At 57.4% G+C, this 55718-nt stretch carries 57 protein-coding genes, 1 tRNA gene, 4 pseudogenes and 1 riboswitch (2 of these 63 cut by a window edge); of the genes and pseudogenes, 38 read left to right on the forward strand and 24 right to left on the reverse strand.

What is annotated here, in order from left to right:
• Together secB and EMQ_RS01025 are read left to right on the forward strand one after the other, a co-directional pair.
• Positions 1-490, forward strand: the 3' portion of a protein-coding gene (secB, locus tag EMQ_RS01020) for a protein-export chaperone SecB (protein ID WP_010668727.1). It extends 11 nt beyond the left edge of the window; 490 of the gene's 501 nt are visible here — the last part of the coding sequence; its start codon lies off the left edge, out of view; its stop codon occupies positions 488-490.
• Between the two features lie 137 nt (positions 491-627).
• Positions 628-969: a hypothetical protein gene (locus EMQ_RS01025; RefSeq protein WP_026199899.1), complete on the forward strand. Its 342-nt coding sequence runs from the start codon at positions 628-630 to the stop codon at positions 967-969.
• 309 nt (positions 970-1278) lie between these two features.
• Here the strand turns inward: EMQ_RS01025 and EMQ_RS01030 are convergent, their stop codons facing one another.
• The 5 genes from EMQ_RS01030 to EMQ_RS01050 form a co-directional block, all read right to left on the reverse strand.
• Positions 1279-2442, reverse strand: a complete 1164-nt coding sequence (locus EMQ_RS01030; protein WP_026199898.1) for an energy transducer TonB — start codon at positions 2440-2442, stop codon at positions 1279-1281.
• 418 nt (positions 2443-2860) lie between these two features.
• Entirely contained in the window at positions 2861-4357 is a 1497-nt protein-coding gene (locus EMQ_RS01035; protein WP_010668840.1) for a YifB family Mg chelatase-like AAA ATPase, read from the reverse strand.
• Between the two features lie 36 nt (positions 4358-4393).
• Positions 4394-5647, reverse strand: a complete 1254-nt coding sequence (serA, locus tag EMQ_RS01040) for a phosphoglycerate dehydrogenase (RefSeq protein WP_010668839.1) — start codon at positions 5645-5647, stop codon at positions 4394-4396.
• 220 nt (positions 5648-5867) lie between these two features.
• Positions 5868-6668 carry a histidinol-phosphatase gene (gene hisN, locus EMQ_RS01045; protein WP_010668838.1) on the reverse strand — a complete coding sequence of 267 codons (801 nt, stop codon included), beginning with the start codon at positions 6666-6668 and terminating at the stop codon, positions 5868-5870.
• Between the two features lie 36 nt (positions 6669-6704).
• Positions 6705-7175, reverse strand: a complete 471-nt coding sequence (locus EMQ_RS01050; RefSeq protein WP_010668837.1) for a c-type cytochrome — start codon at positions 7173-7175, stop codon at positions 6705-6707.
• A 177-nt stretch (positions 7176-7352) separates the two neighbouring features.
• Here EMQ_RS01050 and EMQ_RS01055 point away from each other — a divergent pair, with 177 nt between their 5' ends.
• The 4 genes from EMQ_RS01055 to smpB all read left to right on the forward strand — a co-directional run bounded on the left by EMQ_RS01055 (position 7353) and on the right by smpB (position 10424).
• A complete protein-coding gene (locus EMQ_RS01055) occupies positions 7353-8096 on the forward strand; it encodes a 3-deoxy-manno-octulosonate cytidylyltransferase (protein WP_018307621.1) in 744 nt (247 codons plus the stop codon).
• Entirely contained in the window at positions 8093-8959 is an 867-nt protein-coding gene (locus tag EMQ_RS01060; protein WP_018307620.1) for a prephenate dehydratase, read from the forward strand. The genes EMQ_RS01055 and EMQ_RS01060 overlap by 4 nt, the downstream gene beginning before the upstream one ends.
• A 74-nt stretch (positions 8960-9033) precedes the next feature.
• Positions 9034-9927 carry a 4-hydroxy-tetrahydrodipicolinate synthase gene (dapA, locus tag EMQ_RS01065; RefSeq protein ID WP_018307619.1) on the forward strand — a complete coding sequence of 298 codons (894 nt, stop codon included), beginning with the start codon at positions 9034-9036 and terminating at the stop codon, positions 9925-9927.
• A gap of 2 nt (positions 9928-9929) precedes the next feature.
• Positions 9930-10424: an SsrA-binding protein SmpB gene (gene smpB / locus EMQ_RS01070; RefSeq protein ID WP_010668314.1), complete on the forward strand. Its 495-nt coding sequence runs from the start codon at positions 9930-9932 to the stop codon at positions 10422-10424.
• Positions 10425-10543: 119 nt separating this feature from the next.
• On the opposite strand, the gene EMQ_RS17295 is transcribed toward smpB, so the two are convergent.
• The gene (locus EMQ_RS17295) at positions 10544-11260 is read right to left on the reverse strand and encodes a cold-shock protein (protein ID WP_026199897.1); all 717 of its coding nucleotides are present in this window, start codon (positions 11258-11260) and stop codon (positions 10544-10546) included.
• Positions 11261-11690: 430 nt separating this feature from the next.
• On the opposite strand from EMQ_RS17295, the gene EMQ_RS01080 reads away from it, so the two are divergent.
• Both EMQ_RS01080 and EMQ_RS01085 read left to right on the forward strand, forming a co-directional pair.
• Positions 11691-12731, forward strand: a complete 1041-nt coding sequence (locus EMQ_RS01080; protein ID WP_010666480.1) for a lipid A deacylase LpxR family protein — start codon at positions 11691-11693, stop codon at positions 12729-12731.
• A 194-nt stretch (positions 12732-12925) separates the two neighbouring features.
• Positions 12926-13015 (forward strand) — tRNA-Ser (locus EMQ_RS01085).
• Between the two features lie 72 nt (positions 13016-13087).
• Here the strand turns inward: EMQ_RS01085 and EMQ_RS01090 are convergent.
• Positions 13088-13780 carry a tyrosine-type recombinase/integrase gene (locus EMQ_RS01090; RefSeq protein WP_010666479.1) on the reverse strand — a complete coding sequence of 231 codons (693 nt, stop codon included), beginning with the start codon at positions 13778-13780 and terminating at the stop codon, positions 13088-13090.
• A 74-nt stretch (positions 13781-13854) separates the two neighbouring features.
• Between EMQ_RS01090 and EMQ_RS01095 the strand changes: the two genes are divergently transcribed.
• The 10 genes from EMQ_RS01095 to EMQ_RS01140 all read left to right on the forward strand — a co-directional run bounded on the left by EMQ_RS01095 (position 13855) and on the right by EMQ_RS01140 (position 24225).
• Positions 13855-15258: an aminotransferase-like domain-containing protein gene (locus tag EMQ_RS01095; RefSeq protein ID WP_010666478.1), complete on the forward strand. Its 1404-nt coding sequence runs from the start codon at positions 13855-13857 to the stop codon at positions 15256-15258.
• Positions 15259-15597: 339 nt separating this feature from the next.
• Positions 15598-16080, forward strand: coding sequence for an MSMEG_0572/Sll0783 family nitrogen starvation response protein (locus tag EMQ_RS01100; RefSeq protein WP_010666477.1), 483 nt, complete (start codon positions 15598-15600; stop codon positions 16078-16080).
• A 24-nt stretch (positions 16081-16104) separates the two neighbouring features.
• Entirely contained in the window at positions 16105-17088 is a 984-nt protein-coding gene (locus EMQ_RS01105; protein ID WP_010666476.1) for a Nit6803 family nitrilase, read from the forward strand.
• Entirely contained in the window at positions 17085-18194 is a 1110-nt protein-coding gene (locus EMQ_RS01110; protein WP_010666475.1) for an MSMEG_0568 family radical SAM protein, read from the forward strand. Before EMQ_RS01105 ends, EMQ_RS01110 begins: the two co-directional genes overlap by 4 nt.
• On the forward strand, positions 18191-18754 hold the full coding sequence (locus EMQ_RS01115; RefSeq protein WP_010666474.1) for an MSMEG_0567/Sll0786 family nitrogen starvation N-acetyltransferase: 564 nt from the start codon (positions 18191-18193) through the stop codon (positions 18752-18754). Before EMQ_RS01110 ends, EMQ_RS01115 begins: the two co-directional genes overlap by 4 nt.
• Positions 18751-19725 (forward strand): sll0787 family AIR synthase-like protein, encoded by a 975-nt coding sequence (locus EMQ_RS01120; protein WP_026199896.1) that lies wholly within the window; start codon positions 18751-18753, stop codon positions 19723-19725. The genes EMQ_RS01115 and EMQ_RS01120 overlap by 4 nt, the downstream gene beginning before the upstream one ends.
• Positions 19722-20900 carry an MSMEG_0565 family glycosyltransferase gene (locus EMQ_RS01125; RefSeq protein ID WP_010666472.1) on the forward strand — a complete coding sequence of 393 codons (1179 nt, stop codon included), beginning with the start codon at positions 19722-19724 and terminating at the stop codon, positions 20898-20900. The genes EMQ_RS01120 and EMQ_RS01125 overlap by 4 nt, the downstream gene beginning before the upstream one ends.
• Positions 20888-21175: an MSMEG_0570 family nitrogen starvation response protein gene (locus EMQ_RS01130; RefSeq protein WP_010666471.1), complete on the forward strand. Its 288-nt coding sequence runs from the start codon at positions 20888-20890 to the stop codon at positions 21173-21175. Before EMQ_RS01125 ends, EMQ_RS01130 begins: the two co-directional genes overlap by 13 nt.
• A gap of 14 nt (positions 21176-21189) precedes the next feature.
• Complete coding sequence (locus EMQ_RS01135; protein WP_018307615.1) at positions 21190-22437, forward strand: MSMEG_0569 family flavin-dependent oxidoreductase; 1248 nt, start codon at positions 21190-21192, stop codon at positions 22435-22437.
• 15 nt (positions 22438-22452) lie between these two features.
• On the forward strand, positions 22453-24225 hold the full coding sequence (locus tag EMQ_RS01140) for an AMP-binding protein (protein ID WP_010667690.1): 1773 nt from the start codon (positions 22453-22455) through the stop codon (positions 24223-24225).
• 40 nt (positions 24226-24265) lie between these two features.
• Here EMQ_RS01140 and EMQ_RS01145 read toward each other — a convergent pair whose 3' ends face one another.
• Together EMQ_RS01145 and EMQ_RS01150 are read right to left on the reverse strand one after the other, a co-directional pair.
• A complete protein-coding gene (locus EMQ_RS01145) occupies positions 24266-24877 on the reverse strand; it encodes an SDR family NAD(P)-dependent oxidoreductase (RefSeq protein WP_010667691.1) in 612 nt (203 codons plus the stop codon).
• A complete protein-coding gene (locus tag EMQ_RS01150; protein ID WP_010667692.1) occupies positions 24874-25806 on the reverse strand; it encodes a LysR family transcriptional regulator in 933 nt (310 codons plus the stop codon). The genes EMQ_RS01145 and EMQ_RS01150 overlap by 4 nt, the downstream gene beginning before the upstream one ends.
• 200 nt (positions 25807-26006) lie before the next feature.
• On the opposite strand from EMQ_RS01150, the gene EMQ_RS01155 reads away from it, so the two are divergent.
• The 8 genes and pseudogenes from EMQ_RS01155 (at position 26007) to EMQ_RS01190 (ending at position 33895) form a co-directional block, all read left to right on the forward strand.
• Positions 26007-26618 (forward strand): NAD(P)H-dependent oxidoreductase, encoded by a 612-nt coding sequence (locus EMQ_RS01155; RefSeq protein WP_010667693.1) that lies wholly within the window; start codon positions 26007-26009, stop codon positions 26616-26618.
• 1283 nt (positions 26619-27901) lie between these two features.
• On the forward strand, positions 27902-28837 hold the full coding sequence (locus tag EMQ_RS01160; RefSeq protein WP_190653915.1) for a hypothetical protein: 936 nt from the start codon (positions 27902-27904) through the stop codon (positions 28835-28837).
• A gap of 193 nt (positions 28838-29030) precedes the next feature.
• A pseudogene (locus EMQ_RS01165) lies at positions 29031-29654 on the forward strand (IS5 family transposase); the annotation flags it as partial.
• 75 nt (positions 29655-29729) lie between these two features.
• Positions 29730-30560: an IS5 family transposase gene (locus EMQ_RS01170; RefSeq protein WP_010669084.1), complete on the forward strand. Its 831-nt coding sequence runs from the start codon at positions 29730-29732 to the stop codon at positions 30558-30560.
• A 10-nt stretch (positions 30561-30570) separates the two neighbouring features.
• Positions 30571-30762 (forward strand): annotated as a pseudogene (locus tag EMQ_RS01175) (transposase); the annotation flags it as partial.
• A gap of 1129 nt (positions 30763-31891) precedes the next feature.
• Positions 31892-32659: a hypothetical protein gene (locus EMQ_RS01180; RefSeq protein ID WP_010668778.1), complete on the forward strand. Its 768-nt coding sequence runs from the start codon at positions 31892-31894 to the stop codon at positions 32657-32659.
• Between the two features lie 138 nt (positions 32660-32797).
• Positions 32798-33031: a hypothetical protein gene (locus tag EMQ_RS01185; protein ID WP_010668777.1), complete on the forward strand. Its 234-nt coding sequence runs from the start codon at positions 32798-32800 to the stop codon at positions 33029-33031.
• Between the two features lie 90 nt (positions 33032-33121).
• Positions 33122-33895 (forward strand): hypothetical protein, encoded by a 774-nt coding sequence (locus EMQ_RS01190; protein WP_231367978.1) that lies wholly within the window; start codon positions 33122-33124, stop codon positions 33893-33895.
• A gap of 56 nt (positions 33896-33951) precedes the next feature.
• On the opposite strand, the gene EMQ_RS01195 is transcribed toward EMQ_RS01190, so the two are convergent.
• From EMQ_RS01195 to EMQ_RS01220, 6 genes are all read right to left on the reverse strand, one after another.
• Positions 33952-34500 carry a hypothetical protein gene (locus EMQ_RS01195; RefSeq protein WP_010668775.1) on the reverse strand — a complete coding sequence of 183 codons (549 nt, stop codon included), beginning with the start codon at positions 34498-34500 and terminating at the stop codon, positions 33952-33954.
• Positions 34501-34512: 12 nt separating this feature from the next.
• Positions 34513-35028: a hypothetical protein gene (locus tag EMQ_RS01200; RefSeq protein ID WP_010668774.1), complete on the reverse strand. Its 516-nt coding sequence runs from the start codon at positions 35026-35028 to the stop codon at positions 34513-34515.
• A 63-nt stretch (positions 35029-35091) separates the two neighbouring features.
• Positions 35092-35490, reverse strand: a complete 399-nt coding sequence (locus EMQ_RS01205) for a hypothetical protein (RefSeq protein WP_018307608.1) — start codon at positions 35488-35490, stop codon at positions 35092-35094.
• Between the two features lie 137 nt (positions 35491-35627).
• On the reverse strand, positions 35628-35927 hold the full coding sequence (locus tag EMQ_RS01210) for a hypothetical protein (protein ID WP_010668666.1): 300 nt from the start codon (positions 35925-35927) through the stop codon (positions 35628-35630).
• Positions 35928-35940: 13 nt separating this feature from the next.
• The gene (locus tag EMQ_RS01215; RefSeq protein WP_018307607.1) at positions 35941-36111 is read right to left on the reverse strand and encodes a hypothetical protein; all 171 of its coding nucleotides are present in this window, start codon (positions 36109-36111) and stop codon (positions 35941-35943) included.
• A gap of 237 nt (positions 36112-36348) precedes the next feature.
• Complete coding sequence (locus tag EMQ_RS01220) at positions 36349-36987, reverse strand: LexA family transcriptional regulator (RefSeq protein ID WP_173585204.1); 639 nt, start codon at positions 36985-36987, stop codon at positions 36349-36351.
• A gap of 190 nt (positions 36988-37177) precedes the next feature.
• Here EMQ_RS01220 and EMQ_RS01225 point away from each other — a divergent pair, with 190 nt between their 5' ends.
• Complete coding sequence (locus EMQ_RS01225) at positions 37178-37423, forward strand: hypothetical protein (protein WP_018307606.1); 246 nt, start codon at positions 37178-37180, stop codon at positions 37421-37423.
• A 231-nt stretch (positions 37424-37654) separates the two neighbouring features.
• Here the strand turns inward: EMQ_RS01225 and EMQ_RS01230 are convergent, their stop codons facing one another.
• The 3 genes from EMQ_RS01230 to EMQ_RS01240 form a co-directional block, all read right to left on the reverse strand.
• Positions 37655-38554, reverse strand: a complete 900-nt coding sequence (locus EMQ_RS01230; RefSeq protein ID WP_018307605.1) for a LysR family transcriptional regulator — start codon at positions 38552-38554, stop codon at positions 37655-37657.
• A gap of 318 nt (positions 38555-38872) precedes the next feature.
• Positions 38873-39901 carry a methionine synthase gene (locus EMQ_RS01235; RefSeq protein WP_018307604.1) on the reverse strand — a complete coding sequence of 343 codons (1029 nt, stop codon included), beginning with the start codon at positions 39899-39901 and terminating at the stop codon, positions 38873-38875.
• 27 nt (positions 39902-39928) lie between these two features.
• Entirely contained in the window at positions 39929-40912 is a 984-nt protein-coding gene (locus EMQ_RS01240) for a DUF1852 domain-containing protein (RefSeq protein ID WP_026199895.1), read from the reverse strand.
• Between the two features lie 237 nt (positions 40913-41149).
• Positions 41150-41381, forward strand: a riboswitch (cobalamin riboswitch).
• 328 nt (positions 41382-41709) lie between these two features.
• On the opposite strand from EMQ_RS01240, the pseudogene EMQ_RS01245 reads away from it, so the two are divergent.
• Both EMQ_RS01245 and EMQ_RS01250 read left to right on the forward strand, forming a co-directional pair.
• Positions 41710-42234 (forward strand): annotated as a pseudogene (locus EMQ_RS01245) (Rieske 2Fe-2S domain-containing protein); the annotation flags it as partial.
• 78 nt (positions 42235-42312) lie between these two features.
• A complete protein-coding gene (locus EMQ_RS01250; RefSeq protein WP_018307601.1) occupies positions 42313-43416 on the forward strand; it encodes an IS5 family transposase in 1104 nt (367 codons plus the stop codon).
• A gap of 8 nt (positions 43417-43424) precedes the next feature.
• Here the strand turns inward: EMQ_RS01250 and EMQ_RS01255 are convergent.
• Positions 43425-44512, reverse strand: a protein-coding gene (locus EMQ_RS01255; RefSeq protein ID WP_108912395.1) for an IS3 family transposase whose coding sequence is annotated in 2 segments (ribosomal slippage) — positions 43425-44251 and positions 44251-44512 — 1089 coding nt in all. Because the reading frame shifts where the segments join, the coding sequence is not laid out codon by codon here.
• Between the two features lie 70 nt (positions 44513-44582).
• Between EMQ_RS01255 and EMQ_RS01260 the strand changes: the two genes are divergently transcribed.
• Positions 44583-44762, forward strand: a complete 180-nt coding sequence (locus tag EMQ_RS01260; protein ID WP_003631413.1) for a hypothetical protein — start codon at positions 44583-44585, stop codon at positions 44760-44762.
• 23 nt (positions 44763-44785) lie between these two features.
• Here the strand turns inward: EMQ_RS01260 and EMQ_RS01265 are convergent, their stop codons facing one another.
• Positions 44786-45001, reverse strand: coding sequence for a hypervirulence associated TUDOR domain-containing protein (locus EMQ_RS01265; protein WP_061507197.1), 216 nt, complete (start codon positions 44999-45001; stop codon positions 44786-44788).
• Between EMQ_RS01265 and EMQ_RS01270 the strand changes: the two genes are divergently transcribed.
• Entirely contained in the window at positions 45000-45599 is a 600-nt protein-coding gene (locus tag EMQ_RS01270) for a DUF488 domain-containing protein (RefSeq protein WP_010669094.1), read from the forward strand. The two genes, EMQ_RS01265 and EMQ_RS01270, sit on opposite strands and share 2 nt — an antisense overlap.
• An 80-nt stretch (positions 45600-45679) precedes the next feature.
• Here EMQ_RS01270 and EMQ_RS01275 read toward each other — a convergent pair.
• The 3 genes and pseudogenes from EMQ_RS01275 to EMQ_RS01285 all read right to left on the reverse strand — a co-directional run.
• A pseudogene (locus tag EMQ_RS01275) lies at positions 45680-46033 on the reverse strand (integrase core domain-containing protein); the annotation flags it as partial.
• Entirely contained in the window at positions 45954-46184 is a 231-nt protein-coding gene (locus tag EMQ_RS01280) for a hypothetical protein (protein WP_132012118.1), read from the reverse strand. The pseudogene EMQ_RS01275 and the gene EMQ_RS01280, both read right to left, overlap by 80 nt.
• A 391-nt stretch (positions 46185-46575) precedes the next feature.
• The gene (locus EMQ_RS01285; protein ID WP_190653916.1) at positions 46576-46941 is read right to left on the reverse strand and encodes a hypothetical protein; all 366 of its coding nucleotides are present in this window, start codon (positions 46939-46941) and stop codon (positions 46576-46578) included.
• 210 nt (positions 46942-47151) lie between these two features.
• On the opposite strand from EMQ_RS01285, the gene EMQ_RS01290 reads away from it, so the two are divergent.
• Together EMQ_RS01290 and EMQ_RS01295 are read left to right on the forward strand one after the other, a co-directional pair.
• Positions 47152-47915 (forward strand): IS5 family transposase gene (locus tag EMQ_RS01290; protein ID WP_132012119.1). Its coding sequence is split into 2 segments (ribosomal slippage): positions 47152-47485 and positions 47485-47915, totalling 765 coding nucleotides; the frame shifts between segments, so codons are not numbered across the junction.
• A 157-nt stretch (positions 47916-48072) separates the two neighbouring features.
• Positions 48073-49350: a hypothetical protein gene (locus tag EMQ_RS01295; protein ID WP_018307597.1), complete on the forward strand. Its 1278-nt coding sequence runs from the start codon at positions 48073-48075 to the stop codon at positions 49348-49350.
• A 92-nt stretch (positions 49351-49442) separates the two neighbouring features.
• Here EMQ_RS01295 and EMQ_RS01300 read toward each other — a convergent pair whose 3' ends face one another.
• A complete protein-coding gene (locus tag EMQ_RS01300; RefSeq protein WP_190653917.1) occupies positions 49443-51866 on the reverse strand; it encodes a heavy metal translocating P-type ATPase in 2424 nt (807 codons plus the stop codon).
• 43 nt (positions 51867-51909) lie between these two features.
• Between EMQ_RS01300 and EMQ_RS01305 the strand changes: the two genes are divergently transcribed.
• From EMQ_RS01305 to EMQ_RS01325, 5 genes are all read left to right on the forward strand, one after another.
• A complete protein-coding gene (locus EMQ_RS01305; RefSeq protein WP_007284529.1) occupies positions 51910-52182 on the forward strand; it encodes a metal-sensitive transcriptional regulator in 273 nt (90 codons plus the stop codon).
• A gap of 2 nt (positions 52183-52184) precedes the next feature.
• Positions 52185-52592 carry a hypothetical protein gene (locus EMQ_RS01310; protein WP_231367885.1) on the forward strand — a complete coding sequence of 136 codons (408 nt, stop codon included), beginning with the start codon at positions 52185-52187 and terminating at the stop codon, positions 52590-52592.
• Positions 52593-52689: 97 nt separating this feature from the next.
• Complete coding sequence (locus tag EMQ_RS01315; protein ID WP_190653918.1) at positions 52690-54522, forward strand: copper resistance system multicopper oxidase; 1833 nt, start codon at positions 52690-52692, stop codon at positions 54520-54522.
• Positions 54519-55325: a copper resistance protein B gene (locus EMQ_RS01320; RefSeq protein ID WP_018307593.1), complete on the forward strand. Its 807-nt coding sequence runs from the start codon at positions 54519-54521 to the stop codon at positions 55323-55325. The genes EMQ_RS01315 and EMQ_RS01320 overlap by 4 nt, the downstream gene beginning before the upstream one ends.
• 80 nt (positions 55326-55405) lie before the next feature.
• Positions 55406-55718: the 5' portion of a hypothetical protein gene (locus tag EMQ_RS01325; RefSeq protein ID WP_018307592.1), read on the forward strand. 80 nt of this gene lie beyond the right edge of the window; 313 of the gene's 393 nt are visible here — the first part of the coding sequence; its start codon is at positions 55406-55408; the stop codon falls past the right edge of the window.

Below are 55718 nucleotides of genomic sequence, written 5' to 3' on the forward strand. Positions count from 1 at the left end.
CATGACTCAGGGCGTTCCGCCGGCTCTCCCGCTTGCCGTCAATCTTCAGTACACGAAGGACCTGTCTTTCGAAGTGCCGCATGGTCCCGAGATCTTCACGGCTCTGACGGCTGCTCCCCAGATTTCCGTCAATATCGACGTGCAGGCCAATCGTCTCCAGAACGATCAGCCGCATTTTGAAGTCGCCCTGACAATCAAGGCTGAAGCGGACGAAGCGCCCGCTACCGAAGGTGGTCCGGCTGGCCGCAAGGTGTTCATTGCCGAGCTGACCTATGCAGCTGTTGTCACGCTGAACAACCCGCCGGCTGAACTGGTCGAGCCTCTGCTGCTGGTTGAAGTGCCGCGTCTGATCTTCCCGTTTGCCCGCAACATTCTGGGCGATGTCACGCGTGATGGCGGTTTCCCGCCGGTTGTGCTGCAGCCGATTGACTTTGTAGCCCTGTGGCAGGCTCGCCGCGCCGAAGCATCCCAGACAGTCGGCCACGCCTGATTTGTCCTGTTGCAGGGAACGAAAATTTCCATCAGTCGTTCCCTGCGGCAGATGTTTGATATGACAGACTAGAGGAAGCAGACCGCATGGCCCATCTTTCATCCCGCAACCGGTTTCAGGCTGTTCATGTGGGTCTGATGGCGACGGCGCTGGTGTTCTCTTCCTTTGGCCTTTCTGGATGTGCCAATCATCCTGATGCCACCTCTGCTGCCCATTCCGGCCGTATTCCTCCCCAGACATTCCCGCCGGGCACTGTCACGGAAACGCCGCCGCCAGAGGGGCAGGTGCTAGTGAATGATCCTTCTGCTCCAGTTAACACGCCGCTTTGCGGAACTTCCGCACGCGAAGCGAACGCCATGGGGCAGGCGATTTATCCGCAGCCGCTGACCAATGGCGGGGCCTGCACGCAGAACGCCTGTTTTGATCCTGCGACCCAGACTTATATCGCGTCCGATAACAGCCGGCGTGTTTGCCGCTGAGAGACCGTCGCTTGCCGAGGCGATTAGTTTTCAGGGCGTTGTCCCAAACTCCACAAGGGCACGTGGTCCCTTTGATGCCGGCTTATTAAGTTAAGGCGCAGAGCGTTACTTCATTGTCTGTTTAAGGAATGTGAGATCATCGGTTGCTCATCAGAAACTGACGACTGCTTTGGTAATTACAGTCAGGATAACCGCTTTTTTGCCGCGCAAGAGCCCGCGAGTTCTCCTCTCCTGTGTGGTTAAACCGGAAAAAGCAAAGAACAGAGACACCAGATCCCTGTTCAATGATCCCAGATATAAGCGCCATCGTTAATGACGGATCAGAATGTAGTTCACCGTCACATCCAGATCGAAATGATCGCCCGTAATTCCTGGCGGAATGGGTGGAAGATGGGCGTTACGGAACATGCCGGTCGTGGCTGCGTCAAGCAGGTAGGAGCCTGACTGGTTTGTCAGACGCACAAACCGTACATTTCCTGACCGGTCCAGCACAACATGGACGGAAGACGGGCCTTCCTCGCCGTTCTGGGCGGCTTCTTCCGGATAATACATATGCCGTCTGATCCAGCGATCGACTTCTTCGCTGTAATCATCGCTGACGCCGCGCACGGTGCTGCGGGTGGCGAATGGCGTGTTCAGCTTGCCGTTCTGCACCAGTGGCCCAAGAGACAGGTCGATCGGGCCGCCTGACCCGCCCGTACGACCGTGGTGACGTGGGCGTGGAGGCGCTGATGACTGGTCCAGTGACAGATCGGTCATGGAATCAAAGGGCGACGGGGCACGCTGGTGGGTTGGCGTCTGTCGGGCAGTTTGCTTGCGCGGTGCGGATTGCTTTGTTGTCTGGCGGCTGGCCTTGCCTGCCTTGTTGGAGGCCGGGTTGACCGGAGCGTTTTCATTGGCCGGTTTCGGATAGCTTTCGTCCGATGGAGCCTCCGGTATTGGCGGGGCTGCGGGTGTTTCCGGAGTGGGGCGATCCGTGCCTTCAGCAGCTTCGGACTGTTCGGGCTGTGCTTCGCTGCTTTGCGATGACTTTGTCGCGGACGTTCCGCCTGCCTGCTGGTCCGAGTGCTCGCCTTTCATGCCGCTTTCTGCCGGCGGCGTGACAAACATCATGTCCACTGAGCCGGTTTCACTCGCCTGTGGGTTGCCGCGAGGGGCGTGATACAGCGACATGTAGATGGCGAAGGCCAGCAGAAGCGCATGAAGAAGCGCGGAAAACAGAAAAATGAACAGCAGATCGGGATCCGCGAAAACCTGCCGGGGGGAGAGCGGTGTTTTAGCGGATTTGAGGTTACGATACGCTCCCGTTTTCGCAATGAACGCCGGGCGCAGACCGATACGACCCGCGGCATCGGTTTCCTCTTCCAGAGCTGCATGTCTTGTTTTGGAGGTATCCCGCTGTTTCCCGGTACCGACGAGCAAGGGCTCTTTCTTCGTTCCGGGCGTAGCTGAAGGCCGTGGCGACGCCGTCATGGAGGTGAACATGTCTCCGGAAGAAGAAATCAGAAGTGCTGGTATTCAGGGACTGTTACCGCACATTGCCATCGGGAGGGAAGCATGACTACCCCTCTGTTGCTTATCAAAATGTCACGTATCTTGACGATGCTGTCTGCTTCCTTTGCGAGCGGGAGGGGAGAGGTTTTCTTCCGGTATCCGGATGAAACCACGCAGACAATGTTGTGTTGAGAAAATACATCCCTTTCAAAGGATGAGGGGAAAACGAAAAGCAGCGTCAAGGAAGGCATCGGCAAGGCGACGGACACTCCCGAGCTTGAGGCTGAAGGCAAGGCGCAGCAGCTCAAGGTCAAAGGCGCTCTTAGCGATCTCTGATTGACGGCCCTTTCCCGCCTTCAGTGGATTTCCGCATGAAGGCGGGACTGGAAGCCGCTCTTCAGGACAGGCGGCTGCGGTGCCTGAAGCTAACCGCTTCAGCAACGTGCTGTTTCCCGATGAGAGGAGCGGCTTCAAAATCCGCTATCGTGCGGGACACGCGCAATAGCCGGGTAAAGCCACGTGCTGACAGGCGCAGTTTTCTGGCCGCATCCGTCAGCAACGATCTGGCGTCATTCTCAAGCTCAAATTGATCCGGATTGGCTTCCGCATTGCGAACGGCCTGTCCCCGTGCATGTTGGAAATTTCGCGCAGCCGCTACGCGTTCCCTTATTGTGACGGAGCTTTCTCCGGCAGGCGCTGTCATCATGTCGACCGGTGAGAGCGGCTGCATGCTGACCCACAGATCCATACGATCGAGTAGTGGGCCGGAAAGACGGTTGAGATAATCTTCTCCACAGCGAGGCGCTTTGCGACATTCCCGGCTGGCGTCGCCAAGATAACCACACCGGCAGGGATTCATCGCGGCTACGAGCTGGAAGCGGGCAGGGTAGGTGATGTGAGCGGCGGCGCGGGCAATTGTCGTCTGGCCGGTCTCAAGCGGTTGTCTCAGGGATTCCAGAGCCTGTCGTGAGAATTCCGGAAGCTCGTCCAGAAAAAGAACACCACGGTGAGCCAGACTGATTTCACCCGGTTTTGCCTTGGCTCCGCCACCGATTAGTGCCGGCTGGCTGGCCGAGTGATGCGGGTCACGGAAGGGTGGCCGGCGAACGGGACCGCCGTCTTCGCTTATGATCCCCGCAGCGCTGTAGATACGGGTGACCTCCAGCGCTTCCGATGGCGTGAGGTCTGGCAGCAGGCCGGGCAGACGGGCCGCGAGCATGGATTTTCCAGAACCCGGCGCGCCTGACATCAGGATGGAGTGGCCACCGGCAGCGGCGATTTCCAGCGCCCGCCTTGCGACTTCCATTCCCTTTACGTCGGCCATGTCCGGGAATGAGTGGGCGATTTCTTCGGTGGCGGAAAAAACCGGAGGCGATAGAACCTGCTCGCCGCGAAAATGATTCACCAGTCCGACAAGATCCGGCGCGGCGAGAATATCGGAATTGCCGCCGAAGAGCGCTTCACTACCCTGCACGGCGGGACAGATCAGGCCGAGTTCCATTTCTGCGGCACCAAGTGAGGCGGAGATGACATTCGGGACGCGGTTGATGCGGCCATCGAGAGACAGTTCTCCCAGAGCGGCATAACGTCCGAGCTCCTCGATCGGGATGATTTCCATGGCCGCCAGCACGGCGAGGGCGATGGGCAGATCGAAATGCGAGCCTTCCTTGAGAAGATCGGCAGGCACCAGATTGACGAGGATTCGTTTGGGAGGAAGGGCCAGACCCATGGAGGTCATGGCGGCGCGGACACGTTCGCGCGCTTCACCAACCGCCTTGTCAGGCAGTCCTACAATCAGAAAAGCGGGAAGGCCGTTCGCGATCTGGACTTCCACCCAGACCGGAACGGCCGTGATCCCTGAAAAAGCAAAAGCACGGACGCGCGTGTTGATCATCAGCTTTCCCGGGACAACACGCGCCGCAGCAGGGCGTCAGGTGCCCTGATAGAGCAGGCGTGCGCGCACGGTGCCTTTCAGTTCCCGCAGCAGAGACAGCAGATGCATGTCCTTGTCGTCGTTTCCGCCGGTTTCGGCATCAACCACGACATAACCGATCTCGCCGTCTGTCTGGAGATACTGCGCCGTAACGTTGCAGCCTTCGTTGGAGAAGATGTCGTTGATCTTCGACATCACGCCGGGAAGGTTGTGGTGCACATGCATGAAGCGGGTGCCGCGCGGGCTCTGCGGAAGCTGCACGCTCGGAAAATTTACAGCGCCCAGAGTGGAGCCGATGTCCGAGTATTCGACCAGCTTGCGGGCGACTTCAACACCGATGCGCTCCTGAGCCTCGACGGTTGAACCGCCGATGTGCGGGGAGAGGATCACGTTGTCGAGTCCGCGCAGCGGAGAGACGAACTGCTCGCCAGCCACTTTCGGCTCGACCGGGAACACGTCGATGGCCGCACCCAGAAGGTGACCGGATTTCAGGGCTTCGGCTGCCGCATCAAGATCGACCACGTTGCCGCGGGCGTTGTTGATGAGGAAGGAGCCCGGCTTCATCTGACGGATCTGCTCCGCGCCGATCATGTTCTTTGTGCTGGGGAGCTGCGGAACATGCAGGCTGACGATGTCGCTCTCGGACAGAAGTGTCTCAAGTGTATCGCAGGCCGTTGCGTTGCCATGCGGCAGCTTGTCGACGACGTCGAAATAGAGGACGCGCAGACCGAAAGCTTCGGCCAGAACCGAAAGCTGTGAGCCGATCGAGCCATAGCCGATGATGCCCAGCGTCTTGCCGCGGACTTCCCAGCTGTTGGTCGCGGATTTGTCCCATTTGCCTTCGTGGCAGCCGACCGAGCGCGGGAAGATCCGGCGCAGCAGCATCACGATTTCACCCATCACCAGTTCAGCGACAGAGCGTGTGTTGCTGTAGGGGGCGTTGAAGACGGGAATCGCCAGTTCGCGGGCAGCGTCGAGATCCACCTGGTTTGTTCCAATGCAGAAGCAACCGATGGCGAACAGGCGGTCAGCGCCTTCGAGAACTTCACGGGTCAGCTGCGTGCGGGAACGGATGCCCACTACATGCACACCCTCAAGGGCTTCTTTCAGGGCATTGCCTTCAAGGGCGCCCTTGTGTCGGGTGACGCTCTCATAGCCACTGGCTTTCAGGAGCGCGACAGCACTGTCGTGTACGCCCTCAAGAAGCAGGATGCGGATTTTGTCCTTCGGGAGGGACAGATGAGGTGTCATTCAGTTCGCTCGTGCTGTTAAAGCGGCCCCGGCCAGATTTGGCATTGCCCGGAGCAGCTTAATTTCTGCCTGCAGGATCATGGGAAATCCTCACGGACAAAGCATCCAGACGAAGTTGCCGGGGAAGGCAACCTAACGGGTGCGCCCTCATAGCACGTTTCCCGCGAAGCGGAAATTAACCTGCACGGCGCACTCCGAAGGTGTGTGGAAACCAGTGTTATCAGGAACGAAGGCAGGCGACTGCCGCTTCGTGAAGAGCCCGGTTGCCAGTGGCGAGCACGGTACGATCCCCATCGTGACGCAATGTCTGGCCATTCCAGTCGGTCATGATTCCACCGGCGCCTTCCACGATGGGGACCAGAGCGCTCCAGTCCCATGGCTTCATATCGCACTCCGCGATGACATCGATATGCCCGCCAGCCAGCAGACCATAAGCGTAGCAATCGCCTCCCCAACTGACCCGCTTGGCAGCGGCTTTCAGTGTGTTCCATACGGGACGAGGCGCGTCTTCCAGCATTTCCGGTGATGTGCAGGAAAGATCGGCTTCCGCCAGACTGGCGCACGGGCGGGTCGTGATGGGAGCGAAACCGGACGGCTCCCCGAATCCGGAGCGAAACAGCGTTGGGCGACCTTCCACGCCGATCCAGCGTTCACCGGTGACGGGCTGATCGATGATGCCGATGATCGGCTTGCCCTCGAAGGAGAGCGAAATCAGTGTGCCAAACGTCGGACGTCCCGTGATGAAGGCGCGGGTACCGTCGATGGGATCGAGCGTCCACTGATAGCCGCTGGTGCTTTCGTGCAGACCGAATTCCTCACCCAGAATCGCATGGTCGGGATGCAGTTCGGCAAGCTGGGCGCGCATGACCCGCTCGGCCATGCGGTCGGCAATTGTGACCGGGCTTTCATCGCTTTTGTCGGAGGGGGCGAGGCGGGAGCGGAAGAAGGGGCGGATGACGGCCCCGGCCACGTCTGCGAGCGCGTGAGCCGTTCTGACAAGCTGGTCGAGATCGTGGGACATGAGCGATTTCCGTTCTGGTTGAAGGACGTTTTTCTGTCAGTGCAGGGTTTTGAGCCAAGCGATGATATCGGCGCGCCCGTTGATGTCTGGGAGACCGCGAAATGACATCCGCGTGCCGGGACTGAAGGCCGCCGGGTTTCGCAGCCAGGCGTTCAGCCGGGCCTCATCCCACTGACCACCGAGAGAAACGAGGCTGCTGGAATAGGTATAGCCCGGCTGTCTGCCGGTGGGGCGACCATACACGCCGAACAGGGAAGGACCGGCGGTGTCCTGAGCAGAGGGCGTGAAGCTGTGGCAGCGGGAGCAGATCGCATTGGCCAGAATGGCGCCATTTTCGACATTGCCTGTGGGGAATGGTGCTGCCGGGTCATCTTCCGGTGTAACAATGACCGGTCGGGTGGGGAGACGGTCAGGGATCACCATGGACCCGGTGAGCCACGAGGCACCCATCATCGCCGCGACGAGAAGGATGACAAAAGCCCCACGATTGGCTGCCGCGAAGTCCATTGGTGAGAAGGCGTCCCTGTCTGCCGCTCCGAACCCGCCGGAAAAGACCGTTCGACAGGTGTTTCGGGGTACTGTTGCGTCAATCGACTGTCTTTCCTAGAGTGCGCCCCGCTTCATGTGAAGCCATCGGCTGAATACACGCCGTTTTCTCCCACTCTCAGGTTTCCATACGCTGCAATGATCAGCCCGATCGTCATCATTCCCGCCCGCATGGCGTCCTCACGTCTACCGGGTAAACCGATGGCCGACATTGCAGGACGCCCCATGATTCTTCATGTGCTCGAACGCGCTCGGATAGCGGCAGTCGGGCGTGTGGTCGTGGCGGCCGCCGAACAGGAAATTGTCGATGTGGTGAGGCAGGCGGGCGGTGAGGCGGTTCTGACCGATCCTGATCTGGCGTCGGGTTCGGACCGTGTGCATGCAGCCCTGCGCGAGGTCGATCCGACTGGCGAGCATGATGTGATCGTCAATCTTCAAGGGGATCTGCCGGGGCTGGACCCGGTGACGCTTCAGGCCGCTTTGCTCCCGTTGCAGGATCCGGCGACGGACATCGGCACACTGGTCGCGCCCATAACAGAAGAGCGGGAAGCGAAGGCTGAATCAGTGGTCAAGGTTGCCTGCGCGTTTGTTTCGGAAGACACGCAGAGCACACGCGCGCTGTATTTTTCCCGGTCCTGCATTCCGTGGGGCGCAGGGCCACTGTGGCATCACATCGGGGTCTATGCCTGGCGTCGTCAGGCGCTTGAGCGCTTTGTGGCGCTGCCGGAGTCTCCGCTGGAAAAGAGAGAGCGTCTGGAGCAGTTGCGAGCCTTGGAAAACGGCATGATTATTGGGTGTGCACGCGTGGAAAAAGCGCCGTTCGGTGTCGATACGCCGGATGATCTGAAAAGAGCGCGTCGGATTTTGGGAGAGCAGCTGTGACGGCCGGACACTCGCACGGGCGGATCGCCTTTCAGGGACGCCCCGGTGCCTATTCCGATCTTGCCTGCCGCACGGCTTATCCCGGCTGGACAACAGTCCCTTGCGAGACTTTCGCTGGCGCGATTGCCGCTGTGCATGACGGCAAGGCGGATCTGGCCATGCTGGCCTGCGAAAACAATCTGGCCGGTCGTGTGCCGGATATTCATGCACTGCTGCCGGAAGCCGGACTGCATATTGTCGGCGAACACTTCCAGCGGGTGGAGCATTGTCTGATGGGCGTACCGGGCGCGACGCTGGAGCAGGCTAAGAAGGTGCACACTCATCCCGTGGCGCTGGCGCAGGTGAGGGGAATGATCAGGGATCTGAATCTGACGCCTGTCGCCGAATTCGACACGGCCGGAGCCGCTGAGCTTGTGGCGAAGTGGGGGCGGGCAGAGGATGTGGCAGTGGCATCGGAGCTTGCCGCCACCTTGTATGGTTTGACAATTTTTCAGCGCAATGTCGAAGACGCCAAGCACAATACGACCCGCTTCTACATCGCCGCGCGCGAGCCGTTGCCGCTGCCGGAAGACAGACCGATCATGACCACGGTCCTGTTCAATGTCCGCAATGAACCGGGTGCTCTCTATAAGGTGTTGGGCGGATTTGCGACCAATGGCGTCAATATGACGCGTCTTGAGAGCTACATGCTTGACGGATCGTTCGCCGCGACCCAATTCCTGCTTGATGTTGAAGGACGGCCTGACAGGCCGAACCTGAAGCAGGCGCTTGCGGAACTGGAGTTCTTTTCCGCACGTTTCCGTATTCTCGGGGTCTATCCCCAGTCGCCTTTCCGGCAGCTGAAGAAAACCGGGGTGGCCTGACAGTTTCCATCATTCGTGGCATACTGACCGCCACACCTGAGTTTTGCAGCGTCGGACGACAAGAAGAAAAGCCAATGACCGAAGCCATGTTCACGGGGGCGATTACGGCCCTCATTACTCCGATGAATCGCGATGGCTCGCTCGACCTTCCGGCCTTTGACCGGCTTGTCGAATGGCAGATTGCAGAGGGAATTTCCGGCCTGGTGCCTGTGGGCACCACCGGTGAGAGCCCCACCCTGTCACACGAAGAGCATCACAAGATTGTCGAGCGGACAGTGCATGTGTCGGCAGGGCGTGTGCCTGTCATCGCGGGCGCTGGCTCCAACAGTACGGCGGAAGCGGTCGATCTGGCCAAGCATGCGGAATCCGCTGGTGCGTCTGCGGTTCTGGTGGTCTCGCCCTATTATAACAAGCCGACACAGGAAGGACTTTACCGGCATTTCATGGCTGTGGCTGATGCCATCAGGATTCCGGTCATGCTCTATAATATTCCCGGCCGCTCGGTGGTTGATATCTCAGTTGAGACCACGGCGCGTCTCGCTGCGCATGGCAACATCGTTGGTGTGAAGGACGCGACCGCCAACCTGCTGCGTCCGCTTCAGGTGCGTCGTGCCGTGACGAACAAGCATTTCAACCAGTTGTCCGGTGAAGATGGTACGGCTGTGTCCTTCCTTGCCGCCGGTGGCGATGGCTGCATCAGTGTGTCGTCGAACATCGCTCCGGCTCTCTGCTCCAGAGTGCAGAGTCTGTGGCGGGCAGGGCAGGTGAAGGAAGCCATGGCGCTTCAGGATCGTCTGCTGCCGGTTCACGACGCCATGTTCTGTGAAACCAGCCCCGGCCCCGTGAAATATGCTGCTTCATTGCTTGGTCTGGCGGGTGAGACCTGCCGTCTGCCGATTGTCCCAGTTTCAAATGACACACGGGCGACCGTCCGGGCGGCTTTGACGGAAGCTGGGCTGCTGGGCTGATCATGGCAAAGGCAGCAAAGAAGTCAGGCCTGATTTCGCACGGCATTGCCGCGCAGAACAAAAAGGGCCGCTTCAATTATACAATTATCGACACGATTGAGGCCGGGATTGTTCTGAAGGGGCCGGAGGTGAAGAGCCTGCGGTTCGGTCGGGCGACGATCACGGAAGCCTATGCAGGCGAGCGGAATGGAGAGATCTGGCTCTTCAACAGTTATATCCCGGAATATCAGGGTGGGGTGCTGTCACGTTTCGACTCGCGTGCGCCGCGCAAACTGCTTCTGCACGCCAAGCAGGTTGATCGCCTGTTGGGAGAAGTGGCCCGGGATGGTATCAGCCTCGTGCCGCTGGATATCCACTTCAATGCGCGTGGACTGGCCAAGATCACGCTGGGAATTGGGCAGGGGCGGAAGAAAGAGGACAAGCGTCACGCCATTGCGGAACGTGACTGGCAGCGCGACAAGGCGCGGCTCATGCGAAACAAGGGCCGCGAGTACTGAGTTCCGCGTCTTTCTGAAAGCTTTTCTGCGTTAGATATAAAAATACCGCCGACCTCATTGAGGCGGCGGTATTTTTATGGAGAGACGTCTGTTTTCACAGACGCCTGTTCCGTTCGGGATCAGTCAAAAGAAACTTCAGCAGCCTCTGGACCCTTCTGGCCCTGAACAACCTTCACGTTGGTGCTCTGACCTTCGTTCAGCGTCTGGACGCCTGAGCGCTCCAAAGCGGAAGCGTGAACGAAGATGTCCTTGCCGCCGCTTTCCGGTGTGATGAAGCCGAAGCCCTTTGTGGCGTTGTACCACTTTACGATGCCACGGATATCTTCAGCGTTGGACAGGTCGGGAGCCGGACGCGGAGAGCGCCCACCACCAAAGCCGCCCTGACGCGGGCCACCGAAACCACCCGGCTGACGCGGACGCTCCGGCTGGGCCGTGCTTTCGTCAACGGAGATCACTTCAGCGACCTGACGGCCCTTGGGGCCCTGTCCGATGCGAACCTGAAGCGTGGCACCGGGGCTGACACTGTCGTGGCCTGCCTGTGAAAGTGCGTTGGCATGGAGGAATACGTCACCTGAACCATCGACGAGTTCGACAAAGCCGAAGCCTTTCTCGCCGTTGAACCACTTCACTGTGGCTTCAATTTCCGGTCCGGATGCGATCACCTGCGGCCCTGCTGCCCGACGGGGCGCTCCATAACCACCACTGTTGCCACCGCGGTCACCACCATAAGGAGATGAGTTTCCACGATCATATGGCGACGGCGCGCTCATGAAATCATCGTCAAATCCGCCGCGGCGGGGGGAGCGGGAGCTGCGGTCGGTCCTGTTACTTCTCAACGGTCTTGATCCCGAGGTCTGACTGGCGAAATTTTTGTATCGCGCTGTGAATAAAACCGGCTCGGGAGAAACAGCGCCCCAGATATGGTGCTCTGTTTTGATGTACGATGTCTCATCCTGGGTCCGGCGCCCATCCCGTTTGAAGGCGGTCTGGACAGAAAGAAGAAAAGCATAAGGACAGAGGCGAACGCTACTGCCTTTTTGCGAATTTACCCTTCCTCGGGATGAATTTCTTGCAACGATAGCCTTTTCGGACCGCTGCAACCGAAAAAACGCCCTCGTTGGTGTCTTGGAAAAACACGAAAACGTGAGTTTTGGAGGACAAAATAGCCGGGAGGGCTTTTGCATTGACATTTTTCACGGCACACACAGAGAAGATAAAGCCAAACCATACCGTTTGAGATGAGCGGTCATGCGGAGAATCGGAAATATGCTCTCTCGTCCAGCACGCCGTCTTCCTCTTCAGAAACCTCTGGCGCTTTTGATAGGGACAGCACTGGGCGCATCAGGTTTCTCCCGGGCCCATGCGACGCCTCTTCAGGACAAGCAGGGCACCTGGACGATACAGGGCGAAAATGATGCGGTGACGACGCTGAAAGGAACCTCCGACCAGTATTATACCAGTGGTCTGAGGATTAACTGGACGTCGGGCACTGATAACCTGCCGGGCCCGTTCGCGATGATCAACAGAACGCTCCTCGGTGAGGGGATGCAGCGCATAAGTCTGGGTGTGCAGCAGCTGATCTTTACGCCAAGCAACACGCAGACTCCGAATCCCTCTCCACGTGACCGGCCCTATGCCGGGCTGCTGCTTGGCACCATCAACATGATCAACGACACGGATCTGTCGCGGAGCGTGTTTGGCATTCAGCTGGGCGTCATGGGACCGGACGCTCTGGGCAGACAGCTCCAGAACGGGTTCCATGGCGCAATCGGCGACACATCAAATCTGGGATGGCGCCATCAACTCGCCAACCAACCCATCTTTCAGGTTCAGGCAGGCCGGACCTGGCGGCTACCTCTGGGAACGATTGGCGGTTCCAACGGGCTGTCCTTTGATATGCTGCCAGCTGCAGCGGCCCGCATCGGTGATTATCGTATCGCGGGCACAATCGGCGATACGTTCCGTTTCGGTCAGGGACTCGACAGTGATTTCGGTGTTCCGACCATTGGCGCGGGAACGGACGGCACGGATGCCTACAAGCAGACGCGTCCTGTCGCGTGGTATTTTTTCGGCGGTGTGACGGGCAACGCCGTTGCCTATGATGCGACGCTGGAAGGCAACACGCTCCGGAAGAACTCACCGCATGTGAACAAGAAATGGGATGTGGGCGAAATTCATGCCGGTGTCGCCGTCATGTTTTACGGTCTGAGAGTGTCCTACAGTCAGGTGTGGCAGACACAGGAATTCACAACGGCCCGCTCTGGTCTGTTCAACTATGGCTCGCTCAACGTTTCCGCCAAATTCTGATTGAAGTTAGGGACAGAGTATACCTCCTGTTGACGTTCCCGTCTTATAGTGCCGGACAGCAGGAATGTGCCGGGTTATTATGATATTCCGGCCAGAAAGATCAGGTCTCACGCAATGAAATGAGGCCCGATCAGGTTATTGCGTTTGACGGGTTTTTGTCGCATAAGCCCGTCACCGTATGGCGTTTCTTCCTTGGATGGGTGGCCGAGCGGTTGAAGGCACCGGTCTTGAAAACCGGCGAACGTGCAAGCGTTCCGTGGGTTCGAATCCCACCCCATCCGCCATACCTTGGATTGTTCCGCAGAATACCGCAAAATAATTACATCCTTAGACAATTAAAAATCAGCCTTAGACAATCAGCGCAATTTCTTCACGCTGGTTTCGGCCATCTTTTGCTGTGACGCGGCGCGGGTATATCGGCTGACCTCTGACAGCGTTTTGTGTCCAGTGATGGCGGCGATTTCATGCGGCGAGCAGCCTGCTTCAGCCAGCCTTCGAGCAACCGCTTTCCTGAGCCCATGAGGCGAACAGTTATCCGGCAGCCCTGCTTCTTGGCACCAGTCTTTGAAGACATTGTAGAAACCATTCGCCGAGAGAGCGTTGCCTCGCGCCCCAGTGAGAAACGTCTTTGAGTTTCCGCTCCATTGGTCGATCTCGATCTGCAGCGTGGGATGAATGGGAATGAACAATTCTGTCTTCGTCTTCTGCTGCCGGACGTAGATCATTCCATCGCGGATATTGTCTGGCCCAATCCGCACCGCGTCAGACCGCGTCTGCCCAGTGTAAAGCAGAAGTGCGAATGTGAGCCGTTGATAGGTTCCGGATGGCCACCTCCTCTCATATGCGTCAATCTCTTCATCGCTCCATGAGTGGATGCCCTGCGAGGCGTTCATTTTTGGAGGCTTAATGCCAACCGTCGCATCATTCTCCAGCCAGCCGATGCTGATTCCATACTGCGCCAGCAGGCGCAAAATAATAAGTATGCGCGCCCCGGTGGTTGGTGAATCCCTGCCCATGGTAGAGACGATCACCCAAGCGTTGCCGGACATTGGTATCGTAATTGCGTTGATTGTGCGGGTTATGTTCAAATGGTAATCTTTCCATTGTATGGAAGCTTCACTCTATGTCCGCATACCCCTATCTCGCCCGCTGGAAAGCAGAGATCAGTCGAAGCCCGAATGCGATCTACCTGACGATCGCGGACGCACTGGCTCTTTCCATCCGCAAGGGTGATCTGCGGGAAGGAGACAGGTTGCCGCCACAGCGAACGATTGCGGAGTATCTCGGTACCAATCTGACGACTGTGACCCGAGCGTTCACCGAGGCTCGGCGGCGCGGCCTGATTGACGCGACGGTGGGCCGGGGCACGTTCGTTCGTGTCGGTGCCGGGGAGAGCCATTGGCGCCATACGGGACCAGCTGTGGTCGATCTGACCATGAATCTGCCGCCGATCCCGCAGGATCCGCCTCTGCAACGGATCATCCAGAGTGACATTACCACTATCCTGAAACAGCAGGATCTGAACAGCCTGATGTCCTATCGGGTAACGGGCGGCACTTTGGAGGAGCGCCAGCTTGGCGCAAAATGGATCGCGCCCGTCATCGGGCAGCGGCGCACGGATGAAATCCTTGTCTCACCGGGCGCCCAGAGTGCGCTTGCGGCGATTGTCAGCACGCATACCCAGCCCGGCGATGTCATTGTCACCGACCGCATCGCCTATCCCGGTATTCGGACCATCGCGGCGCAGTTTGATCTTATTCTGGTCGGTGTGGACAGCGACATGGAAGGCATGATGCCGGATCAGCTTGATCGGGTCTGCGCCGAGCATCATCCCCGACTGCTCTACTGCATCCCGACCATCCACAATCCCACCACGGCCACCATGTCCCTGCAACGGCGCAAGGACATCCTGAAGGTCGCCCAGCACCATCATCTGCATATTGCTGAAGACGATCCATACAGTCTTCTGATGGACAATCCGCTGCCTGCGTTGGCGGCCCTCGACCATAACCGTGTCAGCTACGTGGCTACTCTCGCCAAGACACTCAGTCCGGGCCTGCGCACGGCGTATGTCGCCCTGCCCAACGCGGACATGACCCGGCGCGTTACGGCGGCGATCCGGGCTATAGCTCTCACCAATGCCGGTCTGCTCAGTGCGCTCACGGCACGGTGGATGCAGACAGGGCAGGCGCATACAATTCTGCACGCTATCCAGAAGGAACTGCGTCTGCGCCAGTCGATTGCCCGGAAGGTGCTTGGGGAAGGGCACTGCATGAACCCCGACGGACCGCATGTCTGGTTAAAACTGCCGGACTGGTGGGGCAGCGCGGATTTCGTCGCCTATGCCCGCAGGCGCGGTCTGGCGCTGGTGCCCAGCACCGTTTTTGCCATCAGCGGTGAGCCCCCGCAGCGCGCACGGATCGCCTTGGGCAGTGCACCTGACGCCGCAAGCCTTGAGGAATCCCTGCATGGGGTCCTGTCAGTCCTGCAGCACAAGCGTTCTCCCGGTTTTGCCGATATTGTGTGACCTGACAGCACGATCAGGAATGGTTGGAATCGCCTGATTCCCAGAGGCTGTTCGCGACCGCGCGAAAAACAAAATCGCTTTCGGTTCACGAATGCGTGAAATAAATATCCTTATAAAACAAAGAGGTATTCAATTTTCTTCCGATTGTCATGCCCGTTAATGCTTTTTGTATGGATCTGTCTTGGCTGGAAACAGGTCTGTCACATGCTTTGCGTCGTTTGTCATGCATAGATCAGGCATACAATATTTTGTCTCCCCATCATCCCATGTCACGTTCGTTTCGGCAAAGCGGTCAGCTCCGGCTTCTCGCTGGAGACCGCAGCACACGGGAGACATACCATGCCGAAAGTCGAACACGCTCCGTACAAAGATGGCGACTGCTTCGTCGATTATGAAAACAAGGTTTTTGAGGACGTCAAAGCCAAACCCGGCGAAAAAGCCCTTATCACCTTCCACACCGTTGCCAATGAAGGCTCGGTCGGGTTCGTAAATCTTCTGCAGGCCACTCGTCTGATCCGTAAAGGTTTCGAGACGTCGGTGCTGCTGTATGGGCCGGGTGTCACCCTTGGAGTGCAGCGCGGCTTTCCCCGTCTGGGCGACGAAGCCTTTCCGGGGCACATGAACTGCAACAAGCAGATCGCGAAAATCCTTGAAGAGGGCGGTAAAGTCTATGCCTGTCGCTTCGCGCTTCAGGCTCTCTATGGCTACGGCGAGCAGAACCTGATCCCCGGCATCACGCCGATCAACCCGCAGGACGTGCTGGACATCATCCTGCTGGCCCGGCGCGACAACGCCTTCATCCTCAATACCTGGACTCTCTGAAGGCCGAAGGAAGGACCGCACGCCATGTCCCGTATCGTTCGCGCCGCAGCGATCCAGATCAGTCCCGTCCTTGGCGATGATGGTCTGGGAACTGCCCGGAAAGTCTGTCAGGCCATCCGCGATGCCGCCGAAAAAAGTGTGAAGCTTGCGGTCTTTCCTGAAACCTTCGTGCCCTATTATCCCTATTTCTCATTCATCCAGCCGGCTTTCTGTTTCGGCGGCGAACATCTGGAACTTTACGAGCGCGCCGTCGTCATTCCTGGTCCGGTCACCGACATGGTCGCCGAAGCCGCGCGTGACACCGGCATGGTCGTCGTGCTGGGTGTAAACGAGCGCGATTTCGGCACGCTTTACAACACGCAGATCATCTTTGATGCGACAGGTGAGATCCTTCTCAAACGCCGCAAGATCACGCCCACCTACCATGAGCGGATGGTCTGGGGACAGGGCGATGGCGCAGGGCTGAAAGTGGTGGACAGTGCCGCCGGTCGTATCGGCGCGCTGGCCTGCTGGGAGCATTACAACCCGCTCGCCCGCTATGCGCTGATGACCCAGCACGAGGAAATCCATTGCGCCCAGTTCCCCGGTTCGCTGGTTGGGCAGATCTTTGCCGACCAGATGGAAGTTACCATCCGGCATCATGCACTGGAGTCCGGCTGCTTTGTCGTAAACGCCACGGGCTGGCTGACGGAAGAGCAGATCACGGAGATCGCCCGCGATCCCGCGCTGGAAGGGCCGCTGCGTGGTGGGTGCTTTACGGCCATTGTCTCCCCCGAAGGGAAACTGCTCGGCACACCGCTGACAGAAGGCGAGGGGATGGTGATTGCCGATCTCGATTTCGCCCTGATCACCAAGCGCAAGCGGATGATGGACTCAGTGGGCCATTACGCACGCCCCGAGTTGCTGAGTCTGCTTCAGGACCGGCGTCCGGCGCGCACGGTGCATTATGTCGGTGAGCACGGAGCTGTTGAGCCGATTGGTCCCTCCAATGACGAGGCCAAGCTATGACTGTACCAACACTCGGCACGCTTTCCGGTCGTAAGCTCGTCACGGATCTGCAGTCCTTCGGGCTTCAGATCGGCGAAGATATTGGCGGCATCGCTCGCAAGGGCGGAGCTGGTCCTTCGGATCACAAGACAATCACCATCGCGGGTCAGACTGTCATGGTTCCGGTCTATACATCTGGCGCGCAGCGGTCTCCGTTTCAGGCCAGTCCGCCTGACCAGAGCGGCGTCAGCACGCTGCTGCGTGACGGTCAGACGCTGGGCACAATCCATTTTCCGGCTGCCCCGCGCTTTTACGGGCTGAGCACGGCAGACGGTATTCCCTACTGGAAGATCGCGCTGTTGCATGGCCGTGACACGTTGGCGACCACGGTGCACCAGACCTGCATCCGCTACGCCGACCGGCGCACGTCCTGCCAGTTCTGCGCCATTGGCCAGTCACTGGAGGCTGATCGCACCATTGCCTACAAGACGCCAGCACAGCTGGCCGAGGTCGCCAAAGCCGCCGTGGAACTGGACGGCGTGCGCGACATGGTGCTGACCACCGGCACGCCTAACGTGGTGGACCGGGGTGCAGCCGTGCTGGCGGACTCTGCCCGCGCCATCAAGGCGGCGGTGGATCTACCGCTTCAGGTGCAATGCGAGCCGCCACGCGATCACGGCTGGTTCCAGCGTCTGCGCGATGCTGGGGCCGACAGTCTGGGGATGCATCTCGAAGCCGCTACGCAGGCGGTGCGCGAGAAGATCATGCCCGGTAAGGCGACAATCAGCGTCGATCGCTATATGGACGCTTTCGCCAGCGCTGTGCCAATCTTCGGACGTGGGCAGGTCAATACCTATATTCTGGCCGGTCTTGGCGACAGCGCCGAGGACATTCTGGCGCTGGCCGAACGGCTGATTACGCTGGGGGTGTATCCCTTTGTGGTGCCGTTCGTGCCTATCTCCGGCACCCCGCTGGAAAATCATGTTCCGCCTTCAGCCGATTTCATGAAATCCGTTCTGGCGCCGCTTGGGCGGATGTTGCGGGAAGCCAGCATGAAATCCACCGACATCCGGGCCGGATGTGGCCGGTGCGGCGCCTGTTCCTCGCTTTCGGCGTATGAACAATGACCGCGATCCTCGAAGGCGTGGTAGACCGGCCGTTTATTCCGACGGAATATGTCGTGCGTCTTGCCCGCACGCCATGGGAGTGCGCTGGCTATCACGCGCTCCGTCGCGAAGTGTTCTGTCGTGAGCAGCATGTTTTTACAGAGGATGACCGCGACGCAATCGATGATGTCGCCATTCCCATCATCGCCGCCTGCTGTATGGCGGGGATGCCGGACCGGGTTGTGGGAGCGGTGCGCATCCATGAAGCTGAACCCGGCATCTGGCGTGGTTCCCGTCTGGCTGTGCATGAAGATCACCGCAAGCTGGGGCGGATAGGGGCGGAACTTATCCGGATGGCGGTCAGCACGGCGCATGGGCTTGGGGCCACGCGGTTTCTGGCTCAGGTGCAGGAGCAGAACGTGCTGTTCTTCCGCCGCCTGCACTGGAAGAGCCTCGGCGTCGTCACGCTGCATGGTCTGCCGCATCACGATATGGAGGCCGATCTGTCACGCTATCCGGCACACGGTCTGGATCAGATCTGGCTGCTGCGTCCGCAGCCCCGGATACGACAGGTGGCGTGATGGCACACGCACTCACCACACTGCTGAACACGCTCCGGAACGGTCGCGCCCTGGTGGGTAAACAGGACATCGCCGAAACTGCGGCAATCCTGAAACCTGTCAGCCCGGACGTTATCCGGCTTGGCGATGACTGCGCTGCGATCCCTGATGGTGATGGTTATCTCCTGCTGGCCAGCGAGGGCTTTCAGGACAGCTTTGTCCGCTCAATGCCATGGTTTGCCGGGTATTGTGGTGTGATGGTCAATGTCAGCGACATCGCGGCGATGGGTGGTCGTCCCGTGGCCGTGGTGGATGCGTTGTGGAGCGATACGTCCGAGGCGGCCGCGTCCATTCTGACCGGTCTGCATGAAGGTGCGCGCACCTATGGCGTGCCGGTTGTTGGCGGACACACCAACATGCGCAGCACCCATAACTCGCTGTCGGTGGCGATCCTCGGCCGTGCCCGTCATCTGCTGACCAGCTTCGATGCAAGACCGGGCGAGGTTCTGATCGCCGCCATCGACCTGCGTGGCCGCTGGCACGACCCGCATCCGTTCTGGGATGCAAGCTCCGCCCTGTGCGGCACCGACGGGGCGGCACGTCTGCGGGGTGATCTCGAACTTCTTCCGTGCATAGCCGAGGATGGGCTGAGCCGCGCCGCCAAGGACATCAGCATGGCCGGACTGCTGGGCACCGCCCTCATGCTGGCCGAATGTTCGGGCGTGGGCATGACTATCGCGCTCGATGACATTCCGCGCCCCGATGACGCGCCTATGGCGCGCTGGCTCTCCGCATTCCCCAGCTATGGCTACCTGCTCACGGCGCGCCCCGAAGATGCCGAAGCGATCATGGCCCGGTTTCGTGGGCGTGATATTGCGGCTTCTGTCATCGGGCAGTGTGACAGCACGCAGCGGCTGGATGTCACATGGGCGGACGAGAAAGAAACCTTCTGGGATCTCGCACGGACGCCGCTCATGGGGTTTGCACCATGAGACTGTACATTGGCATTCTGACTCATTCGACCAATCCGCGCGGCGGTGTGGTGCACGGCATGGCTCTGGCGGAAGCCCTGTGTGACGCGGGTCATGACGCAACGCTGATCGCACCGGACGTGATAGGAGCCGGTTTCTTCCGCACGCCCCGCTGCGCCACACGCTGCATCCCGGCCGCATCTGTGCCTGACCTGCCAGCACTGGTGGAGCGTCGTATTGGCGAGATCAGAGACGCACTGCGCGGGCAGCATTTTGACGTGCTGCATGCGCAGGACCCGATCAGCGCCAATGCGCTGGCCGATCTGGTGGAAGAGGGGCAGATACCGGGCTTTGCCCGCACGGTTCATCATCTGGACCGTTTCTCCCACCCCGGTCTCGCGGCTCGCCAGACACGGGGCCTGACGGCTGCGACCGAACTTTTCACGGTCAGTCAGCTCTGGGAGGACACGCTCCTCACCGAATACGGGCGGCATGCCCCTGTGGTGGGGAATGGTGTCGATCTGACAAGGTTTTTTCCGGAGCCCGGTCTGCGCGATCAGGAACTTCGCGCACGGTATGGGCTTCCGCGGAACGCACGTCTTGTGCTGTCGGTCGGCGGGATCGAGATTCGAAAAAACACGCTTATTCTTCTTGAAGCTTTTGAGATGCTGTATCGGGAGCAGTCCGATCTGCATCTTGTGATTGCCGGAGGCGCGTCCCTGCTGGACCATTCCGACTATCGTCGTCTTTTCGATGAGCAGATTCAGAGTGGCAGTCTGGCAAACACGGTGACTGTGACAGGTACGATTGCGGATGACGATATGCCCGCACTGTATCGGCAGTCTTCCGTGCTGGCCTATCCTTCAAGGACGGAAGGCTTCGGCCTGTGCCCGCTCGAAGCTCTGGCCTGCGGAATCCCCGTGGTGGTGCCGGCCGCACCCCCTTTCACGGAGCATCTTCATACTCTCGAGGCATTCTGGTGCCAGCCCGAGAGTTCCGAAACACTTGTCTGCGCGTTGCGCGACGCTCTGAGCGTCCGGAGCCCGGCCCGTTTCCGGGTCAGCGGCCCCGCAACGGCCCGCCGTTTCGACTGGCGCAGCGTCGCCAGTCGGCATCTCCCCGCATACCGGCGTCTCGCGGCGCTGCCGCACGCTGGCGTCCCTGCTTCAGGAGTTTTGTCATCATGCCCGAAATGACCTTTCGCGTGCGCTGGCCCGATGGGAAGGAGACCGACTGTTACTCCCCATCGCTGGTCATAAGGGACCACTTCACGCCCGGTCAGGATTATCCGGTCCGGGAGTTTCTTGAAAAGGCGGACACGGCCCTGACGGAAGCCAGTGAGCGGGTTCGTGCGCGCTACGGCTTCCCGTGCAGCCGCGCCCTTGGTCAGCTTCACACCATTCGACAGGCCGGCGCGCCCTTTCTCAATCAACCCGATGCGCAGGTGCGCGTCCTGTCTTTCAGATCCTGAGACGGAATATTCTTATGACACAGAACGAAAAAACCATTCCCGTCATCATCGTGGGCGGCGGACAGGCCGGGCTCTCCATGAGCTGGTATCTCTGCCGCGAGAAGGTGGAGCACATTGTCTTTGAGGCAAAGACGGCCTGCCATTCGTGGGACGATGAACGCTGGGACAATTTCTGCCTGGTCACACCGAACTGGCAATGCGAACTTCCCGGCCATCCTTACAAAGGGAGCGACCCGCACGGCTTCATGGTGAAGCAGGAAATCATTGACTACGTCAAAGGCTTTGTTAATTCGTTCAACCCACCGCTGCGTGAACACACAGCCGTCACCTCCATCACACGTCACGAGGCCGGTGGCTATCGTGTGGTGGCGGGCGGAGAGACCTGGCACGCAAAGCATGTGGTGATCGCCTCGGGAGCGTATCAGGACGCGGTGATCCCCGGTTACGCCAGCGCGATCGATCCATCAATTTTTCAGGTTCACTCACAGGATTACCGCAATGCCGCCCAGTTGCCGGAAGGGGCCGTTCTGGTCGTGGGCAGCGGTCAGTCCGGTGCGCAGATCGTCGAGGATCTGTTTTTTGAAAAACGCAAGGTCCATCTCTGTGTTGGGTCCGCCCCGCGTGTCTCGCGTTTTTACCGTGGCCGCGACGTGGTGGACTGGCTTGCAGACATGCACTTCTATGACCTGACGGTGGATAATCACCCTCTTCGTGACGGCGCACGCGACAAGACCAATCATTACGTCACGGGCCGAAATGGTGGGCATGACCTTGATCTGCGCAAGTTCGCGAAGGAAGGCGTGGGCCTGCATGGCACGCTGGAGACAATCCGTGACGAAATTGCGCACTTCGCGCCGGACCTGAAAGAAAACCTTGATGATGCGGACAAGACGAATGCCGACATCAAGAAATCCATCGACGCCTATATCGCCCGCGAAGGCATCAGTGCGCCAACCGAAGCGTCCTACGTGCCCGTCTGGGAGCCCGATGGCAGTAACACCCCGCTGGACCTGAAGGCCGCCGGTATCACCTCGATCGTCTGGTGCATCGGCTTTCGTCCAAACTATCGCTGGATCGACGTGCCGGTCTTCAACGGAGCCAACAAGCCCGTCTGGCATCGTGGCGTGACCGATGCGCCGGGCTTCTACTTCCTCGGCCTGCCGTGGCTGCACACATGGGGATCGGGGCGGTTCTCCGGTGTCTCGCGTGACGCCGCGTGGCTGGCTAGCCAGATCACCGGCAAAGACGTGCCCGTAGCCTGAACGGAGGTAAGCGCCATGCTTCCATGGACGACATACGAGGCGATGTATGACGCAGCCCTGAACCAGCCAGAGCAGTTCTGGCTGGCTGCGGCACAGCGCGTCACATGGAAGCAGGCCCCTGTGACCGCATGCAGGACACGGTCGGATGGCTGGCATGACTGGTTTCCCGACGCCACGCTCAATACCTGCCATAACGCCGTGGACCGGCATGTGGAGAATGGGCGCGGAGGGCAGGCGGCATTGATCTGGCATTCCTGCGCCACCAGGGAACGTCAGGTTATAACCTACAGGGAGTTGCAGAGCAGGGTTGCCGGATTTGCCGGTGGTCTGCGCTCGTTGGGGGTGGAGAAAGGCGAGCGTGTCCTGATCGCCATGCCGACCATGATCGAGACGGTCATCGCCATGCTGGCCTGTGCACGGATCGGCGCTGTACATGTCGTGGTCTTTGCCGGTTACGCTGGGCCTGAACTGGCGCGACGGATCGATGATGCGGCACCGAAAGTCATCATCATCGCCAGTTGCAGCTTTCAGGGGCAGACGCCCGTTCCGTCCGTGCCCGCCCTGAACGAGGCGCTGGCTGCGGCGACGCACTGCCCACAGGCCTGCGTGATCGTGCAGCGCGAAGCGTGCCCGGTTTCGCTTCTACCGGTGCGGGATCATGATTTTCACACGCTGGAACAGTCCGCACCAGCAGAGCCGCTCATGCTGCGCTCCGAAGATCCCCTGTATATTCTTCACACGTCCGGCACGACGGGCAATGCGAAGGGCATTGTGCGTGACAATGGTGGCCATGCTGTCGCTCTCGCCTTGTCCATGGATCTGATCTACGGCTGCAAACCCGGTGATACCTTCTTCACGACATCGGATCTGGGTTGGGTGGTCGGCCATTCCTATGGCGTCTATGCGCCGCTGATCAGCGGCTGCACCAGCGTGATTGTGGAAGGCGGTGCTTCAGCTTCTGCGATCCGCATGCTCTGTCACGAACACGCAGTGAAATGCCTGTTCACCACACCAACACAGATGCGGCTGATGCGACAGGAGAGTCGCCATCTGTCAGGGGCGATACTGCCCGCGCTGGCCCGAATCTTCGTGGCCGGGGAGTATGCTGACCCAACATTGCTGGAGTGGACGCGGTCCTATTTCCGCAAACCCGTAGTCAATCACTGGTGGCAGACTGAAACCGGATGGAGCATCACCGCGCATTTTTTTGGTCTGCCCGAGCGTGAGCCGGTCTCGCTCATGAATGACATCGGGCGGCCTGCACCGGGATTCTGTCCGGCCATTGTGCCGTCCATAGCCGATGAGCAGTATGGGGAGATCGTCCTTTCTTTGCCGTTGCCACCTGGTTGTCTCGCTGGGATGTGGAAGGATGGTGCTATCCGCCTTCCGTCCACTTATCTTGATGAAATAGGTAGATATTACCGCACCTTTGATGAAGGTATGATCGAGGCCAACCGCGCCGTGCATATGCTCGGGCGTTCTGACGATGTTATCAAGGTCGCAGGCCGGAGGATTTCCGGCGTACAGATCGAAAAGATCATTGCCACCCATCCAGCCGTTCATACCTGCGCCGTGGTCGCGATCCCCGATGAACTGCGAGGCCAGCGACCTGTCGCCTATGTGGTCGTTGACCCTGAGGCCTCCTGCGAACCATCTTCTGAGGAAATCGTCGTGCTGGTCAACGAAGTCCTCGGGCGTTGGGTTGGTCTGAAGGAAGTCCGTTTCATCAGGCATCTACCGACCACGGTATCTGGCAAGATCACAAGGAAACGTCTGCTGGTGTCCTGACGGAATCAGTGCGGCATTGCCGTTGGAGAACGGCCAGTCTTCAGATCGCCTGACCGCCAGAGACTTCGATCCGCTGCGCGTTCACCCAGCGATTATCCTCGGACAAGAACGAAGCGATCATTGGACCGATGTCGTCAGGAAGCCCCGGACATCCAAGTGCGGTTACTTCTGCAATCTGGCGGGCAATATCCTGATTGTCCCGAACCATACCACCCGAGAAATCCGTCTGGATCGCACTCGGCGCTACCGTGTTGACGGCAATACGACGGGCCCCAAGTTCCTTGGCCATGTAGCGCGTCATGACTTTCACCGCCCCTTTCATGGAGGCATAGGCAATCCAGCCGGGATAGGAAAAGCGCGTCAGTCCGGATGAGATGTTTACGATCCGGCCGCCATCCGCGATCAGCGGCAGCAGCGTCTGTGTCAGGAAGAACGGACCCTTGACGTGAACACGATAGGCGGCGTCGAAATCTTCCTCCGTCACCTCGCGCGGATCAAAAGCGTGCGAAGTATGAAGACCGACATCCCCCTCCTGCAGGTCAAGAGTGCAAGCTTTGCGTAGGGCATTCTTATCGAGGGTGCAGGGATGATGGGAGCGAAGCAGGCCGCCGATTAAGTTGGCGCATACGTGAAAGTATCGTCCTGAGATCAATTCTTCAGTTCTGATCTGACAGAATGCGCAATATTCAGATATGCCTGAAGGCGCGGGATAACGAAGTCGAGAAACACTCTCACACGCTGGGGTGTCTGTTTGCTGCCCAGATACAGCGCATTGATCTCTTCTTCGTCCTGCGCGTCCGCATGAGCCAGAACCTCAACGAGGCGGCCGGCTTTGATGTCATCGCGCACATGGTAGTCGCCAAGCCGCGCCAGTCCTGCACCCCGTAGGGTCAGGCGTCTTACTGTTTCCCCGTTATTGGCGAGCAGAGGGCCTCGGACGATACGATCCGCGATGCGTCCTTTCTCCTGTAGCGGCCAGACAGGAGCGGCACGCCGGAAATTGAAGCCGAGGCATTTGTGGCGGTCCAGATCATCAATGCTTTGCGGCGTGCCAAACCGGCTCAGGTAATCCGGCGATCCGACAATCTTACGTCGTGCCGTGCCGATATGCCGAGCTGTCAGATTTGAGTCCTGCAACGGTCCGACCCGAAAGGCGACATCCGTGCGATCAAGATAAAGGTCCGTCAGTTCATCGGAGAGTGACAGGTCAACGACGATATCCGGATAGGCGTCCCAGAATTCTGGAAGGAGAGGTTCGAGCGCGAGCGCTCCAAAGGCCACCGAAGCATTGATGCGCACAGTGCCGTCCGGCCGAACTGATCCTGTTGTGAGCGCATGTTCCATATCGTCAAGTTCGGCGATCAGCGCCTGGGCACGCTCGTAGTAAAGCTGCCCTTCCGGCGTAACGGAAAGGCGACGTGTCGAACGTTCGAGCAGGCGTACGCCAAGGCGTGTTTCAACGCGGGCAATCAGTTTGCTGATCGTCGAGGGCGTTGTCATCGATAGACGCGCTGCTTCGGAAAAACTGCCGCTTTCCACGACACGCAGAAACATCTGCATTTCGCCAATCCGGTTGTCCATCAGCGTCCCTTTGATGAAACAGGTTCACAAGTGCTGTGGAGAAGCGACGGATTATCAAAGCCTGTCAAGTTCGTCATGTTCCGTAGGGAACAGATGCCGCTCGTACTGTTGATGCGCCATCATATTGAAAATTCTTCCGGATAATCGGTCTGAATTCTGGTCAGGCGTATCCGGGATACTTTTTGCAGGACACTATTGTGATGAAAAACATTCTCCTTCTGAACGGCGGAAAGGCTTTCGCCCATTCTCATGGTCGTCTGAACGATACGCTACACGACGCCGCCCTTGCGGTCCTGTCGAACGCGGGTTTCAGCACGAGGCAGACAAAGATCGACGCTGGCTACGATATTCAGGCTGAAGTTGAAAATATTCATTGGGCTGATCTGGTCATCTATCAGATGCCGGGCTGGTGGATGGATCTGCCATGGACCGTCAAGAGATATGTTGATGAAGTCTTCACCGCTGGTCATGGCACGCTTTACGCCAATGATGGGCGCAGCCGGTCGCATCCTGAGCGTAAATACGGTTCAGGCGGCCTGCTGCAAGGAAAGCATTATATGCTTTCCCTGACATGGAACGCCCCGGAAGAGGCCTTTGTCGATCCGGACCAGTTCTTTGAAGGGAAGGGGATTGATGCGGTCTATTTTCCTTTCCATAAGGCCAATCAGTTTCTGGGGATGACACCGCTTCCGACGTATCTGGCGACGAACGTCATCAAGGAACCACACGTTGAGCAGACGATCGTGCGCTATCGCGCCCATCTGGCAGACGTTCTTGGCTTTGAGGCGCCCAAGACTGGTGTCGCATCGTAATGCAGAGCACAGGATCATCCCGGCAAATGGAATCGTGAGAATAATATGAAGACGTAGACTCAGGGCCTGTTAATTCATTGAACTGAGCATGTTGTTGTGATTCAAAGGCTTGCCAGTGGAGGGTGGGTCTGTAAGTGAGTTGTTTCTGCTGTCTGAGCGGCAGATGGAGAGGATCAGGCCGTTTTTCCCACTGGACCCATGGTGCACACCTCGGGTGGATGACCACCGTGTTATGGGCGGGATTGCTTGTGTGATCCGCTACGGTCTTTCGGGATGATAAAGCGGACATAATAGCTTCCGCGCTTCATCGTCAGATTGCTCATGTTACCCATGCCCGTCTTCTAGTCCTCAGGACAGAAGCTGGACCAGTGACGCACGGTCACAATCACAGTGACGCTTGCCACGTCTGACTAACTGATTTCATTGGAAAATTGAATGTCTGGCGGAGAAGGTGTCAACCACATTATACATCTACTATTATGTTTTAATATAATTTATTGAAAGATTTATCTTTATGATACCCCGTAATATACCCCGAGCCTATATCCGTTGATATCTCAGCTATTTTTCTGAATGCTCTCCAGCGTTTGCGTGGCAAATCCAGCGTGTCATGGAAAGTTGGACAGAGCCAAAATTAGGCCTTTCGAGATTGACCGTTTCGAACGGTCATAGAGCTTCCGAGATAAGGATCTAGAAAATCACGAGTGGAGCATTAGCGCAAGGGAAGTGACACCTATGGTGACGAAGATGGAGATTCTGCTCTACGACGTGTAATGCGATACTCGCAGTCGCATTATATGCGGTCGCCAACATGCCCACTCCAGTCAACCGACCAGTCTCGTGATCGCGTAGTCTCGTGGTGACACGTCGAAGCTCTTGGCTCCATTGAACAACGGCCCCACTTTCATCCAGAACCAATGCCTGCAGATGATGTCGTGAATCATTGGGGCACCAGCCCTGTCATAGATGTCGTTCGTCATCCGATGGCAGCATACGTACGCGGATGCTCACCAGGTAATTGGAGCGTGAGAGTCGTTATCCAGAGTCGTGGCAGAGAGCGGTCGGCAATGCTGGGCTTTCACAAAACAGTATCACGATAAAGTGATTTAAGGCTTCAAATCACATACGGAAACGCTCCATAGTAATCCGTAATGCTCCATGACTATTTCGCACTGTAAATCCGGTCGACATAAAAGCATGTGTTTTTATTTTGTGCTTTAATTTTTCTGGATTTTCTCGATGTCACGCGGTTAGCGTCACCGTAGACAAACAGGGAGACTGAAATGATACAAATCAGCGATCCGGATTACTTTTCTACGATCGAGCGCATTGAATGGCTGAAAGGTCATACGCGTCTTAATGCTGAAACAGGTGCCGCAGAGATGTGGAATATTGCTTGCGAGCAGTGGGTGGCGGTGTGGCCAGAAAATCTGGATGAACACTACCCAGCACTTGTAAAAGGCAATGTCGGTGCCAAGGAGGCATGGAATGAAATCTCGCTGGCTGCGAAAGCGTCTTCATCTGGAAAAGAACTCGACCCGGTCAAAGGGTATTACTCGTCAGCGGCAATTTCTCTCTGGGCACGTGAAAACCAGCGGATAGGTCAGGAAAGTGGAAAACTGGAAAGAAGAGATCCCATAAACCGGCAGTGGTACGAGGTTGAGTCTAAAGAGTGGTACTATCTTATTCCTGAAGCCTTTACGAGCTACGTTCTCCGCAGTCGCCTCGAGCGTTGCTTCAACGAAGAAGAGGCTAAACTTCGAGCTGCTTACAATGCTCAGAGAAATCCCGTGGACGACTTCGGCTGGCCACCCCCGGAGAAGGTTTCTGTTGGATTATTTTTCGGAGGGATCGAATTTAAAAATAATGCGTTTTTTCTTCGGAAAGATCCAGTTGATAAATTTGGTGCACTGTTAGCTGAAGCGGCAGTTTTCGACCTGCTTTTTGGAGGTAAAGGGCGTAAAGATGACGCATTTTTTAATGAAGACCAACAGCAGACAACCCTTGATGTCGCTCTTGACCAATTCGATCCAGGTATTTTTGAAATATGGGCATCAGCAAGTCAGGAATTGCTGACTTCAAAGCGAATAGTTGAAGCGTTTTTTGAACGACCATGGCCGATTGGAACTGCGCAAACGCGTCGATTATGTATGGAATTAGAAAAGGCTGGCTGGAAAACATGTCGGAATGCACAGGAGCGCTGGTGGACGAAGCAATAAAGAAGTGTGTTGAGAGGCCGGCATGAGTGGGAAAGTTATTTTTCTGAATTTCGGGTCAATCCAATGGATTTTTTCATAAAATGTATTGGATTGGCTATCATTGCGTATGAACATTCCTGCTCAGGCCGCCGCCTTTATTTCAGAGGTAGACGGTGTTATGTACTTTCTGGCGTGAGTGTTGCAGAACAGCTGGATGAATACTGCACGCAAACCATATCCGTCTGATATCAGTGACGAAGAGTGGTCTCTGATTGTTCCGTATCTTCTTCTGATGAAGGAAGACGCGGAACAACGGCATCATGATCTGCGTGATCTGTTCAACGGTCTTCGATATGTGATCCGTTACGGCATTGCGTGGCGGGCGATGCCGAACGATCTTCCGCCGTGGACTGCGGTTTATCAGCAATCCCGGCGCTGGATGGAAGCGGGATGTTTCGAGGCTGTTGTCCACGATCTCCGGGCTGTGCTGCGGCTGGCTGCAGGAAAACAGGCTGAGCCGACAACGGCGATTATCGACAGCCGGACACTGCGTTCGACCCCGGAGAGTGGATCGCGCGCCGGGTATGACGGCGCGAAAAGAAAGAACGGATCGAAGCTGCACATGGCGGTCGATACCCTGGGGCATCTTCTGGCCCTGCACGTCACCCCGGCAAACAGGGACGACCGGGAAGAAGTCGGTCCGCTGACGGAAGCCATTCAGCAGGCAACAGACGGGAGCGTTGAACTGGTATGGGCCGATCAGGGCTATACCGGATCAAAAGCGGCGAAAGCTGCTGAAGAGCAGGATATCACCCTCGAAATCGTCCGGCTGCCTCAGTGTCTGACCGAAAATGAGTTGAGTGATTTCAGCGGGTTATGATTCATGGGTTTGCGATAACCTGATGAGATCAAGATGGCCTGGACTGAAATCACCCGAGCGCAGTATCAAAGGGACGACCTGGAATATGCAAGCGACCTGCGCAATGCGGAGTGGGCGCTGATTGCGCCGCTGATGCCCGAGAAGAAACGGCTGGGCAGACCACGACGTACGGATTTGCGCCGGGTCATGGAGGCGATCCTCTATATCGTCACGACCGGCTGTCAATGGCGGCAGTTACCTCGGCACTTTCCGGCCTTCACGACCGTACAGGGCTATTTCTACCGTTGGATCCGCGAGGGAAGATGGGAAGCCATGAACCATATTCTCGTGATCCTGTCGCGTGAGCAGGACGGGCGAGACGCCACGCCTTCAGTGGGCATTATTGACAGCCAGTCGGTTAAAACCGCTGAAAATGGCGGCCCCCGCGGTTATGACGCGGGCAAGAAGATCAAGGGACGCAAGCGACATATCGCGACCGACACGCTGGGTCATGTCGTGGCGGCTGTTGTACATCCCGCCGACATTCAGGATCGTGATGGTGCGCCGCTGGTAGCGACCAGAATACGCTCATTGTTTCCCTGGCTTCGCCATCTGATCGGTGACGGGGGATATGCTGGCGAGAAGTTGCGTGGTACGCTGGCTGAACTCGGCCGATGGACGATCGAGATCGTCAAACGTAGCGATCGGGCCGAAGGCTTCGTCGTCTTGCCCAAACGCTGGATCGTGGAGCGTAGCTTTGCATGGCTTGGACGTTGCCGTCGCCTCACGAAGGATGTCGAGACAACAATCTCGTCATCCTGCGCATGGTTGATGATTGCCCATATCCGCAGAGTTCTGCGAAAAATCAATCAAACCGCTTTCTGATTCAGGCTCTCAGGCAAAACGGGGTTTTGTGTTGCTGCCCCGCCGATGGATCGTGGAGAGATCGTTCGCGTGGGCAACACGATGCAGAAGGCTGGTGAAAGACTACGAGCGCTGCGCTTCAACCCTCGCCGCAATGCACACCATCGCCTTCGCAGGTTTCATGCTGAAAAACGCAGCCCAACTGCTCTCCCTAAGTGCATAACACCCTCTAGTAGCAGGCTGATACGCGATAAGTATTTGTCTGCTTAGGCTCATTACTGTTCAGCACAAAATTACGGTGGGACGGATGCTCCGGTCGGTAAATCGACCGGAGCATCCATATGATGGCGACAATTGGCGCTGTCCACGTCGAACACCCACACGAGGCCAAAACACCATCTACCTCCTACCGTTGCCAAATCGTCGATTTCTCTCTGGGGTGTTATAAGGGTATACTCGACTGGGTCAGGTTCGCGTACGAACGCAAGCACGCAAGGGGCGGGCGGCGTATGCTGTATGTCCATCTTGCTGTCCGGTTGAACGCCCTGAAAGGCGACCGCCTGCATTTCACCATTTTTATCGAGATGAACATGTAGACGCCTTGCGCTGCACCCATCTCTCAACAACCAGACATGACGCACGCGCTATCCGAATTTGTCTGGTGGATGATGTTGCTGTCTCCCTATAGCCCCGATCTCAACGCGATTGAAATGACATCCTCCGTGATCAAAGTTCATCTGTATCCGATTGGCGGCGGCCTTCCAGACATCAGCCAACAGATAGTCATGGGTTCGTCTGGCCTTATCCGTATGACATCATCTGTCGTGACATCATTTCCGCAAGCGTAGGCACGCTGAAATACGATGACATCATCAAGAGCGGCATCACGGGACAGCATGACGCTCTCCAATATGCCGTCACACCAGAGCCATGACAGCCTGTCCCGTCTCAGAATGGCGTCATTTTCTCCGAAAATAATGAGGTTCGGTGACCTGTCATTCGCTGAAATAAGCGTCAATCGGCTGCTTCGACCCTGATTTAAGGCACGATACCGCATTTTGGTGCGCAGGGCGCACGCAAAACGCCGAAAAACGACGGTTATCCGCCATTTTTCGCATGGTCCTTCGAACGTCGCCGGATGCGCGCCTGACGGCGCGACTTTGACCCCGTCAAAGTCTGCATCCGGGAAACCGGAAGACAAGGTCTGTGAGAAGACGATCGGACAGGGCGACATCCTCGGTTCTGAGGGCTGTCGATGAAGGGACTGGTCCCTTCGTTCCCAGAGAGAAGAACGTGGCGTCTGGGCCTGTGTGCCCTCGCCGTGTCCTTCCTCGCCTTTCAGGACATGTTTCATGATACGAATTTCGTCTTCCTTTTTCTCTCCCGCCTCGCCGGTCAGTGCGTTCCGCTCTGACGGTGTGGGACAGCTCACGTCCCTTCGGTTGCGTCTGATCAGCTGGTGGCCGGCCAGACCCATGACCGGCTTTACCGAGGGCAGCCGCTTCGTGGTCGTGGTGCAGAATATCCTCTGGACCCCTCTCACCGTTTCGACGGTATGGGATTACGTCCGCACGATGGAGCTGCATCACGACGCCAGCGGACGGCTGTGCTTCGATGAATCGCTGGTCTTCGCCGAAGAGGGCATGGAGGCTCCGAACGCCATCGCCGTCTTCAACTACCATTTCCTGCGGCGCTTTCTCGCGGAGGACGACCCCGCACTGGCCCTGCCGGGCCTGTGCCTGCATCGCGCGGCCCGGGAGCTCTGGCCGCATCTGATGTTCCATACGCCGATGAGTCTGATCGTGCATGCCGCGTCCAGCGGGCGGCTGGCGGGTCTGGCACCAGAAGACCTGCTGGGGCTGACAGATCCGCAAAGGGATCTGTTGCTGTTCGACGCCCTGAGCCGGCAGATCAATCCGTCGAACCTGATCTGCCTGTCAGCCTCTACAGCGGTGGAGGCTGCCCCTGTCATCAACGGTCTGGCTGTTGATCCGCGCTGGTTCAGCACGGCGTGCGCGCCCGGCTACAGCCTGCAGGCCGGCCTGGAACATCTCGGTGTGCTCGAATGTCCCGAAGAGGATGATCTGCTGCCGGTCGATCTGTCTTGCCGGGGCCACTGAACGCTTTTTTTCTCTCTCTCCCAACCCCTGCTTTTTTCATGGCCTGCCCCAGACGGCTTTTCGGTCACCGGACGCTTCAGGAGCGTGCCGGTGTCGATCTGCGTCTGCAGGGCAGGCAGGAACAAGGATTACCCCTTTATGTCTGCCGAACATTTCTCTCTGCCCCGCACTGGCCTCGACCGGCTGATCGATGTCTGGCTGCAGATGCACGACGTGCTGCTGCCCGCCCTGTGTGTCGCCCGCGATGACGGTCCGGACGACACGCTGCCGTTTGGCCGCCCGCTGGAAGGCCATGTGCTGCTGCTCGGTGATCTCCTCGAAGATTTTGGCGAGACGCTTCAGGAGGTCATGGACAGTCCCGCTTCGGCGTGAATGCCGGATCATCTCTCCATCAACTCTGGTCATCACTCTGCCATCGGACAGAAACCCTTCTGTCCGATGGCTCTGCACAGGATTTTCATCATGCGTTATCAGACCTCACGCCATCAGACAGGCCCACATGGCGTATCCCGCACCAGTCGCCGTCTTCGCCAGACCCGTCGCCTCTCGCCGTGGGATGCGACAGACGAGGACCTGCAGTTCATGGCAGCACTCACCGAACGGCTGGGCGCACCGCCGGTCTCGACCATGATGCGCTATTGCGGCCCCGAGGCCCGGCATCTGGACCAGCTGGGCGAAAGCCTCGGTGACTGGCGGCGGGTGCTGGAGGCGCTCGCCCGGCGTTATCCGGATCTGCCACGATCGGGACAGCAGGCGTCCGACGGTACGACACTGGACTCCGCACCCGAGCGGATTGTCTGGGAAACCCTCGTGCAGCTGGTTCCCGATGAACTGGACGTGTGCTGCCATCCCTGGCTGGAAGAAGGGCGTTATCTGCGCAGCGATTTCGGTCTCTGCGCACCGGATGAGGAGACCCCGCTGGTCTGCATCGAGGTGATGGGCATGCTGGGCTCCGACCGGATCTGCCGGGCGGATGTCGAGGAAGCCTCTCTGGACCGTCTGGAGGACAAGCAGGACTGGTTCAGTCAGCCGGGCCGACCGCTGCTCCGCGTGATCTGGCTCGACATGATGGCGCACCCGGACTGGCTGGAGGCCATCTGTTCAGAAGCCATCGAAGCGGCTGTCGCTCAGCTTGTCTGCAACGGGGAGGAACGTCGCACATTGGTGCCGGATCGTAATGCACGATATGGGAAGCGACGTTCTCTCTCTTCTCCATACAGACGTGTGCGTGAGTAATGTGTGCGTGACGGAATGAACCGCGCCAGCTTTCCACATGGAAGGCCGGTTGCCGTTCAGTCGTTTTTGTCATCATGTGGCGGCAGCAGTTCAGGCTCTCTCCCGTCCTGCTGTCTGTCCACCTCCAGTGCCTTCTCGATCCGGGCTGCTCGCCACAGCAGGACGGGAGCAGCAAGGAGAAACAGAATGCCGGAACCGGGTGTGAAATAGAGATGGAAGCTCGAGAACGCAAAAAGAAAGCGGCTTGTCTCTGTCTGCGATGATTGCAGAAAAACGTAGATCCTGACGAGACAGAACAGCGCCATGCTCCATGACGCGCGATCACAGTAAAGACGAGGGATATTGAAGGAGGCGCGCTTCCGGCTCAACCACGATGCACCAAAACAGGCGATGGTCAGGCAGAGTATGATGCCCAGAATATGAAACCCGCTGAAGCCGGCGTGCTGAACCGAATTCATGCCGCGTTCGACATGGCGGTACGCACAGGACAGAAACCCCGCCAGAACGGTGCTGCCCAGCGCAGCCAGAGTCAGTTCATCCGGCGTGTTCCAGAACACACCCAACCGGGCCCTGATCCCTTCAAAATCGATGTCATTCCTGTTCATGGCGGGTTCTTTTTATTCTGTGTCGATGACGGCGCGTAACTGATAGGCGTGTCTGGCTGCCGACCAGCTCCAGACAGGCGTCTTTGGACCCGGTCCTCCGAAACTCAGATCGTGAACACCGTCATGACGGCTTTCCAGAATGGCAATGGCGGCAGCAGAGTTCTGCCACACGACATGATGCGTTCTGTCGAGAAGGGTGTAGCGGGCGCCATCACCCCCGAAGCAGGCTGGATCTTCTTCGATGACCGCCGTGAGGATGCCGGGAGTACCGCCGACATCAAGAGGCAGGATTTTGGGTGTCACGCGTGTCCCGCACAGATCGTGATACTGTCCGGCTGTTTTCGTGAGGTCGGGGACGGCCTTCAGGGTGGCGGTATCCGAGGATGTGGCCGGTCGGGCCTGCTCTGCGCTGAGCCAGTGGGCGTGCGCAATCATCTGTCTGTCGCTCTGACTGGCCGCCTGAGCGTGAGCAGAAACAGTGAGCAGCGACAACATGGCCGACAGGGGTAAAGACAGGAAAGGTTTCATGAAGGGAGTCCGTTTCATGGAGGAAGCAGATGTCACCCGTCATCCGGGATGCCGGATGCGGGCTCAGAAGACGCCGCTTCCGGTTTTGACCGCCGAGGCATTCATCGTGTGATGCCAGACGACGTCACCGTTAAAGAGAACGGTCAGGGTTTTCTCGGTGCCGTGTGTGCCCTGATGGAGATCGCCATACAGCGGAATGAAGTTCGCCGCGTCCGATGAGGCATTGGTGAAGGAATAGCGCCACTGTTCATGGCCGCTGTCGGTAAACGAGCTTTCACGGGGATCACCGAACTGAGCCCGGATCTGGGCCTTTGTCGTGACACCATCCTGAATCTTCTGGTCGATGGAGGTCACTGTTTCGTTCTTGAGGCTTTCGTTGCCTTCCGTGGCGCAGCCGGACAGCAGGATCATGGCTGTCAGAGAAACAGCACCGCCGAGCATTTTGAGCGAGCGTGAGGACATGGAGGCATTTTCCTTTTTTGTGAGATGATGGAAAGATCGGATATTGGAGGCAGTTGGATGTGTGTCTGTCTCGCCGACTGTATTCAGGCGGATTTATTTGATTTCGTCAGTAAAAGTGGTTTCTGAATCGGACCTGTTCAGTCGAGCCCGTAGAACTTCCGTCGTTCTTCTGCGGTCCTGCATTTTTCCAGCATCGGCCTGCGGGGATAGACCCACGCGGCAAGCCCGAAACAGAACACGATGACCGGATGAAAGGGGATCGATATGACAACCCCGCAGATGACGCAGACGCAGGCACAGAACAACGTCATGTCACGAAGTTCCTTGCGGTTTGCGGCTTCTTCCGCGCCATATTCTTCTTCATAGGCGGCAAGGCGGGCAGCCTTTTTATCGACGCTGCTCTCACCGGCCTGCAGAATGGTGTCATTGAGGGGCATCGTGCTCTCTCGGTCAGTCATGACGGTGGAACAGAAACATGCACGCCAGATAGGAGCAGATCATGATGAGGCTCGGAGAGAGGACATCACTCGTGACGAGCCAGTCGCCGAATTTATTCAGGTATACCAGCAGGATGATCCCGCCCACCACGACCCCGAAGACAAGGGCTGTCAGAAGCAGCATGTCAGGGTGCTCCTGCGCCATAACGGACAGAAAACACGCTGAACGACGCGATCCGACAGGGTGTGCGATCGAAAACTGACAGAGACACCATCATGACCTCCCGATGGCAGAAGGGCGAAAAGCGCTGGCCCTACATGCCTGATGGGAGGGATAATTTACGAGATATCGCCTGCCGTCAATACGAAATATCGTATTTTGTGACAGTCAGCTCTTCGCCGGTCGTTTCCGGCCGGGTCGTTACGGCCGGGGCACGCCGCCGGTCCACACAACTTCACCCAGCAGCCGGAAGCAGCCCAGCTGGTTTTCTTCGACATCCTGCGGCGGGTAGCGGTGGTTGTCGGCTATGACCCGCACGCCGCCGCCCAGACGAGGATCGAGGCGGCGGATCATCAGCGTACCGCTGCTTTCCAGCGCATAGAGGGCGCTGGCCGTGACAGTCGTCACGCTACGGTCGACGATCACCAGGTCGCCTGAGGCCAGCGTGGGCTCCATCGCATCGCCCTCGCTGGTCATCAGGCAGAGGGCAGAGAGATCCCGGGGGATGGCGCTCTGCAGCCAGTCGCGTCCGATCCGCAGGCCGTCCTCGTGATTGTCGTGCCAGGGAATGACAATCTGCCGGGTGGCGGTGGCTGTTCCGTCCGGACTGTCGGTTCCGGGGCCTGTGCCGCTGCCAAAGGCCAGCCAGTCCAGGGAGACTCCACAGACGCGGGCTAGTGAAGCGATGGCGGAGAATTTCATCTCGCCACCGTTCATATAATCCCGCAGGGTCGTGTAGGGGACGCCGGCCGCTTTTGCGGCGTGGGTGATGCCGATGCTCTGGGCGGCTTCACGGAGACGCTCGCCACGCTCGCGCATCAGGCGGATCTGTTCATCCATGAGCTTGCGCTTCTGTCTGCGTTTGCGGGCCACACTTTCTGTCCTCATCACAAAATGAGGACGCTATACGGATTCCCGCTTGATATGTAAGTCGGAAAAGCGTAGTTCTGTGAATCGAAATGTTGCGGGACCCGTCACTCGTCATGGTCAGATCCTCGCACAGAAACGGCGTTCTGTCGAAGGGATTATCATGCCTGAAGATCCGCTCCTGCCACCGCCCGCACATACTCCCGGTCTTGAGGACCTCCATGCCGGACTGCACGACGTGCTGCGTCTGATCGAGATCGAGCATGCCCTGCTGCGCGGGCGGCTGGAAAGCCTGAAGGCTGACAGCGAGGGGGCGAGGCTGCTGGAAGGGGTGATGGTCCTCGGCGCTGTGCTTCAGCAGAGGATGGCAGGGCTGCTGCAGATCTGTCGGGACATCGGGGGGCTGTGAGTGAGGGTGAGGGGTTCCCCTCTGCGCGATGAATGGGGACCGGACGAACGGAGTAGAGAGCCAGTGATCTACTGGTCTGTTATGGGCGGACGCGAAGTGTCTCCGTGATACTCTCCCAGAGGCAGCTTCGGGGGGGAAGCGGAATGTCCGGTGTCGAAAGTAAAACCGAGAAATCGGACATTGTAAAAGAAAAACACGAGGAGATTCCAAGCGTGAATTTTGGAAAATTACTTAAGTTACCAAAGAAGGTAAAGCAGCGAATTCGATAAAGTCCTGCAGATATCGGACCTCTTCATCGGTTTCGCGGCAACCAAGAAATATCTGCTTTGCAATGCCCTTTTTACCAAGCTTCACCGGGTAAAGGTCGAAGCGTGGGGCATACTCTTCCACAAGCCAGCGTGGAAGTGCTGCAACGCCCCTTCCATGCGCCACCATCACCAGCATGATATCCGTGGTTTCAATCTGTTTCTGCTGTCGTGGGCCAATACCAGCAGGCTGTAGAAACTGCGTATAGATATCCAGCCGCTCGGACGGAACAGGGTAGGTGATCAATGTTTCGCCAGCAAGCTGTTCCGGCAAGACGAACTTCTCATTCCGAAGAGGATGTTCAGGGCCAACGGCCAGAACGAGTTCATAATCGAAGACCGGTGTGAATTTCAGGCCGGGTTTGTAAAGCGGATCAGGGGTGACCACGATGTCAATCTCATTGCTGAACAACGCGCCAATACCGCCAAACTGGAACTTCTGCCGTACATCCACGTCAACTTTGGGCCATCGCTCCAGATACGGGGAGACGACTTTCAGAAGCCACTGATAGCAGGGATGACACTCCATGCCGATGCGGAGTGTACCACGCCCGCCATTTGCGAACTGTTCAAGGCGGCTTTCCGCCAGCTCAAATTGAGGAAGCAGGCGGTTCGCCAAAGCAAGCAGCCATTCGCCTGCCTGATTGAGCACAAGGGAGCGTCCCTCCCGCCGCCATATCTTTACTCCAAGCTGCTGTTCAATCTTGCGGATGGCGTGACTGAGCGCCGGCTGGGTTAGGTTCAGACGCATCCCTGCAGCCGTCAAAGAGCCTTCTCGCGCGACTTCCCGAATAATTGTCAGATGACTGCGCTCCAGAACGCCCATGGTCTACCTCGCGAATGCACAGGATTCATATAATCATAAAAACATATCATTTTAGTTCACTCTCATAAAATTTTATCATGATGGTGTACATGATTCTTTTGGGACAGCTTTCCATCATCCCGACCAATAATCGTGGCCTCTTGTGCACTGAATCTGAATACAAATTCGACCTCCTACATGAAACATGCAGGGAAAGGTCCGGAGACTGTGTTTTCTTGACCACCGACACGAAGCGTCTCCTGCTTGCTCTGGGAAGACCGCATCGACATGGTCGCTTCTGCGTTTCTCCCTCTCTTGGCGTCCAGCTACGGCAAGTTGTCAGGCCGAAAGTTCTCTGCGAACGATTTCCGCACCCGCGCCCAGGGCATTGAGCTTGCCCCGCGCCACGTCGCGTGGCAAAGGAGCCATCCCGCAGTTGGTGCAGGGATAAAGCTTGTCGGCATCGACAAACTGAAGCGCTTTTCGCAGGATATCAGCGACTTTTTCGGGCGTCTCAATGGTGATGGTGGCCACATCAATGGCGCCCACCATCACCTTTTTCCCACGAATGAGTTCGATCAGATCCATCGGAACACGGGAATTCTGACATTCCAGCGAGATCAGATCGATATTGGATTTCTGGAGCTTGGGGAAAATCTCTTCATACTGCCGCCACTCTTCTCCAAGAGCATTTTTCCAGTCGATATTGGCTTTGATACCATAACCATAGCAGATATGGACGGCGGTTTCGCATTTCAGCCCTTCAATAGCCCGCTCCAAAGTGGCGATGCCCCAGTCATTCACCTCATCAAAGAAAACATTGAAGGCAGGTTCATCGAACTGGATGATATCGACGCCAGCGGCTTCCAGTTCCCTCGCTTCCTGATTGAGGATTTTGGCAAATTCCCACGCCAGTTTTTCGCGGCTTTTGTAATGGCCGTCATAAAGCGTGTCGATCATGGTCATGGGACCAGGAAGCGCCCATTTGATGGGCTTCTTTGTCAGCGTGCGCAAAAACTTCGCATCCTCGACAAAGACAGGTTTCTCACGTGCCACAGCACCGACAACTGATGGGACACTGGCATCGTAACGGTTGCGAATTTTAACCGTCTGACGGTTCTCAAAGTCGACGCCGCTGAGATGCTCGATAAACGTCGTGACGAAATGCTGGCGCGTCTGTTCGCCATCGCTGACTATGTCAATGCCGGCCCGGTCCTGATCGTCCAGGGTCAGGCGCAGCGCATCCTGTATACCTTCGACAAATTCCTCACCCTGCAATTTCCAGGGCGACCAGAGGGTCTTAGGTTTGGCGAGCCAGGACGGCTTGGGCAGGCTACCAGCCGTTGAGGTGGGGAGCAGTGTTTTCATGAGAGATAACCTTGTGTTTCTGACTGATCAGGCGGCGTAGCTGGCAGACCACTGCTCAAGAACATCGTGATACGGTTCGATGAAATTCTCTTCCGTATACTTACCTTGTGCGGTTGCTAACTGACTCCGCTCTTCGCGGTCGTAAACAATGCGGGTGTTGGAATAATCCTGATGCTGCAGACTTGGCTTGTAACAGTCGCCTGCCGCAGCATTGGCGTTGTAGATTTCAGGGCGGTAGACCTTCTGAAAAGACTCCATCACACTGATGGTGCTGATAAGCTCAAGAGTCGAATAATCAGAGAGCAGGTCACCAAAAAAATAGAACGCCAATGGCGCTGCGCTATTGCGGGGCATGAAATAGCGGACCTGCATTCCCATTTTATTAAAATACTGATCTGTCAGAGAAAATTCACGCTGCTGGTATTCAACCCCCAGAACAGGATGCTGATTTTCAGTCCGATAATAGGTTCGGTTGGTTGAAACACTGAGGCATATAAGGGGAAGCTTCCTGAAATTCTTTCTGTAAGCGGTGGAATTCACAACGCTCTTAAAAAGATTTCCGTGCAGGTCTCCGTAATTTTGAGGAACGGTGAACTCTGCCTTGTTTTTATTGTAGTCGGGCAGCAGCACACTGAAATCATAATCCCGCACATATGAGGAAAAACTGTTTCCTGCGAGACCTTCTATGCGCCTGTTGGCCTTTTTATCGACAATCGTTGTGTACAGAACTTCGATCAGCGGAAAGCTTTCGTTCTTGCCGGCAAAGGCAAGGTCCATCTCAATGGAAACGATTTCAAGCTCGACGGAGTAGCGATCCCCCATGGGGTTGTCCCAATGCGCCAGGCCATTGAAACGATTGTCAATCATCCTGAGCACGTTGCGCAGGTTTTCCTGACGGCTTTCTCCTCTTGCCAGATTGGCGAAATTGGTCGTGAGACGCGTTCTGCCGGATGGATGATAATTCTCATCGAAGCGAATGCGCTTTATTTCAAATGCGGTTTCCCTGATCATTGAAGCCTTCATCATGCCTGCTGTTAAGAGCCGTGCCTGCCTTATGCCGGAAGACTTCATTGAGCAGAAATGATTTAAATTCATTAAACCATAAATATCACTCATGGAATGATGTGATCAGGGTGACGGCGAAAATGGATAAGATCAGAGACTGACCTGCCATCTAGCATGTAAAAAATCGATATCTGCCTTCTGTCGTTCCATCTTGCGCGCTATGTGCATCTGGCGGCATGGTGCAAGGGCGAACGCTTCGATGGTCCCGCGCGAGCGGGTTAATAGGGAATACCGTCACGCACTGGGCAGATGACCGTCCAGAGGCATAGTCGGTGGCTGCTCCCGCAACTGTAGGCGGTATGCTGCTGGTTCGTTCACCTTGAACGTGGACCACTGTTCCCATAGGGGCGGGAAGGTTGGAACCAGTCGGCCATGATCCGTGAGCCAGGAGACCTGCCATCGTTCAGCCACCAACCGTCGGGCGGGATGACCGAAGGGAGGAGAGAAGTCTATGCCTGTCTGCCTCGTGCTTCCGCCATTCCTGCTGAAGCGGTCAACCGGATCTTTTCAGGCCACAGTCCCTTGCCTCATCAGATCTGACCGATATGCGCGACACATGTTCGTGCTGCTGAAAGCCCCTGGCCGTTAAGCACTTCGGATCCAGGAACCGGGCACTCACGCGCCTTGTCTGGTAGTGATAACGGTTACGCTTGCTCAGACAAAATGTGAGAGACGGGACGGCACTCCATACTGGAGCGTTACATCCTTTCGCCCTAGTCTGAGCCGGATGAAATGCCGAGGCAATGGAAAACGAATTTCATCAAACTTCAGAACATCCCGGGTGCGCAGAACACACTGATTTAAGGCGTATCAGAACCAATCCTGACTTCTGGTATCCCGTTGCATGGTCCCGTGAATTGAGAAGAGAGAAAGCAATCGATGTCCGGTTTGCCGGACGTCATATCGTTGTTGTCCGTCCAAAGAGCGGCGCACCTTACGCGTTGGACGGGCTATGCCCTCACCGGCAGGTTCTTTTGGGCAAAGGCGACGTGCATGGTGACGCAATAAGCTGCATCGCTCATGGTCTGAGATATAACAGGGACGGCCAGTGTGTTTCGTCCGATATCTCTGCCGAGGCACAATGTCTGCATCTCAGGACCTGGGCCTGCCGGGAAAAAGATGGGCTCATTTTTGTTTTCATGGGGGAGCAGTCTCTCGCGGACAAGACCCCGCTTCCTGACTTTCCAAGAGTAAGGGACAAGCGTTACCGCACGCGCCGCTTCGGTAAGGTCGTGAACTGTCATTACAGTTTCATGCATGAAAACCTGGAGGGTTCTAAAAACCCCCTGGTTTTGAGGTCTTCTGTATGATTCTATTTCTTCTGCGTTGATTGAGGGAATGGCGATATGAAGCAGTCTGGTTTCTTTGATGTTGAAGAGCGTCTTGCCCGGCTGAGTGGGCTTGGCGATCAGCTCGAAGCGTTTTCCCGGACTGTGGATTTTGAAGCGTTCCGTCCTGATCTGGACAAGGCCCTGGCGTATTCCGATGGAAGCAAGGGCGGACGACCGCCATTTGATCCTGTGCTGATGTTCAAGATCCTGGTGATCCAGACGCTCAACAATTTGTCTGATGAGCGGACGGAATATCTGATCAACGATCGCCTCTCCTTTATGCGTTTCCTTGGGCTGGGACTTTCAGATCGGGTGCCGGATGCCAAAACGGTCTGGCTGTTTCGCGAGCGTCTGACCCAGGCGGGTGCGATCGATGGGCTGTTCAACCGCTTTGATGCGACCCTGCGTAACGCCGGGTATTTGCCGATGTCAGGCCAGATCCTGGATGCCACGCTGGTAGCGGCTCCGAAGCAGCGGAACACCAATGCAGAGAAAGCGGATCTGCGAGCAGGCCGTATTCCTGAAGACTGGCAGGACAAACCCGCAAAGCTGTCGCACAAGGATCGTCATGCGCGCTGGACACTGAAGTTCACGAAGGCGAAGCGGCAGGATGATGGAACCATGCCATCCAGCGATCTCGCCATCCCGTTCTTTGGCTATAAATCGCATGTTTCCATCGATCGGAAATACCGGTTCATCCGCAAATGGAAAACAACGCATGCCGCTGCCAGTGATGGCGCGCGATTGAGAGAGGGGCTTCTGGATAAAACCAATACGGCCTCAAGTGTCTGGGCCGACACGGCCTATCGCTCAAAAGCCAACGAAGACTTCATGGAAAAGCAGGGCTTTGTCTCCAAGGTTCATCGCAAAAAGCCGCATCTCAAGCCTATGCCCCGGCATATCCAGAAATCAAATGCTGGAAAGTCGGTCATCCGCTCGCGTGTCGAGCATGTCTTTGCCGATCAGAAGTCACAGACGGGGCTGTTTGTCCGGACTGTCGGTATCAGTCGAGCCACCATGAGGATCGGGCTCGCCAATATCGTCTACAATATGCGCCGCCTCCTCTTCCTCGAAAGATTGAACGCGAGGGTAATCCCCCCATTTTTAGTGGGGCATTGAATGAGAATTCAGGCAGCTGTTTTTAGTTTCTGGGCGGGGGTTAGCCCGCTGTTCCCCATGTTGGGTCTGTCATGGTTATATGTCCAGAGCCATTGTGTTGCGACCTCCTGCACGTCCTGAATGCTTTCAAACAAATACTGCTCCAGCCATTCCTGCCGGACAGTTCTGTTGTAGCGTTCAATATAGGCGTTCTGCTGCGGATTACCCGGTTGCGTATAGATCAGGGTAATCCCCTGTTTTTCGGCCCATGAAACCAACGTATGACTGACATATTCAGGGCCATTATCCATTCGGATGGCTTCTGGCCTGCCACGCCACTCCATAACCTGTTCCAGACAGCGGACAACCCGACAGGCTGGCAGGGAAAAATCAACCTCGATCGCCAGTCCTTCACGATTGAAGTCATCCAGAATGTTCAGGAGCCGAAAAGCACGTCCATCCATCAGCCTGTCCGCCATAAAATCCATGGACCAGACCCTGTTGGGAAGGGCCGGAACCGACAGCTTTTCAGGCTTTTCGCGAACCAGACGCCTGCGGGGTTTAATCCGCAGGTTGAGTTCCAGTTCCCGATAGATCCGATAAACCCGCTTATGATTCCAGAGCTGTCCCTGCACATTGCGCAGATACAGGAAACACAGACCAAATCCCCATCTCCTGTGAGCCTGGGTCAGTCCCACCAGAAGAGCGGCAATCCTGTCGTTCTCCGCTGCCAGTCGCGGACGATAGCGAAAGCAGGTCTCGGATATCCCAAAAATCCGACAGGCCAGCGCAATGCTGACCCCATGATGCGCCACAGCCTGTGCCGCCAGTTCCCGGCGCTGGGCTGGCCGCTTCATTTTTTGCCAAGGGCTTCCTTCAGGATATCCGTCTGCATGCTCAGATCCGCATACATGCGCTTCAGCCGACGGTTCTCCTCTTCCAAAGCCTTCATCTGACTGATCATCGAAGCATCCATGCCGCCATATTTCGCGCGCCACCGGTAAAACGTGGCGTTGCTGATCCCATGCTCCCGGCACAGGTCAGGAACCGGGACACCGCCCTCAGCCTGGCGGATCACACCCATGATCTGGGCGTCAGTAAAGCGATCACTCTTCATCAGAATCTCCCCAATTCTTACGCTGAGAAAATTCTCATTCAAAAGTCACTCTTTTTATGGGGGGATTACCATGAGAGCAGAGCATGTGCGCGCCAATAAAAGAGTGATTGGGCCAGATGATCTCTGTCATGAGAGGCTTATTGCGACACTCACGTCTGTCACCCCGACGCTGGATGTGGTGCTCTGTGCTCCGATCACCTCAGCCAATCCGTCTGTCTCTACATTGATGGATATTGCGGCGCAGACATGATGCTGGCTCAGGAGATGATCCAGTCACTCAGCAAGTGTAAGGGCCGTGCCTTTGTGAAAGGCGATATGACTGGTTTTAAGGCTTTCTATTTCATATTGAGGGTGTTCTGCCGTCGCGTGATGCTGATAGCCGTTGACCAGAAAGGGCGCCGTATGAATGGCTTTGATCCGTCCACTGACGTATCCCGCTTCCGAGTTCCAAGATACGATGTCTCCGATCTGGAAAGTTTGTGACGGCATGGAAAACTCCGTATCCAATGTGAACCTCGCAGGGGAGGCAAGATCATCTTCTTGTCATCCATTCTACACCATTGGGCATTCCACGCTTGCGCTATCTGATTTTATCGCGCTTTTGCGTCATTATGGCGTGACACTGATCGCGGATGTGAGGGCTTTTCCGTATTCCCGGCGTAATCGAGACTATGATGGCACCAGTCTCCAGCCGGAACTGGCGGCACAGGAGATCGGATATAGTCATTTTCCAGAGCTTGGTGGACGACGGCCACGGTCGAAGACGATGCCTGCGGAGACCAACGCATTCTGGCGTGTCCAGAGTTTTCATAATTATGCGGATTATGCGCTTGGAGAAGATTTTCACCGAGGTCTTGCCCGGCTTATCGAGGCGGGACAGCAGGCAACTGTTGCGATCATGTGCGCGGAGGTGCTCTGGTGGCGCTGTCACAGGCGCATCGTTACTGACTATCTTCTGGCCCACGGGGTGACAGTCTTTCATATTCTGTCCATGACGGATGCCGTTCCCGCGCACCTTACTGAATCTGCGATTATTGATAGTAGCCGTCATATTACTTACCCACAAATAAACACTTCCAGAGGCTGAAGGTAAAATGTAGGCATAAAAACAAACGATCTCGAAAAATTGGTAATCCCCCCATTTTTAGTGGGGCATTGAATGAGAATTCAGGCAGCTGTTTTTAGTTTCTGGGCGGGGGTTAACCCGCTGTTCCCCATGTTGGGTCTGTCATGGTTATATGTCCAGAGCCATTGTGTTGCGACCTCCTGCACGTCCTGAATGCTTTCAAACAAATACTGCTCCAGCCATTCCTGCCGGACAGTTCTGTTGTAGCGTTCAAGATAGGCGTTCTGCTGCGGATTACCCGGTTGCGTATAGATCAGGGTAATCTCCTGTTTTTCGGCCCATGAAACCAACGTATGACTGACATATTCAGGGCCATTATCCATTCGGATGGCTTCTGGCCTGCCACGCCACTCCATAACCTGTTCCAGACAGCGGACAACCCGACAGGCTGGCAGGGGAGAAACGGGCAGTCGAGAGAATGTGACGCAGACCGTCCCCCGTTACCTCAGTATGAATCAAGCGTTGACGCGTAAGGCGGTCTACCTGTTCGAGAACAAGAGGGAGCAGATCGGGCCAAGAGCCTGTCAGAAGAAGAGAATCAAGCATTGCCCATTATAACCTTTCACCAAAAAACACTTCCAATCTGACATGCTTACTGAAAAACCACGGCGCTAGAGATAGCCAAGTGGGCCGCGCTGCAAAACACACATGAGAAAACAAATACGGCGAAAGGATTTTAAGTGCTTATTTCTGCGCCTTTATGTCTGCAATGAGGGGGATAGCGGAAGGTCCGGTTTCGGATAGAAACTTGAAAAACCGGACATCCAAGACCACGAAATAATCGCAAATACAATTCCAACTCAATCATAGATTATAATAAAAGTATTTTTTTCAATTTTTTACATAAAGAACATCAGGTGATACCATGAAAAATACCATTTGAACCAACAGTTTCAACGGTGCATCGATCGGTCGGCGGAAGGTCTTTTTTCAACCATCAGAAGGGGTGTTTCAACTCGATGCTCGCCGGGTCCCACTGATCGAGAGCGATTGCTTTGCATTCGGCGATGAGCAAATCGAGAACCGACTCGATCTTGCGCGTATCGTATTTACCTTGAGCCAACGTCGTGGCCGATTGCTTTAAGAATTCCTTGCTATAGGATTCCTTGTAATCCAGCGCCCCTTGATACGTGCCAAGGCTCTTCTTGTAGTTGGTCCACAGCACTTTAGCCGGCGGGTAACCGCCGACGTTGAGATCGAGATAGCACTCGATTGTCGCAGCGCGGCGATTAATGTTCGAGGTGTGGAGGCCCTCAGGACCTTCCGCTGGAAAAAAGCGGAACTCTTCGAGCTCAGGCAGCATGATTCCACGCATATTCGCAGACAAGGGGAGTGTAGACAGACGCTGATGGGCGTCGAGACCCTCAGCGTCATTGTCGAATACGAAGACGATCTGATTCTGGACATCTATTTTAGCGAGACCTTCCGCGAACTTCACTAGGCTCAGGACCTATTAATTTATTGAACTGAGCGAGACGTTGTGATTCACAGGCTTACCAATGGAGGTGAGGCTGTGAGTGAGTTGTTTTTGATTTCGGAGAGGCAGATGGAACGGATCAGTCCATTTTTTCCTCTGGCGCATGGAGTTCCGCGTGTGGACGACCGACGCGTCCTGAGCGGGATCGTTTACGTGATCCGCAACGGTCTTCAGTGGAAAGACGCTCCGAAAGCGTATGGTCCGCACAAGACCTTATACAATCGCTTCATCCGGTGGAGCCGCCTGGGTGTCTTCGACCGGATCTTTGTGGCCCTGACGGAAAAGGCTGGCCGTTCGAAGCGTTTGATGATCGATGCAACACATCTCAAAGCGCATAGAACGGCAGCGTCCCTGCTCAAAAAGGGTCTTTTCCCCGCCATATCGGACGCACAAAAGGCGGCCTGAACTCGAAGCTTCATGCCGTCTGTGATAGCGAAGGCCGTCCTGTCCGTCTTCATCTGACGGCCGGTCAGGTTAGTGACTTCAAGGGAGCAGATGTACTTCTGACAGACCTTCCCGATGAGACAGAAGAGGTCATCGGGGACCGGGGATACGACAGTAATAAAATCAGGCAGTCTCTCGCAGAACGGAAGATCACCGCTTGTATTCCGCCGAAGAAGAACCGGAAATCAAAGCCACTTTACAACTGGCATCTATATAAAAAGCGCCACCTCATCGAAAACATGTTCGCAAAGCTCAAAGACTGGCGGCGGGTGGCAACACGATATGACCGCTGCGCACACACTTTCATGTCCGCTATCCACATCGCAGCAAGCTTCATCTTCTACCTCAAAGAATGAGTCCTGAGCCTAGAGAATTTTTTAATTCCAGATGTTTAGGGGAAATAAGTTCAAAGCGGGGGTATCATACCGCGCAACCTCTTGCGATTATCCGCATTGACGTGAGCCGCTGTTACAATCAGGCTTAGAAACGAATGTAATTTTAGTTTCTGGATTGATGACCGACCTGATTCTAGACCTTATCCTTCGCTGGCGGGACGATCCGGCAGGGACCTATCAGAGCTGGTTTCTGTGGGACGAACGTATCAAGAATTTTCGGTCTATCCGCCGTGGTCTGCAGCAGGTCGTTGCCGAGATAGCCGAGAGCACATTCGGGGTCGCCTATCGTGGTTCCTCTCTGGAAACGGTCGTCCATTCGATTGCGGAGCAGCGCCAGATTTTCAAGAGTGCGGATCACGCCTTCCTGTGGAAGCCGAAGCTACGCATTCCCGATATCTACGAAAATCCTGCAAACCAGAAAGCATTCGGGCAGCTTCTCGATACCTGCCTGTGTTGCAATACCGACGAGCACGTGGTCTCGGCCATCCACGCGATCGATGCCCGGAAGATAAAAGGGCTGGGACCAGCCGTCGCCAATCTGCTGTATTTCCTGCATCCTACGATCATGCCGCCTTTCAATACGGCAATCGTGAACGGCTATAACGCCTTAACCGGATCAAAGATGAAGTTGGGCCGATGGGAGGAATATCTTGCCATGCGGCAGGGCATTCTGAAGCTGAATGCGACCTATCGTTCGCTGCTGTCCAATGATCTGGGCGCTATCGGAGGACTGCTGTTTGATCTCGGAAGCGGACGCTATACAGCGCCACCTCTCAATGATGATGAAACAGCGCGGAAACTCTGGGAAGCCGATCTTCACCAGGTGAGGGAGCAGAGCGCAAAAGAAGCCCGGATACTCGCCGCAGAGCGGGAAACGGATCACACCCATACCGAAATTCAGGGTTGGCTTCGCGATCTGGGGCTTTCCCTAGGGTATGATGTCTGGATTGCTGCCAATGATCGTGGCCGTCCATGGCAGGACGGTAAATTGGGAGATGGCTGTCTGTCGATGTTGCCGGGGTTCACGACGGAAACGCAGGGAGCGGAATCCGTGCGCCTGATCGATGTTCTGTGGCTCGGTCGGGAAAGCCACAGGATTGTGGCAGCCTTCGAGGTTGAGCATTCAACGACCATCTATTCCGGCATCGTGCGGATGCTGGATCTTGCTCTCGGGTCAGAGGCGCAGGCCCTGGAGGGACTGTTCCTTGTTGCGCCGGATAAGCGGGAAGCCGACGTGCGGGAACAACTGCGGCGACCGGCTTTCAGCAGGATTGCCGATCTGAAAGTCCGGTATCTGCCTTACGGGGCGCTTGAGAAGGATCGTAAGGCCATTGAGCGCTTTGGGCAGGGTATGAAACCCATTCAAGCTATATCCCATCTGCTGATCCCTGCGTGAAAATCTATGCTCTTGTAATGAACGGGTCATCGCTTCGTGTGGGTTCCTGTCGCGGATAGGCATGCCTTCCGAACGAAATAGGCAATCTGCTTTTATCGAAGTCTCAGGGCATTGAGCCGCAGTGCGTTTGTCACGACGGCCAGGGATGACAGGGCCATCGCGCCTCCCGCGAACATGGGCGACAGCGTAAGGCCAAAGACGGGATACAGGACTCCTGCGGCAAGTGGAATGCCGATCCCATTGAACAGGAACGAGAATGCCAGATTCTGCCGGATGTTGCGCATCGTTGCCTGTGCCAGGCGGCGGGCGCGTACCAGTCCGGCGAGGCTGCCTTGTGCCAGTGTCATCCCAGCACTTTCGATCGCGACATCGGTGCCTGTGCCCATGGCGATTCCGATATCGGCGGTGGCCAGGGCCGGCGCGTCGTTGACGCCGTCGCCCGCCATGGCGACACGGGCTCCCTTGTGTTGCATGTCACGAATGATTGCGGCCTTGTCCTCAGGCTTGAGGTCGGCATGCACCTCGTCGATCCCCGCCTGACGGGCGACGACTTCCGCAGTCCGGGCGTTGTCGCCCGTCAGCATCACGATCCGCATGCCGACTGCGTGCAGTGCCGCGATGGTCTCCTTCGCGTCGGTCTTCAACGGATCGGCCACGACCAGCAACCCAGCGGCCTGTCCGTCGATGCCGACGAACATGACGCCCGCGCCCTCCGCCCGGTGGCTGTCCGCGACAGGGATCAATGCTGACGCATCGATGCCCTGCTGCCGCATCTGGGCCTGGTTTCCGACGACGACGGCATGCCCGTCCACGGTGCCGGTCACGCCCAGGCCGGTCTGAGAGGCGAAATCCCCGACCGATGCGGCTTGAAGGCCCTGCGCCGTCATCGCGGCGACCAGCGCCTGGGCCAGCGGATGCTCGGACTGCGTTTCCAGTGATGCCGCCAACCGCAGGACGATGCTGGAATCCCATGCACCTGATGTTTCGGTCGCGATCAGCCGGGGCTTGCCTTCCGTTACGGTGCCGGTCTTGTCGATCACCAGCGTATCGACCGTATCCAGCGCCTGCAGTGCTTCGGCGTTGCGAACCAGCACGCCGGCTCGCGCCCCGCGTCCCATGCCGACCATGATCGACATCGGAGTGGCCAGGCCCAGCGCGCACGGGCAGGCGATCACCAGGACCGCAATGGCGTTCAGCAGTGCGTGTCCGAAGCGCGGTTGCGGACCGACCAGAAGCCAGACGACGAAGGTCAGAAGGGACACAAGCACGACCAGCGGCACGAACCAGCCGGAGACCCGGTCCGCCACCGCCTGGATCGGTGCGCGCGTACGCTGGGCAGCCGCCACCATGCTGACGATCCGGGCCAGCATCGTGTCCGAGCCAACGGCCTCGGCTGTCATCAGCAGGCTGCCGGTGCCGTTGATGGTTCCACCCGTCACCTTGTCACCCGGTCCCTTGGCGACAGGTGCTGGCTCTCCTGTCAGCATGGCTTCGTCCACGCTGGAGCGCCCGTCCATGACGGTGCCGTCCACCGGGATGCTTTCCCCCGGCCGGATGCGGAGCCGATTGCCGGGCACGATCTGGGCCAGCGGTACGTCGTCCTCCCGATCCAGCGCGCCGACCCGGTGTGCGATTTTCGGTGCGAGATCCAGCAGCGCGCGAATGGCGCGACTGGTACGGGCGCGGGCGCGCAGTTCCAGGACTTGCCCGGCCAACACCAGGGCCACGATAACACCGGCGGCTTCGTAATAGACCGGGACCGACCCGTCATGCATGCGGAAGGCAGCAGGGAACAGGCCAGGGGCCACTGTCGCGGCGATGCTATAGAGAAAGCCTGCGCCGACGCCCAGCATAATCAACGTAAACATGTTCAGATGCCGGGTGCGGAGCGACATCCAGCCGCGTTCGAGGAACGGCCAGCCGGCCCACAGCACGATTGGCGCCGTGAGCGCCAACTGAATCCAGTTCGTCAGGCCGCCATCGAGAAATGCCAGCCCTCCCATATCCGCCGCCATGGCGATGATAACGAGCGGGACCGCCAATATGCTCGCCCCCCACAGGCGCTTGCTGAAATCCACGAGTTCCGGGTTAGGCGTGTCGGCGTCGGATGGCTCCTCCGGTTCCAGCGCCATGCCGCAGATGGGGCAGGAGCCGGGGTGATCCTGTCGGATCTGAGGGTGCATCGGGCAGGTCCAGATCACCCCGACCCGTTTGGGCTGAGACTTGATGGGCGTCGTGTCCGCCTTGTGCAGGTAATGACAGGGGTCGGCTTCGAACTTTGTCTGACAGTGCGCGCTGCAGAAATACCAGGTCTGGCCATCATGGTCGGCATGATGCGTCGCCGTCGCGGGGTCGACTGTCATGCCACACACGGGATCCTTGACCGGGCGCGTCTTAACTCCGGTCGCTGCCGGGGTGGGACCCTCTCCATGGAGATGGGACGCGCAAGCTGCTGTATTGTCGTTCGTCATGAGGTCCCCTTGTTTGTGGCCGCCACGCGGCGCCAGACATGCCATAATCGCTTGCGCTCCATGGTATGCCCCTGTAGGGTATAGTGCAATGAGGCAGTCACGGGTAAAGATTTCGCAGGGCCTGAAACGGGTCGAAGGTCAGGTGCGTGGCATCCAGAAAATGGTGGACGAAGACCGCTATTGCGTGGATGTTCTGCTTCAGCTTCGGGCCGCCAAGGCGGCGTTGCATCGGCTCGAGGGGCTTGTTCTGCGCGAACATATCGCGGGCTGCGTTGTAGAGGCGATCGAATCCGGCGATCCGGTGGAGCGTCAGGAAAAAATCGGGGAACTGATCGAAACGGTCAGCAAGATGACGGGGTAGACGTGCAAGAGATCGGCGCGATACCGTTGGGACGGTTGCTGGCCTGCCTGCTTCTGCAGGTGGGGCTGATGCTGGCATCCGTCATGCCGGGTCATGCCGCCACGTTGCCCTCTACAGTTGCTGTGGTTACCCAGCCGATGGCCGACATGCCAGGGATGCAGATGCCATCCCGTGCGGATACGACGACCGCACATTGCAATCATGAACCGTGCCACGACCATCATCCATGTCATCATTGCGGCGATTGCTGCGCCCAGGGTGCCTGCGTCGCCAATTGGCTGATGCCACCATCCGTGACCAGGGCGTTTGATTACGCAGGTGTTACCGCGCCTTTCGGCATGTCGCGCTCAGATCGCATGGTCGGCCGTGCGTTCGCGCCCGCCCTGCCGCCGCCCAGACAGATGGCCTGATTCTGTTCTGACAGTCTCAGGGCTGGTCATGGACCTATGACCGGTTCCGCCTTCTCTCTTTTGCGGACTATTATTCATGTCAATACGATCATTATTCATGTCAATACGATCACTTACGGGACGGGGCGCGATCACGCGCCGCCGTTTCGTCATCGGGACGGGCCTGTGGGGGGCGGCGCTGGCCGTCCCGCAGCGCAGCGCGGGCGCCTACGCTCCGGTCTATACACCGGCGTCGGGTCGGCCCGACCCGCTGCCTGGCACCCGTTTCGACCTTACGGTCGGTTCTGTGCCGGTCAATATCACCGGTGCGCGCATGCACGCGGTGGGTGTGAACGGCTCCACGCCCGCGCCGATCCTGCGCTGGCGTCAGGGTGACACGGTCGAACTGAACGTCACCAACCGGTTGGATGAGCCCACGTCGATCCACTGGCACGGCCTCCGGGTGCCGGCCCACATGGATGGCGTGCCCGGCCTCAGCTTCGGCGGCATCGCGCCCGGCGAGACGTTCACCTATCGCTTCCCGCTGCATCAGAGCGGCACTTACTGGTATCACAGCCATTCCGGCTTCCAGGAGCAGACGGGCCTGTATGGGGCTCTGATCATCGACCCGAGAGACGGTTACGCGCAGCATTTCGACCGCGATTATGTGATGGTCCTGTCCGACTGGACCGACGTCGATCCTGAGGACATCGTCTCCAACCTCAAATTCCAGAGCGATTACTACAATTTCCGCCAGCGTACGGTGGACACGTTCTTCCGTGACGCACATCGGCAGGGGCTGGGTGCGACGATCCGAGATCGCCTGCAATGGGGTGCCATGAACATGGCGCCGACCGACATTCTGGATGTGTCGGGCATCATCTACACCTACCTGATCAACGGCCAGTCGCCTGCTGCAAACTGGACGGGCCTGTTCCGACCGGGCGAGCGCATACGCCTGCGCTTCATCAATGCATCGGCGATGACGCTGTTCGACGTGCGGGTTCCCGGCCTGACGATGACCGTTGTTCAGGCCGACGGTAATGACGTGGAGCCCATCCCGGTCGATGAATTCCGCATCGGGCCAGCGGAAACCTACGATGTAATTGTCAGCCCCACCGCCGATGGACCGTACACAGTCTTTGCCCAGGCCGAGGATCGTACCGGATACGCGCGCGGCACGCTCGCCACCCGTTCGGGCCTTGCCGGGCCGGTTCCCCCCATGGACCCGCGCCCTCTGCGCACCATGACCGACATGGGTATGGGGAATATGGACATGAAGGGCGGCATGGCGGGCATGGAGATGGGGAGTTCGCCGGGGAAGCCCGGTGATGCCCCTGCCGGCGGCGGCATGGACATGGATCACATGGACATGAAGGAGGCTAACAGACCCGGAGCCGCTGCGATGGATATGTCGGGCATGGCGGCTGCGTCGCGGCATAAAACAGAGTTGAAACCCGGCGTCGCGGTGCAGAGTGTCGCCATGATGCCGATCAACCGGCTGGCGGAGCCGGGCGACGGGCTGGAGAATAATGGTCGCCGCGTTCTGACCTATGCCGATCTGCGGGCCACGATCCCGGGCGCGGACCCACGCCCGCCGTCGCGCGAGATCACCCTGCACCTGACCGGCAGCATGGAACGCTTCATCTGGGGATTCGACGGCAAGAAGTTCTCGGAAGCGGAACCGATTCGTCTGACTTTGGGCGAGCGGGTGCGCTTCGTCCTGATCAACGACACGATGATGGAGCATCCAATCCATCTGCATGGATTGTGGAGCGAACTGGAAAATGGGCAGGGTGACTGCCGACCCTACAAGCACACGATTACCGTCAAGCCGGGTGAGCGGCTGAGTTACTTGGTCACGGCGGACGAACCCGGGCTGTGGGCATATCACTGCCACCTGCTCTACCACATGGAGGTGGGCATGTTCCGCACGGTGGTGGTGTCGTGATCCGGGGTCTGATAGGTGGCACGGTCCTTGCCGCTGGACTGGCTACCGCGGTACCTGGCACGGGACGCGCCCAGTCAGTCCCGGCACGCCAGAGCGAAGGAACCCAGGAAGCGCAGACCGCCTCGGCTCCCGCGCCCGTGGTCTATGTCAACGGCATCCAGCCGGTCATGGACCATAACATCTATATGCATGCGCTGCTCGACCAGTTCGAGGCGCGCTTTGGTGCCGATGGCGGGCAGTTCCGTTACGATGGGCAGGCTTGGTTCGGCACTGACTACGACAAGCTCTGGCTGAAATCCGAAGGCACGGTCGGCACAAACGGCAAGTTCGGTGATGGAGATCATGAGGCCCTCTATGATCGTGCCATCTCCCGGTATTTCGATGTCCAGACTGGCGTGCGTCTCGATATTGACAACGGCCCCACACGGGCCTGGGGCGCGATCGGGGTCGAGGGACTGGCTCTATATTTCTTCAATGTGGAGGCCACGGCCTATTTCAGCGACCGGGGTGCGGCGGGGCGTCTGCAGGGCTCATACGATATCCTGCTGACTAATCGCCTGATTCTCCAACCCCAGGTCGAGATGAACTTCTATTCCGCGTCCGATCGTGCGCGCGGCGTCGGAACCGGGCTGTCCGATATCGATACGGGATTGCGGCTTCGCTACGAATGGCATCGGAAATTCGCGCCTTATATCGGCGTGAGTTACTCCGGCACGTTCGGTCAGGCCGCCGACATGGCGCGTTCAAGGAATGAGCGTGTCCAGGACCTGAATTTCACCTTCGGGATCAGGACGTGGTTCTGACCGCTCCTGCCCGATGTGAAGTCGTTGCGGGGCGCTCCGTGCGGCCCCGTTTCAGATAACAAAAGATAAGGAACTTACAAATGCTGACTATCAATTTCAGGTTCTCGGCCGCTCTGGCCGCACTTCTGGCCACGGTCTCGGTTGCGCATGCCCAGACCCCCGCTCCGGCACCGGCCCAGCCGCAGGGTCAGGATATGTCCGGGATGCAGGGCATGTCCGGCATGTCGGGGATGGACCACGACAAGATGAAAATGGACGGCATGTCCGGTTCCGGCATGGAGGGCATGGAGAAGGGCATGAAAATGAAGGGAAAGATGGGAGACTGTATGAAGATGAAGGGCATGAATATGTCGAACGGCCACGCCATGGCGCCGTCAGATCACAAGATGAAAA

Source organism: Acetobacter aceti NBRC 14818 (genome assembly GCF_000193495.2).
Taxonomy (GTDB): Bacteria; Pseudomonadota; Alphaproteobacteria; order Acetobacterales; family Acetobacteraceae; genus Acetobacter; species Acetobacter aceti.

Excerpts from the sequence above, each read along its gene's own strand:
- EMQ_RS01025 (WP_026199899.1), top strand. The coding sequence starts at position 628 with ATGGCGACGGCGCTGGTGTTCTCTTCCTTTGGCCTTTCTGGATGTGCC.
- EMQ_RS01030 (WP_026199898.1), bottom strand. The coding sequence starts at position 2,442 with ATGACGGCGTCGCCACGGCCTTCAGCTACGCCCGGAACGAAGAAAGAG.
- EMQ_RS01035 (WP_010668840.1), bottom strand. The coding sequence starts at position 4,357 with ATGATCAACACGCGCGTCCGTGCTTTTGCTTTTTCAGGGATCACGGCC.
- serA (WP_010668839.1), bottom strand. The coding sequence starts at position 5,647 with ATGACACCTCATCTGTCCCTCCCGAAGGACAAAATCCGCATCCTGCTT.
- hisN (WP_010668838.1), bottom strand. The coding sequence starts at position 6,668 with ATGTCCCACGATCTCGACCAGCTTGTCAGAACGGCTCACGCGCTCGCA.
- EMQ_RS01050 (WP_010668837.1), bottom strand. The coding sequence starts at position 7,175 with ATGGACTTCGCGGCAGCCAATCGTGGGGCTTTTGTCATCCTTCTCGTC.
- EMQ_RS01055 (WP_018307621.1), top strand. The coding sequence starts at position 7,353 with ATGATCAGCCCGATCGTCATCATTCCCGCCCGCATGGCGTCCTCACGT.
- dapA (WP_018307619.1), top strand. The coding sequence starts at position 9,034 with ATGACCGAAGCCATGTTCACGGGGGCGATTACGGCCCTCATTACTCCG.
- smpB (WP_010668314.1), top strand. The coding sequence starts at position 9,930 with ATGGCAAAGGCAGCAAAGAAGTCAGGCCTGATTTCGCACGGCATTGCC.
- EMQ_RS01080 (WP_010666480.1), top strand. The coding sequence starts at position 11,691 with ATGCTCTCTCGTCCAGCACGCCGTCTTCCTCTTCAGAAACCTCTGGCG.
- EMQ_RS01090 (WP_010666479.1), bottom strand. The coding sequence starts at position 13,780 with ATGTCCGGCAACGCTTGGGTGATCGTCTCTACCATGGGCAGGGATTCA.
- EMQ_RS01095 (WP_010666478.1), top strand. The coding sequence starts at position 13,855 with ATGTCCGCATACCCCTATCTCGCCCGCTGGAAAGCAGAGATCAGTCGA.
- EMQ_RS01100 (WP_010666477.1), top strand. The coding sequence starts at position 15,598 with ATGCCGAAAGTCGAACACGCTCCGTACAAAGATGGCGACTGCTTCGTC.
- EMQ_RS01105 (WP_010666476.1), top strand. The coding sequence starts at position 16,105 with ATGTCCCGTATCGTTCGCGCCGCAGCGATCCAGATCAGTCCCGTCCTT.
- EMQ_RS01110 (WP_010666475.1), top strand. The coding sequence starts at position 17,085 with ATGACTGTACCAACACTCGGCACGCTTTCCGGTCGTAAGCTCGTCACG.
- EMQ_RS01115 (WP_010666474.1), top strand. The coding sequence starts at position 18,191 with ATGACCGCGATCCTCGAAGGCGTGGTAGACCGGCCGTTTATTCCGACG.
- EMQ_RS01125 (WP_010666472.1), top strand. The coding sequence starts at position 19,722 with ATGAGACTGTACATTGGCATTCTGACTCATTCGACCAATCCGCGCGGC.
- EMQ_RS01130 (WP_010666471.1), top strand. The coding sequence starts at position 20,888 with ATGCCCGAAATGACCTTTCGCGTGCGCTGGCCCGATGGGAAGGAGACC.
- EMQ_RS01135 (WP_018307615.1), top strand. The coding sequence starts at position 21,190 with ATGACACAGAACGAAAAAACCATTCCCGTCATCATCGTGGGCGGCGGA.
- EMQ_RS01140 (WP_010667690.1), top strand. The coding sequence starts at position 22,453 with ATGCTTCCATGGACGACATACGAGGCGATGTATGACGCAGCCCTGAAC.
- EMQ_RS01150 (WP_010667692.1), bottom strand. The coding sequence starts at position 25,806 with ATGGACAACCGGATTGGCGAAATGCAGATGTTTCTGCGTGTCGTGGAA.
- EMQ_RS01155 (WP_010667693.1), top strand. The coding sequence starts at position 26,007 with ATGAAAAACATTCTCCTTCTGAACGGCGGAAAGGCTTTCGCCCATTCT.
- EMQ_RS01160 (WP_190653915.1), top strand. The coding sequence starts at position 27,902 with ATGATACAAATCAGCGATCCGGATTACTTTTCTACGATCGAGCGCATT.
- EMQ_RS01170 (WP_010669084.1), top strand. The coding sequence starts at position 29,730 with ATGGCCTGGACTGAAATCACCCGAGCGCAGTATCAAAGGGACGACCTG.
- EMQ_RS01180 (WP_010668778.1), top strand. The coding sequence starts at position 31,892 with ATGATACGAATTTCGTCTTCCTTTTTCTCTCCCGCCTCGCCGGTCAGT.
- EMQ_RS01185 (WP_010668777.1), top strand. The coding sequence starts at position 32,798 with ATGTCTGCCGAACATTTCTCTCTGCCCCGCACTGGCCTCGACCGGCTG.
- EMQ_RS01190 (WP_231367978.1), top strand. The coding sequence starts at position 33,122 with ATGCGTTATCAGACCTCACGCCATCAGACAGGCCCACATGGCGTATCC.
- EMQ_RS01195 (WP_010668775.1), bottom strand. The coding sequence starts at position 34,500 with ATGAACAGGAATGACATCGATTTTGAAGGGATCAGGGCCCGGTTGGGT.
- EMQ_RS01200 (WP_010668774.1), bottom strand. The coding sequence starts at position 35,028 with ATGAAACCTTTCCTGTCTTTACCCCTGTCGGCCATGTTGTCGCTGCTC.
- EMQ_RS01205 (WP_018307608.1), bottom strand. The coding sequence starts at position 35,490 with ATGTCCTCACGCTCGCTCAAAATGCTCGGCGGTGCTGTTTCTCTGACA.
- EMQ_RS01210 (WP_010668666.1), bottom strand. The coding sequence starts at position 35,927 with ATGCCCCTCAATGACACCATTCTGCAGGCCGGTGAGAGCAGCGTCGAT.
- EMQ_RS01215 (WP_018307607.1), bottom strand. The coding sequence starts at position 36,111 with ATGCTGCTTCTGACAGCCCTTGTCTTCGGGGTCGTGGTGGGCGGGATC.
- EMQ_RS01220 (WP_173585204.1), bottom strand. The coding sequence starts at position 36,987 with ATGGATGAACAGATCCGCCTGATGCGCGAGCGTGGCGAGCGTCTCCGT.
- EMQ_RS01225 (WP_018307606.1), top strand. The coding sequence starts at position 37,178 with ATGCCTGAAGATCCGCTCCTGCCACCGCCCGCACATACTCCCGGTCTT.
- EMQ_RS01230 (WP_018307605.1), bottom strand. The coding sequence starts at position 38,554 with ATGGGCGTTCTGGAGCGCAGTCATCTGACAATTATTCGGGAAGTCGCG.
- EMQ_RS01235 (WP_018307604.1), bottom strand. The coding sequence starts at position 39,901 with ATGAAAACACTGCTCCCCACCTCAACGGCTGGTAGCCTGCCCAAGCCG.
- EMQ_RS01240 (WP_026199895.1), bottom strand. The coding sequence starts at position 40,912 with ATGATCAGGGAAACCGCATTTGAAATAAAGCGCATTCGCTTCGATGAG.
- EMQ_RS01250 (WP_018307601.1), top strand. The coding sequence starts at position 42,313 with ATGAAGCAGTCTGGTTTCTTTGATGTTGAAGAGCGTCTTGCCCGGCTG.
- EMQ_RS01260 (WP_003631413.1), top strand. The coding sequence starts at position 44,583 with ATGAGAGCAGAGCATGTGCGCGCCAATAAAAGAGTGATTGGGCCAGAT.
- EMQ_RS01270 (WP_010669094.1), top strand. The coding sequence starts at position 45,000 with ATGGAAAACTCCGTATCCAATGTGAACCTCGCAGGGGAGGCAAGATCA.
- EMQ_RS01265 (WP_061507197.1), bottom strand. The coding sequence starts at position 45,001 with ATGCCGTCACAAACTTTCCAGATCGGAGACATCGTATCTTGGAACTCG.
- EMQ_RS01280 (WP_132012118.1), bottom strand. The coding sequence starts at position 46,184 with ATGCTTGATTCTCTTCTTCTGACAGGCTCTTGGCCCGATCTGCTCCCT.
- EMQ_RS01285 (WP_190653916.1), bottom strand. The coding sequence starts at position 46,941 with ATGCTGCCTGAGCTCGAAGAGTTCCGCTTTTTTCCAGCGGAAGGTCCT.
- EMQ_RS01295 (WP_018307597.1), top strand. The coding sequence starts at position 48,073 with ATGACCGACCTGATTCTAGACCTTATCCTTCGCTGGCGGGACGATCCG.
- EMQ_RS01300 (WP_190653917.1), bottom strand. The coding sequence starts at position 51,866 with ATGGCATGTCTGGCGCCGCGTGGCGGCCACAAACAAGGGGACCTCATG.
- EMQ_RS01305 (WP_007284529.1), top strand. The coding sequence starts at position 51,910 with ATGAGGCAGTCACGGGTAAAGATTTCGCAGGGCCTGAAACGGGTCGAA.
- EMQ_RS01315 (WP_190653918.1), top strand. The coding sequence starts at position 52,690 with ATGTCAATACGATCACTTACGGGACGGGGCGCGATCACGCGCCGCCGT.